The following is a 49,887-nucleotide window of genomic DNA, read 5'->3' on the forward strand; positions in this document are numbered from 1 at the left end:
CTGAAAAAGAGGATAAGGATGCCCCATTGAGACGGCAGGCATAATATTGGCGACGCCGCCAAATCCCCTATATCGGCCCCCTTTCGCCTGTTAATGATATTCGTCAATAATTTATAAATCCGTCCCGGATATGATGCTTGTGTTGTGCCGGAGGCTGGTTTACTAAAATACGGCATTCAGACAAAATATAGATGTTCTGTAGGCGGCGATAACAATTGCTGGGGGCGATGGAGACGTGTCTAACGTGACGGTAACTGTGGAAAAGACAACTGCCGAGAAGGAGCAGCCGACCCGCGCGCATATTATTGTGGTGGGGAATGCCAAGGGGGGCTCGGGCAAATCGACCACCGCCATGCATGTCATCATCTCGTTGCTGACCATGGGCTTCAAGGTCGGCGCCATTGATCTTGACGGCAAGCAGAAGACCCTCGGCCGCTATATCGAGAATCGCCAGAATTATATCACCAAGAAGAAGCTCACTCTGCCAATGCCGACCTTGCGGGTAATCGAGCCGAGCCCGAAGAAAAATATGGACGAGGCGCAGTCCGATGAACGCTCCCGCTTTGTGACCGCGTTGCAGGAGCTGGTATATGAGAATAACTTTGTTGTGGTGGATTGTCCCGGCGCGGACAGTTTCATTTCCAAGCTCGGCCATTCCTTTGCGGATACGCTGCTCACTCCGATGAATGACAGTTTCATTGACCTCGATCTGCTGGCCACGGTGAATGGCAGCAATCTCGAAGTGGAAAAACCGAGCTGGTATAGTGAAATGGTGTGGGAACAGCGCAAGCGCCGCGCCCTCATCGATAATCACAAAATCGACTGGGTGGTGATGCGGAACCGTCTCTCGCATACCGATGCCCATAACAAGCGGCATATCGAGAAAATCCTGAACAAGCTGGCCTCCCGCATTTCCTTTCGCGCGGCGCCTGGCTTTGGCGAGCGTGTGGTGTTCCGCGAGCTGTTCCTGAAAGGCCTCACCATGCTCGATCTCAACAAGAAAGGCGTCGGGGTGAAAATGTCGATGAGCCATGTCGCCGCGCGGCATGAACTGCGCCATCTGATCAAGGCGCTGAACCTGCCGGGGGTCGAAGGCAAGGTCGAAAAGCTGTAAGATAGCTTTTTAGCAACGATCCATTGGGAAAGATGATGGAGACCGAAGAGGCTGCTACCGCACTTGCAAAATTAGGTCATCCCATGCGCCTGCGAATCGTACAATACCTTGTACAGGCCGGGGAAGGGGGCTTGTCAGTTGGCGACATACAGTCGCTTCTCGATATTCCGGGTTCTACCCTGTCGCATCATGTTGCCCATCTGTTGAGTGGCGGAATAATTTATCAAAAGCGGCAAGGGAGAAACCTGCGTTGTTTTGCCAATTATGACAAGCTGAACGATCTGGTCACACTCCTGACTGATAAATGCTGTGTTGGCATTGATCCAGTTCGTTTGCAGGACACGCCGATCAAAGATTGATGCCTGTCCCGGCTTGTTAATTCGATAATTATCGAAATAAAGTCTTGACCCTTTTTTTGGGCAATGTATATTTTTTATAATATATTTCGATAATTCTGGAAATAACGATATGTCATTACAGGAAGCTCTCCAAACCCTATCTCATGGCCGTTCCCGTCTCTGGTTATTGATAACTGACCGCGTGATCCTGGCCTGCTTTTTCGTTGTCGCCATGCTGGCCCTTTTTGATCCGACGCAACTGACGGTCAGTCTCGCCTTTCTCGGCGACGCGGTGATTGGCATGGCGCCGTATTTCATTATTGCCATTGGTCTCTCCGCCTATGTCACGGCGACGGGGGCGGATAAGCTGATTGCCCGTGTTTTTTCCGGGTCGCCCGCAACGACGATCATTCTCGCCGCGCTTGTTGGGGCTTTATCTCCATTTTGTTCCTGCGGGGTTGTGCCGCTAGTTGCGTCTCTGCTGACGGCGGGTGTTCCGCTGGCGCCGGTTATGGCCTTCTGGATCGCGTCACCGATCATGGATCCGGAAATTTTCATTCTGACATCCGTCGGTATTGGATTTGGATTTGCAACCGGAAAAGCCCTGATTGCTGTTGCACTCGGCCTGTTTGCCGGAACCTCGGTCTATCTGCTGCAGCGGCGCGGCTGGTTGACAGATCCGCTGAAAGGCGAGCTGACGGGGTGTCGTGCGAAAGCTGTGCTGTCGGGCCCTGTGGATATGGAGTGGCAGTTCTGGCGGGCCCCCGATCGTCTACAGAAGTTCCGTGAGGTTGCGTCCTCAAACGGCTGGTTGATTGGTCGCTGGCTGATCCTTGCCTTCCTTCTTCAGAGTCTGATGATCAGTTATGTTCCGACGACGCTTGTTGGAGGTTTGGTTGGGCAGGAAAATCTGCTCGCTATTCCGCTTGCGGTTCTCATCGGTATCCCGAGCTATCTTAATGGCTATGCGGCCATTCCGCTGGTGAGCGGCTTGATCGATCTCGGCATGTCGCAAGGCGCGGCCATGGCGTTTATGACGGCTGGGGCGGTTTCCTCAATTCCAGCGGCAATTGCGGTCTTCGGGCTGGTTAAAAAGCCGGTTTTTACGCTCTATCTCTTCCTCGGCGTTTCTGGCTCAATGATCACCGGGATTGCCTGGCAGATGCTGAACGGCGTTATCTAAACGAAAGGAAATGCGGGGTTCTGTCTGTGCCCGCATTGCCCGACCCTTGAACACTGAATATTAACCTCTGTCAGGTATTTTCTCTTCATGGTGAATGGCCTCCTGTTGTCCGTGGGTCAATGACGGGCCGTCTTCGCGGAAAGGGAGGAGCCTGTGACCAGCTTTATTCATTATGCCAGGCAGATCATTTTGCCACGTGCGGCGGCACACCCCTTTCTGCTGTTCATCCTTGTTCTGATTTGCATGGCCATCTTCTTGATGCTGCCCCGCTCGACCGATGCGTCCGCCCAGAATGTCTGCTTCGAGCGGGCGGCTCTGATCAAGCATCTCAGCGGAAAGTTCGAAGAGGCGCCCGTTGCCGCCGGTCTTGCTGCCAATGGCAGCATGGTGGAAGTTTTCTCAAGTCCCGATGGTAATACATGGACCATCGTCCTCACGCAGCCTGATGGCGCGACCTGTGTGATGGCGTCGGGCGAATCATGGATTGGCGTCAAGCCTCCGAAAAAAGGCAAGATCAGCTGATCCATCCCATTGAAAGGCCGAATAACGTCTCCCACCCTGAGTATCGGGAATTGCGGGGGATGGGCAGTCGGCCTTTGAAATAATTCTCCTTCCTAAATCTATCTATGCAGGATGCCTGTTTCAGCGTAGCCTGAGCGGCGAACCTGCGTCAGGCAGGAAGGAATAACAGGAGAAACAATATGATCGGATACGTGACCCTCGGCACGAATGATATCGACAAATCGACGGCTTTTTATGATGCGCTTCTTGGGGAGGTCGGGGCGAAAAAGGTGATGAATACGGACCGCCTGCGGATGTGGAGCGTGGCGCGCGGACAGCCTATGCTGGCGGTCATCAAGCCTTATGACGGGGAAACCGCGACGGCGGGGAACGGCACTATGCCGGCCTTGTTGATGGACAGTCAGGAAACGGTCCGCAAGATGCATGCGAAGGCGATCTCACTCGGTGCGACCGATGAGGGAGCGCCGGGGCCGCGTATGGACGGAAAAATGTATTTCGGATATGTCCGTGACCCTGAAGGTCACAAGCTCGCCTTTTATACGCCAGCCGGATGAGGGGTCGGACGCGTTCGGCCTTTTAAAAGGTCGGCGCGTCCACATTGGCCTTTGCCAGGGCGGTCTGTAGCTGTGATTTGAGACGCACGAGCCCGTCTTCATCGCGAGCCTCGCACCGGGCGACCAGAACGGCCTGGGTATTGGACGCCCGCAGCAGCCACCAGCCATCCTGCGTATTCACCCGCACCCCGTCAATATCCGAGAAATTGGCGCCATCTGCGGCAAGCGCGTCGCGAATACGCTCAACGGCATCGAATTTTTCTTCATCCGGACAGTTGAAACGCAGCTCCGGCGTGTTGATCATATCCGGCAGGTCATCCCGCATTGCGGCCAGGCTTTTCTCGCTTGTCCTGACAATGTTGAGAAGCCGCAACGCGACATAGATGGCATCATCGTAGCCGTAGAAATGATCATTATAAAAGATATGGCCGCTCATCTCTCCGGCGAGGGGGGCGTTCACCTCCTGCATTTTTGATTTGATGAGGGAGTGGCCGGTTTTCCACATGATGGCATCGCCGCCCGCATTGCGAATGGCGTCGAACAGAAGCTGGCTCGCCTTGACATCGGCGATAATGGGGGCGCCGGGATTGTCCTTCAGGACTTCGCGGGCAAGGATGGCGAGAAGCTGATCCCCCCAGATGATCCGTCCAAGACCATCGACAACGCCGATACGGTCGCCATCACCGTCAAATCCAATCCCAAGGTCGGCATCGATGCCCTTCACAGCCTGAATGAGATCCTGCAAATTTTCGGCAACCGTGGGGTCGGGATGGTGGTTCGGGAAACTGCCGTCGATTTCATCAAAGAGAAGCATGTGGCGGCCGGGCAGCTTGGCAACGACTTGACGCAGCGCTTCGCCCGTGGCGCCGTTCCCGCAATCCCAGACAACGCTGAGCTCTCGTCCGCCTGTCACATCGCGCAGCAGGCGGGTGACATATTCATCCATGATGGGCCGGTCAACAAGTTTGCCTTTCCCGGAGGCGAATGGACCGCTGGCGGAAAGTTTTCCGAGTTCCTGAATTTGCGCGCCAAAAAAGGATTTGCCGGCCAGCATCATCTTGAAGCCGTTATGGGTCGGTGGATTATGCGACCCGGTGATCATGATGCCGCCGCCGGTACCAAGTTCATAGGTTGCGAAATAGAGCATTGGCGTCGGCCCGAGGCCGACATCATAGACATCAACGCCCGTGGAGAGGAGCCCACGGATGAGTGCCGCCTTTAGCATTGGGGATGTTTTGCGGCCGTCCATGCCGACCGCGACCGAGTCCAGCCCTTTCTGCTTCACAAATGTACCGAAGCTGCGTCCGATTGCCTCTGCATCCGCCTCAAAGACGGTTTCGTTGACAATGCCGCGAATATCATACTCGCGGAGGATGGTGGGTTTGAACACATGATGGGTCATAGTCACATTACTTTCACGGTTGTGAAGGTCCAAAGTTATACCGGGCGGCCGATACTGCTATATATAAAACCATTTATGGCCATATCATGGGGATCATAAATATTCCGTAAATCGACGATCAGGGGCGCCCGCATGAGGGCTTTCACCCGCTTCAGGTCGAGGGCGCGAAATTCGTTCCATTCGGTGATGATGACCAGGGCGTCGGCGCCTTCCAGCGTCGCGTAGGAACTGTCGCAAAATTCAATGCCACCGAGAAGCTTCGCGGCTTCGGCCATGCCCTCCGGGTCGTAGGCGCGAATATGCGCCCCCGCATGAGCGAGCGCCGGGATGATGGCGAGGCTCGGGCTCTCGCGCATGTCATCCGTATTGGGTTTGAAGGTCAGGCCAAGAATGGCGATTTTCTTGTCCGCAACCGATCCGCCGCAGGCCGTAATTACGCGCGCCGCCATGTTGTGCTTGCGGGCCTCATTGATATCAATGACGGTATCAACAATACGCAGTGGCGCGCCCGTCTCGACGGAGGTTTCATAAAGCGCCCGTGTGTCCTTCGGAAAACAGGAGCCGCCGAAACCCGGGCCGGGGTGCAGGAATTTCGCGCCGATCCGCCGGTCCAGCCCGATGCCGCGCGCCACGTCATGCACATCGGCGCCAACTTTTTCACAGAGGTCAGCCATCTCGTTGATAAAGGTGATTTTGGTCGCAAGAAAGGCATTGCCCGCGTATTTTGTCAGTTCCGAGCTTTCAAGGCTGGTGAATAGGAGTGGCGTATGAATGAGGGAGAGCGGCCGATAGATATCGGCCATGACCTTCTGCGCCCGTTCGACTTTGGTGCCGACAATCACCCGGTCTGGCCGCATGAAATCCTCTATCGCCGCCCCTTCGCGCAGGAATTCGGGGTTGGAGGCAACATCAAAGTCGGCTTCCGGCCGTACCGCCCGGATAATTCGCTCCACCTCCCGCCCGGTGCCGACGGGCACGGTGGATTTCGTCACGACCACGGTATAGCCGGTCAGGGCGGCCGCGATTTCCTTGGCGGCAGCGTAGACATAGGTGAGGTCCGCCTTGCCGTCGCCGCGGCGGCTGGGCGTGCCGACGGCAATGAAAACAGCATCGGCACCCGCCACGGCTCTTTTCATATCCGTACCGAACTTGAGATAGCCGGAGCGGCTGTTTTTCTCCACCATCGCGCTGAGGCCGGGCTCGAATATCGGGATTTCCCCGGCGTTCAGGCGGGCAATTTTGGTTTCATCCGTATCGATGCAGATCACATCGTGACCGAACTCGGAAAAACAGGTTCCCGATACCAGCCCGACATAGCCGGTCCCAATCACAGCGATATGCATCCAGATCTCTCCGTCCTAGTTGACGAGGGAGGATATACTACAGATTGTTTGCAATTTTTTTGACAATGTCCCGCATATCGTCCTGCATATCGGTACGATGCAGGGCAAAGGCGATATTTGCTTCGAGAAAGCCGATCTTGTCGCCGCAGTCATAACGCGTGCCGTCAAATTTCATGCCGTAGAAGGGAACATCGCCCAACATTTCCGAGAGCGCATCGGTCAGCTGGATTTCATTGCCGGCCCCGCGTTGCTGTTTTTCCAGCAAGGAGAAGATCGTCGGCTCCAGAATATAACGTCCTATGACGGCCATGTTGGATGGGGCTTTCTCAGGGGCGGGCTTTTCAACCAGACCCGTAATCTCGATCAGATTATCCGTCTCCTTGCCGGGGCTGAGAATGCCATAGCGGGAAGTATGGGCCTTCGGGACCTCCATCACTGCCAGCATATTGCCGCCGCCCGCCTGTTCGCGCGCCGCGGCCATTTGTGCGAGGCAGGGTGTATCGGCAAGAATCAGGTCATCCGCGAGGATCACGGCGAAGGGCTCATCCCCGACAAGCCGTTTTGCGCACCACACCGCATGTCCGAGACCAAGTGGTTCCTGCTGACGGATATAGGCGATGCTGCCGGGTTTGGGGACGCTCGCCTGCAATTCCTTCAGAAGGCTTTGCTTGTTGCGCTCGTTAAGGACGCTTTCAAGTTCGTAGGAATGATCGAAGTGATCCTCGATCGTTGTCTTGCCCCTGCCGGTAACAAAGATGAATTCCTCGATCCCGGCGGCGCGCGCCTCTTCGACGGCATACTGGATGAGCGGCTTGTCAACGACAGGCAGCATTTCCTTCGGCATGGCTTTGGTCGCCGGAAGAAATCTGGTGCCAAGTCCCCCGACAGGAAAGACGGCTTTGCGAACTTTATTGGGCATAGTTAACCAACTTTATTGAAGAACATCCGAAATTTATGGCATTTCGCCCGCTGCGAAGGCAAGTCCTGATTTTCAGCCTTTCAGGAGAAAATCTTTTGCTTCATTCAATTTGGCGGCCATGTAGTCGGAACCGTTATGGTCAGGATGGAACTTTTTCATGAGCCTTCGATGTGCCGCTTTTATGTCGGCGATGCTTGCCGTCTCAGTGAGTTCGAGAATGGCAAGTGCTTCGGTGCGGGTCATGCCGCCGTTTGCCCCAGCACGCTGAGAATTGCGATTGTCCTTATCATCTTCCGCTTCTGCGTCGCTAAAATCTTCCCCATATTTGCGGCTGATGAAGCTTTCAAGGATGGCAATGGTCCGCGCATCATCCTTTGCCTCACGGTAAAGCGCATCAATTTCAGAGCGGCTGAGAGAGGAAAGCTTAAGGCCTTCGAACGCGCCTTGCAGGATAGTGGCATCCATTTCGCCGCTGTCATGATCGAGGTTGGCGGCGAGCCAGAGCGTGTGCACGTCCGAAGTTTGCCCGTCGGAGGGCTTCCGGCTGCTAAATAGTGGTTTGTTGCGTAGAAAAAACAGGGCGGCAACAATGAAGGGAGGGGCGAGGGGAAAACGTCCGGTCAGGATGAAAAACCCGGCAAGGACGGCCGACACCACTACCGCACTGATGCGCAATCCTTTCAGAATTTTTCCGGGATCGGCGTTGGCCAGCGCCTGACTGCCGACAATCAGGGCCAGAAACAGGAATATCCCGATAATGAAATAGGCCAGCATGTCCGTTATTTGATCTGTTCGAGCAGCAGCGTTGCCTCGCGGGGCGATTTTTTGCTGAAATCGTTGAGCGCCTTGCGCCCTCCCGCCGCGTAGGCGGCAACAGCCCTGAGGAGCGTGCGCAGCATGGCCGCGCTGGCGCTATCAAAGCGGCAGTAGGCGCCGCCAGAGAGCTTGGCGATCTGCCGGAAACAGTTTTCGGCGATGCGGTCATGGCCTTCCTGAAAGACAAAAACCGGTACCTTCAGCATACCAAGCTGTCCCGCAAGATGGCACAGATGATCCGCATCCTCTTCCATGCAGTCGCCGACATAGACGAGGGCGTTGATGCGGTCCTTTTTTGTCTGGCTCAAGGCGTGATTCAGCACTTTTTCGATCTGGGTATGGCCGCCGAGGCAAAATACGCGCGACATCGGGCGGATCAATGCCTTACTGTCCGTTGTCCAACGGGTCGCGCGGAATTCGCCAAATCCCCGAAAGAAGGCAACCTGGAGCTCCAGCCCGCCAATGGCGGCGGCCTCCTCAAACATTTCATGCTGTAAATGACTGGCCTGATCCCAAGTCGGCTGACGGCTGGCGGTTGCGTCAATGGCGAAGATCAGCCGACCGTTACGTCCGCTGCTGTTTTGCACCGGCGTTGCCGCGACCTTGCGTAAAAACTCAGCCACATCATCCTTACCGGACGCGCCCGGCGTTTTCTCAATATTCTTCGCCAAATTCCGCCTGTCTCCTGTCCTGATCCTTCTTATTAAATAGGCGCTTTCGCCAGAAAATTCAATTCGGGACGTAAGGCGTATGCGGGCGTTCATATAATCATTGATATGCCTGAGACGGCTGGTTATGCGGCCGGGTATCGCGGCGTGGGGCTTGCCATGTCCGGGTTTCCCGGTCATAAGACGATGCTGAATATCTTGGGCGACCCGGAGAGGGGAGAGGGTTTCGGTCCGGCCCCGCCTCGGAAACCACAGGTAGATCATTACAGGCGGGGAATCCAAGACGCCTGCAAAGATCGATTAGGCATTTGCGATTATTTTGGTTGTTGATGACGCTCAGACATTTCTTCTCGCTTCCCGGTCACCGCGAGACATGGCGTATTGCCTGGCCGGTCATTCTGTCGAATTCTTCCGTGCCGCTGCTGGGCGCGGTAGATACCGCCGTGGTCGGCCATCTGCCCGATCCCCATTACATTGGCTCCGTCGCCATCGGCGCAATGATTTTCAGCTTTCTATATTGGGGATTCGGCTTTTTGCGGATGGGCACGACCGGCTTTATCGCGCAGGCCATGGGCGAAGACGANGGGGATGAAGTCCGTGCCATTCTGGCGCGGGCGATGATAACGGCNCTGGTTCTGGGCGCGTTGGCCCTGTTGCTGCACCGGATTGTGATCGGGTTTGCGCTTGATCTTGTTGAGGCTTCTGCCGAGGTGGAGNNNGGGGCAGGTGAATATTTCTCTGTNCGGATATGGGGCGCACCGNCGGTGCTCGCCAATTATGCGNTGATGGGGTTNTTTATCGGCGTTCGNAATACCCGCGCCGCGCTCATCGTGCAGATATTCATGAATGCGCTGAACATCGCCCTCGANCTTNTNTTNGTGATGGGATTTGGCTGGGGNGTCGANGGNGTTGCNGCNGCCACCGCCATATCGGAGACGNCGGCGCTGNTNCTCGGNCTGTATCTGGCGGCNCGGGAATTNCGGCGGATANGNGGGACATGGCAGCGCGATGCCATTCTNGCNGTGCCGAAAATGNTNCGGCTGCTTTCCGTCAACTTCGATATCTTCATCCGNACGATCCTGCTGATTTCCGCCTTTGCCTATTTTACCGCCGAAGCGGCACGGGAGGGAGATATCACCCTCGCGGCCATNGCCGTGCTGATGAACTTCGTACATTTCATTTCNTATGGTCTGGATGGCTTTGCCTTTGCNGCGGAAGGCATGGTGGGAACGGCGATTGGNGCAAAGAAGGTGAACCGGCTGCGGGAAATAGTCCTNGTGACCGGCTTCTGGGCGCTTATTGTCGCGGGTCTTTATGCTCTTGTCTATCTGGTCTTTGGGCCTANTCTCATTAATCTTCTGACGGGAATTGAGGAGGTGCGGGCGCGTGCCAATGAATTNCTGCCCTGGCTNGTGGCCATGCCGCTTGTCGCCATCTGGTCCTATCANATCGANGGTATTTTNATCGGCGCGGTGCAGTCNAAGGAAATGCGCAACGGCATGATCATCGCCTTCCTNGNCTATATCGCCTGCATGAAAATATTTGGCGATCTGTGGGGCGCGCATGGACTTTGGGCGGCNCTNATGGTTTTTATGGCCCTGCGNGCGCTCACNCTTGCCGCGCTTTATCCAAGNGTAGAGCGGCGGGCTTTGCGATAGTCCGGTCAACCGGATCGACGCCGGGAGAGTTTTTCAACCATTGAATANGCCGCCGGNACAATNGCNATGATCAATGCGATGCGGATGACATGCATGGTGGAGACAAANGCGACATCAATGCCNAGGGCGAGNGCGACNAGCGACATTTCTGCAAGNCCTCCNGGGCTGAAGGCGAGCACGATGCCCGGACCGCTGACGCCGATGGTGTCNGCNAAGCCCCAGGCGAAGGCGGCGGCGATGCCNACCATCAGGGCGGTGGAGGCAAAGCTGAGGNNGATCACATTGCGGATGTCCGCGAAGGTCGTGCCGAGAAATCGCGAGCCCATGGCCGTGCCAATGACGAGCTGCGCCGCATAGACAAGGATCATCGGNGGNGCGACATCGGTAATNCCNGCCATCTGNACNGCAGCGGTNGCNAGCAGCGGGCCCATCAGATGATANGCGGGCAGGCGGCAGTAATAGCCGCCGATNTAGCCNAGAACGGCCGCCAGCAGCAGCCANCCATCGCCGACNAGATCATNNANATTNCCNAACAGCGGNGCCATCTGCGCCGTGCTGTCGAAGCCTGCGCCNAAGCGNAANATCATCGGNACGGTCAGGACGAGAATGAGNATGCGCGANGCATGGATCAGCGCGATNACCGGGCCATTGCCGCCNTTNTCCTGNCCGACTTCATACATNATATTGATNCCGCCCGGNGCNGCNGCNAAATAGGCGGTNACNGGATCGAACTTCCCGATNCGGCGATAGAAATAATAAACGATCAGCATGGAAATCAGGATNCTGATNAGNAGGAGGGCGAGCCCGCCGCTCCANCGNGTCATNGCNGAGAGNGTGTCCGTCGAGAAACCGCANCCCAGCATGACCCCGAGNATNGCCGTCATGATCTTGCGCAGGTTATTNTTGACCGCAAGNTTATATCCCCGNAGNGCGGCCACCGTTGCNATACACATGGANCCAATCATCCAGGCGAGCGGTAGGTTCGCGGCAAAAAAGAGAGCGCCGCCGATCGCGCCAATGCCAAGAGCGAGNGCGGTCCGTTTCATATCCTTCATTCCTGTTGCCTATCCAGAATTATTTTCATGGCAGGATGCATGAATTGCCGGGCAGTGGCCGCAAGGGATGCGGTACGCGCGGCCCGGATACTGCTGTCCTTCATATTTTGCCGGATAAAGTCGGTGAGAGACATTGCCGGGGCCATTCTTTCCAGCAGATAGCGTTGCATACCATGCTGATCGAGAATGGGGAAGGGGGCGTTCTCGCATCTGATGCCTGCAACGATAGCCGGTGCGTTGTTTATCAGGCAACTGCCATGCAGGCTGATATAGCCGTGGATGCTGGATAATCGCCCTTCCCTCTCGCAGGTGAGATCAATTCCATCCATCCGGACATAGCGGTAATTAATGCCGATGGCTTCCGACGCGTGCATCTCGTCAAGCTGCATCTCTGTCAGCCATGTAATATGGGCATATGTTATGGCGCCGGGCGCGAGATCCAGCGTTGCCGGGATGGCGCCATAGCCGGTCACATGGGCGGAGTAGCAGCAGGCCATATCCCGAAGGATTGCGGCCGTGACCGGGATAACAGTTTCCGGATGCCTTGCATATTTTCGCGCAAGCTGGCCCGGTGCGGCATTGGAGCCGCAGGCAAGCACCGGAATTCGCCCCGCAAGAGCAACATCAGGAGGGAGCGCCTCCGTCCCGCTACTGGCAAAAAGATAAGAACCTGCGGGCCGCGCATAAGGATAGTCAAGCGCGCGGGCTATGTCCGGTGGATATGCCACAACGCGCCGGTTTATCCGCCGAGATGCATCCCGCCATCGACGATAATCAGCTCGCCCGTGATCATATTGCCGCCTTCGATAAAGAGCAGGGCGGCATCGGCGATATCTTCCGGTTGGCAAACCGCCTTGAGCGGGACGCTGTTTTTGAGCTTCTTCTTGAACAGATCATATTTCTCTTCCCCATAACCCTGTAGCAGCCACCGGGTTTCGATAAAGCCGGGGCAGATGGCGTTGACGCGGATTTCCGGGCCGAGCGTGCGGGCCAGCGCCTTCGTCATGGAGTTGAGCGCGCCTTTGGAAGCCGCATAGGCAATGCTGGAGCCCTGACCATGTGTTCCGGCAACAGAAGAAATCATCACGACGGAGGCTTTGCCGGTCTCTTTCATATAGGGCGTGGCCGCGCGGGTCATCAGAAAGGCACCGATGGTGTTGACCGCGTAAATATCATGAAAATCCTGCGCGCTCAGCCCGTCAAGATCACCATGGGCGACAAATTTTGTCCGCCCGGCATTGTTGACCAGCGCATCAAGGCGCCCCCATTTGTCATGGGCCGCCTTGGCCATGGCGCGGCAATCCTCATCCTTCGACACATCCCCCTGAAAGAGCAGGGTCTCCACACCCTTGGCGGCGCAGGCCGCTTCGGTCTCTTCCGCTTCCTTCAGGCTTTTGGTGTAATTGATCACGACATTATAGCCCTTGTCCGCGAGCGCGAGGGCAATGGCAGCCCCGGCGCCCGTCGCGGAACCGGTGACAATGGCGACCTTGTTGGATGACGGCATGATACTTTTCCTGTTTTTGTTTTATGTTGCGGCCGACAGAGTACCCAAGATTGCCCGTAACATACAAAGGAAAATATCAACTAAGGCTCATGCATCCTTTCGGAAGGTGCCGGTCAGCAGCTTGGCAATCACGATCCCGGCAACCATGGCGGCGACGAAGGTGAATATTTTCGCATTGCCATAGGCAAGGGAACTGAGCGCCGGACCGGGGCAGAGACCGCCAAGGCCCCATCCGACGCCGAACAACGCCGCCCCGGCGAGGAGACGCTTGTCCACCTCCGTTTTTGTCGGCAGGCTGAAATGACCCCCAAAAACTGGCGTTTCACGTTTCAGGATAAACCGGAAGGTAATGACGGTGACCAGTACTCCGCCGCCCATGACGAAGGCGAGGCTGGGGTCCCAGTTGCCGGTCAGATCAAGGAAGCCGATAACCTTGCCGGGGCTGACCATACCGGAAATCGCCAGGCCGAGCCCGAACAGTATGCCTGAAATCAGACTGATGATGTTGAGCATCTTAGCCTCCGATAATGCTGCGCATGATAAAGACGGTGATGACGGCGATGGCCATAAAGACAAGCACCGAGACGAGTGAGCGAACCGACAATCGCCCCAGTCCGCAAATACCATGTCCGCTGGTGCAGCCTGCGCCGATATAGGTGCCGCCGCCAACCAGCAAACCGGCAAGGATCAGCAATATGTAGTGGCTGCCTTCCGATAGCTGGTAGGGATTGATGTCCATAAAAGACATATCGCCGCCCAGCGACGGATAGGCGGCCGCGCCGATAATCAGTCCGATGATGAACAGGATACGCCACAGGGAATCGCGCCCAGACGGCGGGAGGAGATTGGCGAGAATGCCGCTGATTCCGGCAATTTTTCCTGCCATTAATAACAGTGTTGCCGAAAGACCGAGAATGATGCCGCCGATCAGCGAACTCACAGGCGTAAAATTTTCCATCCGTTAGTCCCCTTGCTGGTTTTCCTGACAATAAAGTTGATAAAGAACTGCAATGATCTTCTGCGCTTCCTCTCCATCGAGAGAATAATAGATTGTCTGCCCCTCCCGCCGGGTCTTGACCAGAGCGTCCTTGCGCAAAAGGGCGAGTTGCTGCGAAACAGAAGCCGGGCGCATCTCCAACATGTCCGCCAATTCACTGACTGAAATCTCTCCGTCAACCATCCGGCACAGCAGTAGGAGTCGTGTCTCGCTTGAAAGCGCCTTCATCAATACGCTGGCCCGTGCCGCAGACAACTTCATCTCATTAATATCCATACTTGAATATCTACGTAACTATAGATATATTGTCAAGAAGGAAGTTGGTTACTAGAATGCAAAGCGGACAAAAGGGGAGCAGGAAAGTCATGAAACCTGATGTAAAGGCATTTTTCCACAAGTCGACATATACAGTCAGTTATGTGGTCTCCGATCCGGATAGCAGGAAGGCAATCATTATCGACAGTGCGCTGGATTATGACAATGCTTCCGGTCGGACGGCGACAACTGCCGCAGATGAGATGATTGCTTATGTAAAAGCGAAAGAATATTCTATAGAATGGATATTGGAGACCCATGTTCATGCCGATCATTTGACGGCCGCGCCCTATTTGCAGAAGCAGCTTGGCGGCCGGATCGGCATTGGCGCCGTGGTGAAAACTGTTCAGTCCACCTTCAAGAAAATCTATAACTTTGGTGATGACGTGGCGGAGGACGGGTCGCAGTTCCATTATTTGTTCAAAGATGGTGAGACCTTTACTGTCGGTGGGCTTCAGATTGACGTCATGGCAACCCCCGGCCATACGCCTGCCTGTATTACCTATAAAATTGGTGATGCGGCCTTTGTCGGCGATACCCTGTTTATGCCAGATTACGGCACGGCACGTTGTGACTTTCCGGGCGGCGATGCCCGTACGCTCTACCGTTCGATCAAGAAGATACTTGCTTTTCCGCCGGAAACCCGTCTGTTCATGTGCCATGATTATGCACCCGGCGGGCGCGACTATTTATGGGAAACGACAGTCGCCGAGCAGCGGGCGAAAAATATCCATATTCATGACGGTGTTAGCGAGGAAGAGTTTGTGAAAATGCGCACCGAACGGGACGCTACTCTTTCCATGCCGGTGCTGATTATCCCGTCTATTCAGGTGAATATGCGGGCCGGAAACCTTCCGGAACCGGAAGATAATGGCATCGCTTATCTGAAAGTGCCGTTAAATGCGTTGTGAGTACGGGTTGTCGTGCCAGGGATCAGGAGTTGTTTTTCTGGGCGATATAGCTTGGTAAACGCAGATCCGGCGCCACCACGAAACAGGAAACCCGCTGTGCGGCAAGGCTGCTGCAGGCCTTGCGCGCCTCTGTTTCATCGAAGCCGATGACCTGCGCCCGATAGAAAGGCTTGCCGTCGGAAATTGCCTTTTCGATATTGATACGGCGCCCTTCGAGAATGCCGCCTGACTGCGCTGCGGCCTTGTTGATCTGGTCCTGTGCTGTCGTTTTGTGACTGTAGGCGCCAATCTGGATAGCCCAGCGAGCATTTGCCGCCTTGTCCATTTCGAAACCTGAATTGTCATCGGCCGGTGTCGACCCGCGAGTGACCGAAACGCTGCTCCTATTTACATCGCTGATGCGATAGATACGGGAAGCGTTGTCTGAAGTCTGGGACTGTACGGGCAGGGGAACTTGCGTGGTTGCGGCCACCTCAATTTCGGTATCTGTTTCATGAGGAGTCCCGAGGGCGATCCGCAACGGCTTGTCGAATGGCGTTGGCACCGTGGTCGGATAGATTGCCTCGATCCGCTCAAACCCGCGGTCGAGCAGGGAAGCCATGTGGGTGTCGCGGGTTTTGGCCGTCCGGCCGCCGAACACAACACCGATCAACCGGTTTCCGCCCCGCTTGGCGGAGGCCACTAGGTTGAAGCCGGAAGCCCGAATATAGCCGGTCTTGATCCCGTCTGCGCCATTATACTTTCCGAGCAGATTGTTGTGGTTTTTAAACGCTGTTCCCTTGTAGTCAAATTCCTCAAGCGACATATAATGGTAATATTGGGGGAAGTCGTGGATCATGGCGGCGCCGAGAATGGCCATATCGCGCGCCGTGCTTTTCTGATGCCGGTTCGGCAGGCCGCTGGCATTGCGGAAAGTCGTCCGGTTCATGCCAAGGGAGCGGGCTTTCGCCGTCATCATGCGGGCGAATTCCATTTCGCTCTGTGCCATGGCTTCGGCGAGGACGGTCGCCGCATCATTGGCGGATTTGGTAATCAGACCGAACATGGCGTCCTGAACCGAAATGCTTTCCCCTTTTCTCAGGCCAAGCTTGGTTGGCGCCTGACCCGCCGCCCGCGCGGAAACCGGAAGCTTCTGGCTAAGGCGTAGCTTGCCCCGCTCCAGCGCATCAAACGTCATGTAGAGGGTCATGATCTTGGTCAGTGAGGCGGGGTAGAGAAGATCATCTGCGTTGCGGGAGTAGAGAACCTCGCCGGTCCGGCTGTCCATGACAATCGAGGCATAGCGCGCTTCGGCGCTATGGGGCAGCGCTGCGAGGGTGATGAGAGCGCATAATAGAGACGCAATAAGCACCGAAAAGCGCGCACGCCAGAAGGTCATCGCACTGCTTTGCAAGCGGCGCATCTGCGGTCTTACAAGGATGGCTGTTTCTTGAGAACCCTGTTGCAACACGTGGCCTGTTTTACTGAAATTACTGATACGGTTACGCGTGAATTTCTCCACTCGTACCCGAGTGTAAGAAAATCGGCGAATCATGTCCACCATATTTCCGATAAATTTTTTATTACCGCATGTGAACAACGAAACCTATCCTCTTGATGTTTGTAAGATATCACGAAGCCAGCTTTTCACTTTGTCAGGATAGGCAAGGAAGGTTAATATCGGGTTAGCATGAACTGCATATTTGATCGATGGGCCATGAAATTACTGCGATCCGCCTTTTCCGCTCTTGTTATGACGCTTCTGCTGGCCGGTTGTGCCGCAGAAGGGGATCAGGTGGGGAATCCGGTCGTTCGGCCATTTCAGTGGTTTTCCTATGCCAATGGGGATGATATCCGCCGGGATTGCGCTCCGGGGCGTAATGCGCGCTACCGCTTGATCTATAATGCGATCTATGACGAGCAGGTGCGCACCTACGATATTCTCCAGTATGCCACTTCGGGCACCGCAACCCAGACAACTCGTGTCTTGCGCGGTTCTATCGGCGTTGATTGGCTGCTCGGCCAGGTTACAGGATCGGGACGGGGACAGGGGGGCAGCAGCCGTGTGGATATCAGCCCGGCGGAGCTGGGCGCCATTGAACAGGCGCTGATCAAATCAGGGTTTGAACAACCGGCCATTCGTGGCCAGATCCTGCATTCAGATGAATTCTACTGGATCGCCATGGTTTGCCGTGAGGGCAATTTCAAATATTATGCCTGGACGGACCGTAATGCCGATGTGGCGAAGCTGCCTTTCCGGGATGTGCTGGCGAAAGGCGATCAGACCGGCGTACCTTTTGTCGAGCCGCATGTCCCCGTGGTTTTCGGTCGTTCCTCCCGCTATTATACAAGCGGGCCGGACAGCACCTATTTCACCATGCAGGTCGGGGATAATGGCCTGATCAAATAGCGCGCCAGGGCCTCTAGCGCGCAAGCAGCATTTTGTGAAATTTTTGTTTCCATTTGGATTATTCTCGTCATTCAGGCGCAGAGAAACGGATTTATTTTATATAAATCAATAGTTTGATTGATTAGTTAATTTTTGCTGCGCCGCACAAAAAATTTATTGACATTCATAAGAACCCTATTATATACAGGGTGTATTGTTGCAGTGCAGCAAACGAAATTTTAAGGCGCATCCAGAAAGGTTAAGTCTATGACCAAGAAAGCAACGACAAACGCAACCGTTGACCCGGCTGTCGTTAAGAAGGAATTTGAAGATATGATCGCGACCGGCCGCAAGTCGCTTCAGGAAGCCTTCCTGAACGGGACGGAAGCTGCCGAGAAGGCATTCAAGTCCAACAGCGAAACGCTGAAGACCAATTATGAAAAGGCCGTTGCAGAGAGCAAGAGCGGCTTTGAGAAGGCGGTCAAGGCTTTCGAAGGTTCCCAGTTCTATGACAAGAACAGCGCGGACGCTTTCGTAAAGTCCGGCAACGCGGCTGTTGAAAAGGGTGAGAAAATTGGCGCCGCCCTGATTGATTTCGGGACCGAGCGTTGGCAGGAAGTCTTCAACGTCACGAAGACCCTGGCTGAGACCGAAGACTATGCAAAAGCTGTCGAGGTGCAGACTGAATATGCCAAAACGTCCATGCAGAACTATGTTTCTGATGTGAGCAAGTTCAATTCTCTGGTTGCGGATGCCGCCAAGTCGGTAGTTGAGCCCTTCGGCGCCCGCTATGCTTCTGCCCTTGATGTGTTTGCGAAGCAGGCCTGATACCGATTGACAGTTCAAGCGTCTTTAAAAAGGCCCGGATTTTCCGGGCCTTTTTTCATGTCCGCCCGGCGGGTCTTCACAATTTTATGAATTTTGTTTCGAGGTAATAATATTTTTTTGAATTTCCTGCTAAGATATATACTTAATGTAAGAGAATGTGCGCTGCACAAGAGCGGCCGGAAAAAGGAACGGAGTGAGATATCAGATTATCTGTTCGGACAGGACAACAATGAGCGGTAACGACGATAACAGCAAAAATGGTCAAGGGCCGGGGACAGGCCTTGTCACCAAGACCAGACCCAAAACGAAGAAACCTTCGCTTTGGCGGGTTCTCTTGCTGAATGATGATTACACGCCGATGGAGTTCGTCGTGTATGTCCTCCAGAGATTTTTCAATATGGATGAACAGACGGCCGTGCAGGTCATGCTGCATGTGCATCACAAGGGTGTCGGCAACTGCGGTGTCTTTCCGTATGAAGTGGCCGAAACCAAGGTCGCGCAAGTCATTGATTTCGCGCGCGAGAACCAGCATCCCCTGCAATGTACGATGGAGAAAGAATAGTGCCCGGATTTTCCAATTCACTTGAAGAAACTCTGCATCGTGCCATGGCCCTCGCCACTTCGCGTCGCCATGAGTTTGCAATGCTGGAACATCTGCTGTTTTCCCTGACCGAGGATCAGGATGCGGCCGCCGTCATGCGGGCCTGCAATGTGGATGTCGAACTCCTGCGCCGTGATCTCGAAACCTTTATCACGGATGAGCTGGACGATCTTGTCATGGACGGCTTTGTCGAGGCGCGGCCGACGCTGAGCTTTCAGCGGGTCGTGCAACGCGCGCTCATCAATGTGGAAAGCTCGGGCCGGGAAGAGGTGACCGGGGCCAATGTGCTTGTCGCTATCTTCTCCGAAAGGGAGAGCCATGCCGTTTATTTCCTGCAGAAGCAGGAGATGAGCCGTCTGGACGCGATCAGCTACATCAGCCATGGCGTTGCCAAGGCGGCGGGCAAGGGCGCGGCGCGCGCCATTCGCGGGGTTGATGGAGACTACAAGTCCGAAAAGGACAATAACAACACAACGCCGCCGCCGGAGGACAAGGCCGAAAATCTGGAGGCGCTGGACGCCTATTGCGTCAATCTGAATGAAAAGGCCGCCGCGGGCAAGATCGACCCGCTGATCGGTCGCCATGACGAGGTCGAGCGGACCATACAGATCCTTTGCCGTCGCTCCAAGAACAACCCGCTTTATGTGGGCGATCCGGGTGTCGGCAAGACAGCCATAGCGGAGGGTCTCGCCCGCCGGATTGTGCAGGGCGATGTGCCGAGCGTGCTGCTCCCTGCCGTGATCTATTCGCTGGACATGGGCGCTCTGCTCGCCGGAACCCGTTATCGCGGCGATTTTGAGGAACGGCTGAAAGCTGTAATCACGGAGTTGCAGGGGCTGGAAAACGCCATCCTGTTTATTGATGAAATTCATACGATCGTCGGCGCCGGGGCAACCAGCGGCGGGGCGATGGATGCTTCCAACCTGCTGAAGCCGGCGCTCGCGAGCGGCGATATCCGCTGCATCGGTTCGACCACCTACAAAGAGTTCCGTAGTCATTTCGAGAAGGACCGTGCGTTGCTGCGCCGGTTCCAGAAGATTGACGTGCGCGAACCTTCGGTCGAGGACAGCATCAAAATCCTGAAGGGGCTGAAACCCTATTTTGAGGAGTATCATCAGATCCGCTATACGGCGGAGGCGATCCGTTCGGCGGTTGAGCTCTCCGCCCGCTATATCAATGACCGCAAGCTGCCGGACAAGGCCATCGATGTGATCGACGAGGTGGGTGCCGCGCAGATGCTGAAGGCGGAAAGCCGCCGCAAGAAAACCATCGGCGTCAAGGATGTGGAGGCCGTGGTCGCCAAGATCGCGCGCATTCCCCCCAAATCCGTCTCGAAGGAGGATACGGAAAGCCTGCGCAAGCTGGATGTGGATCTACGCCGCGTCGTGTTCGGCCAGGATGCTGCCATTGATGCGCTGGCGAGCGCCATGAAGCTCGCCCGTGCGGGTCTGCGGGAGCCGGAGAAACCCATCGGCTGCTACCTCTTCTCTGGTCCGACAGGTGTCGGCAAGACGGAGGTGGCGCGGCAGCTGGCCTCCATCATGGGGCTTAATCTGGTGCGTTTCGACATGTCGGAATATATGGAGCGGCATACGGTCAGTCGTCTGATCGGTGCGCCGCCCGGCTATGTTGGCTTTGATCAGGGCGGGTTGCTCACCGATGCCATTGACCAGCAGCCGCATTCGGTCCTGCTGCTTGACGAGATCGAGAAGGCGCATCCGGATCTGTTCAACATCCTGCTGCAGGTTATGGATCACGGCAAGCTGACGGATAACAACGGCAAGCAGGTGGATTTCCGCAACGTGGTGTTGATCATGACCACCAATGCGGGGGCGCATGAAATGGCCAAGCAGGCCATCGGATTCGGCAGTAGCGTCCGCGAGGGCGAGGATGAGGAGGCGATCAAGCGGCTCTTCACACCGGAATTCCGTAACCGTCTGGACGCGACCATCCCGTTCGCACCGCTGCCACCGGAAGTGGTCTCCCGCGTGGTGGAAAAATTCGTTCTGCAGCTCGAAACCCAGCTTCAGGATCGCAACGTTACCATCTCGCTTTCTGATACGGCGGCGACATGGCTGGCGCAGAAGGGCTATGATGTTTCCTATGGCGCGCGGCCGCTGGCCCGTGTCATTCAGGAAAACATCAAGAAGCCACTNTCTGAGGAGCTGTTGTTNGGCAAGCTGGTGAACGGGGGGCATGTCTCTGTCGGCGTGAAAGCGGGCGAGCTGACCTTCAAGATNGAGAGCCCGCCAGAAAGTGGGGCNAAAAANTCAACCGCCCGCAAGGCNAAGAAGAAGGGCTCCCGCAAGGATCCGGAACTGATCGAGAAATAAGCGGACGAGTTGNNTACTCAAGGAAAAGGCGGGACNANACCAAACGTCCCGCCTTTTTTTATGNTCTGTCGGTGGNNNANGCGTTTACCAANCGAAGTCGACCGACGTGCCGGGGCTCGGATTACTTCTGNCCGATCACNCGCCGNTTCTGGTTCAGTGTCTTCAGATAGGCAATGCCTTCATCNGCAATGGCGTAGCCGACCATATCTTCATTTTNACCGGCCAGCTCTTCCATATCNACCCAGTGGGCNTAGATNGGNCGNGTNCGNTCCGTAATGATGCCCGATTTGAACAGGGTTTTCACCAGCACGCGNAAAATATTGGTGGATTCTTTCAGGGTGTCGCGNCGGTCCTGATCNGTNTAAACCTCGCGGCAGGCNTCGCGCACCCATTCCCAGTCAAGGCCAAACTGCTGGTAAATTGCCTGCTTCTGGCGGATGTTGATCAGGTTNAACAGNACTGTCTCGAAGCATTGCGCNGCCCAGTCCTCCACCTGCTCATGTTCTTTCGTGTCCAGCTTCGGGATCGTCTTGTCCGCCCANATCTTGCCGAATTTNTGNTGGAANGCNTCATCGGTCATGACAAGCTGCGTCAGTCGTTTGAGAAGCGGATCGTTGGTCTTGGCATGGATATTGGCNAAGGCGCCCATGGCCAGCCCTTCCACNAGCATCTGCATGCCGACCAGCTTCTTATAGACTTCATCGGCNCNGACGAGTTCTTCNAGCAAAATGCCGAACGCCTCCCCGACCGGATAGGGGCGGCCCCAGCGGGCGCTGATATANCGGCTGAAGGCNGTGACGTGGCGGGCTTCCTCNCGCGTCTGGTTGGANGCATATTCCTGCGCCCCCGGATCGACGAGAATNTGGCAGAGGCTGGCGCTTAATGANAGCGCGCCCTGTTCCCCGTGCAGGATNGCCGACAGGCTCCAGCGCGTACTTTCATTGGCAAGGCNGATTTTCTGNCCTTCATCCAGTTTATCCGCGACCGCGCTTTGCAGNTCCGGAATGGTTTCCGGCGGCATGATATATTCTTTAGCGGTATCGAACGGGCTGTTGAAATCGAGATAGGTTNTGTCCATCGGGTCCCAGAAATGATCATGGGTCGCCGAGATAATCCCGTCAAAGGCATCGGTGCGGGTGCCGTAGCGATCNACCTCCAGCATCGCGGAAAAGTCATCCCGNTGCACGGTGTTATAGATGGGGTCACGGGTGATATGTTCGCTCATGAATGCTCCCTTTCCTGATCATGGGCGGCAGCGNCTGGCGGCTGTCCTTTACGTTTACGTAAACGTAAATATNNTATAGNGCAAAATTAGGAAAAATTCAAGAAATGATTTCGCGTCACAGTTGCCATGAACGCCTTCNGGAAGGCGGAGGTGGGGGGCGACCGCTTGTCTTTGGGNNCGGCGATNNCCTATTCGCNGTTGANTTTGCGGAACGGGGAATGAGCCGCAAGATAATGGATTTCCGCCTCCACCTCGCGCCGTTCCCGGCGGAGAAAATCCTCCACNGCATCGTGAAANCCGGGNTCGCGNAGCCAGTGGGCGGAGAAAGTTTCCGTCGGCAGATAGCCGCGGGCNAGNTTGTGCGGGCCTTGCGCGCCNGCCTCCACCCGTTTCAACCCATGTGCGATGGCATAGTCTATNGCGCGGTAGTAACAGGTTTCGAAATGCAGNAAACGATGATCCTCAAGGCAGCCCCAGTAGCGGCCATANAGGCANTCGCTGCTTTTAAGNTTGAGNGCCCCGGCGATATAGCGNCCNTCGCNGCTGGANCATGAACAGGACCAGCTGATCGGCAAGAGAGGCGCCGAGCAGGCTGAAAAANTCCCGGTTGAGGTANGGCGTTCCCCATTTGCGGTTGCCGGTGTCGATATANAAATTGAAGAAGGCGTCCCAATGATGCTCNCCAATCTCCNGCCCGCTNAGAATCTCGAATTCCAGCCNGCCCTCCATGGCGCCGTCGCGTTCCTTGCGNATGGCCTTGCGCTTGCGGGAGGAAAGNTGCGCCAGNAAATCATCGAATGANGCATANCCTTCATTGATCCAGTGNAACTGCTCNCCGCTGCGGATCAGNAANCCTTCCCGCGCCATCAGCTCGCGCTCCGCGGTTTCAAGAAAGGTNAGATGGACGGAGGATAGATTGTTTCTGACCGCCACTTCGCGGGCGCCCTGAAGCAGCAGGCGCTGATGTTCNTCCCGCATTGGCCCCTCCGGCACCAGCAGGCGTGGCCCTGTCACNGGGGANAAGGGNACGGAGAGTTGCAGTTTCGGATAATAGCGCCCGCCCGCCCGCTCATAGGCATGNGCCCAGCTATGATCGAAGACATATTCTCCCTGGCTGTGGCCCTTNACATACATGGGGGCGACGCCCGCCAGTTGTCCCTCTACCTCCAGCGCGAGATGATAGGGCAGCCAGCCCGCGTCGGCGCCGACGGAGCCGCTTTCCTCCAGTGCGCGGAGAAATTCATGGCTGACAAAGGGATGATCGCCCGCGCGGCAACTATTCCATTGCGCTGACGTCAATTCATTGATGGATTGCAAGGTCTTGACGGTAGCGCTGTCAGACATGGGCTCGGCGAATAAACGGAATAAAACTCATCATCACAGTTTAGCAGATATCTGTTTGCGCGGTGCAACAAATCAGAAAATTTTCGTCGGCTCTCTTTTTCAGGGTTGAATTTAATTCAACTTATATATGTATAAGTATTACATTATGCTCTTTATAAGATAATTATGGATTGGAGATTTCAATGGACTGGATCAAAGTGGGCACGGCCGCATTGGTGGGCGGTGCGGTGGCGGCGATAATCACGGCGCTGCTGGTTATCTTTTTTGCGAAACCGGGCAGCGGCGACGATGCGGTTGCAGGAGAAGCGTTGCCTGCGGGCGCGGTGGTGGCGTTTGATCAGGAGGGAGGCTGTCCGGGCGGATGGACGGCTTATGCCAAGGCGACAAGCCGGGTGATTGTCGGGGCGGGCGCCTCCTCACCCGGTAATGGCGCGGATGGTAAGCCGCTCACGGCGCTTGCGAGCGGCGCAACCGGGGGGCAGGAAAGTGTGACCCTGACGGCGGAAAATCTGCCGCCGCATACCCATGCCTATAATGACATTTATTATTCGGAAGTTGGCGGTACAGTAACGGTGCCGAACAACCGGGGGAGCAACGGATCGGACAGTGATAACAAGGGATATGAGATCAACCGTACGACCCTGCCTGACCAGCAGACGGCATCGGCGGTTAATATTCAGCCGCCTTATATCGCGCTGACCTATTGCCTGAAGGGGTAGGCCGGATTCGGATATGCTGTCGGGCGGGTCATGACCCGCCCGGAACATGCCTTACCTGATTTCAAACACCGCGTCGATTTCGACGGCGACATTCATCGGCAAGGCATTGGTGCCGACGGCGAAGCGGGCATGGCGGCCCTTGTCGCCAAACACCTCCACCATCAGATCAGAGGCGCCGTTGATGACCTTCGGTTGCTCGCCGAACCCGTCGATGCAGTTGACGAAGCCGCTCAGCTTGACGCATCGGACAACCCGGTCGAGATCGCCTTCGCAGGCGGCCTTGACGTGGGAGAGGATGTTAAGCGCGCAAATACGAGCGCAGGCCTGGCCTTCCTCGGTCGTGAATTCCTTGCCCACCTTGCCTTGCCAGGCGGTGAGTTTGCCATCCACAAAGGGCACCTGGCCTGACACAAAAACCAGGTCTCCGGTTTTCACAAAAGGCACATAGTTGGCGGCGGGCGCGCTCGCGGCCGGAATTGTTATGCCGAGTTCTTTCAGCCGTGCGTCAATCTGGCTTGTCATTTTTCCATCTCCATTCTGTTATTCCCGATTCTGTCACCCGCCTGGTCGACCGCCACCGCCACCGGTGATGCGGATGCCGACATTCTTCGTCTGGACATAGCCCCGCAGGGCCTCCTGGCCTTTCTCGCGGCCATAGCCGGAGCGTTTCATGCCGCCGAACGGGGTTTCAATTCCGCCTGCAAACCATTCATTGACGAACACCTGCCCGGCAATCAGCCGGTCCGCCGCCCAGTGGGCGGTGGCGAGATCCCTTGTATAAACTCCTGCACAGAGGCCGTAATCGGTGCCATTGGCAAGGCTGATGGCCTCTTCCGGATCGTCATAGGTGAGGATGGAAAGGACGGGTCCGAAGACTTCTTCGCGGGCGATGGTCATGTCCGGCGTCAGGCGAGTGAAGATGGTGGGTTCAATAAAATGGCCGGTGAGGCCTGCCGCCTTGCGTCCGCCAGAGGCGGCTTCGCCTCCCGCCTGTTGGGCCGCGAGGCACATGCCCTCGATCTTATCGGCCTGCGCGGCGGAGATGACCGGCGTGATATCGTGGCCGTCGATCCCGGGACCGATGGACAGGGATTTTGCCTTTTTCACAAGACGTTCGACAACCTCGTCTTCCAGTGCCTTCGGGACGATCAGCCGCGACTGGGCAGAGCAAACCTGCCCCGCATGGGTGAAGATGCCGCTCGCGGTGGAGTTGACCGCCTGTTCGATATCCGCATCGCCAAACAGAACCGCCGCTGATTTGCCGCCGAGTTCCATGATCGACGGGATGATCCGCTCCGCCGCGGCATGCAGGATCGCCCGTCCCGTCGCGACCGAGCCGGTAAAGACGATATGGTCGATATCCGGATGGGCGACGAGGGCCGCGCCGCAATCATGGCCATAACCGCAGAGAATATTGACGGCGCCTTTCGGCACGCCGGCGCGGTGGCAGGCCTCAGCAATAAAATAGGTGGAGAGCGGCGACAGCTCCGGCGATTTCAGGACCACCGTATTGGCGGTTGCAAGGGCGCAGGCGACAGAGCGTGCGGCAATCTGCAGTGGAAAATTCCACGGCACAATCTGCGCCGAGACGCCGAAGGGGGAGGGGATGGTGTAATCCACATAATCCGCACCGAGTGGGATCATCCGCCCTTCCAGCTTGTCGGCAAGACCACCGTAATAGGTGAAGTAGCGCGCGGCGGCGAGGGCTTCATTTTTTCCGCCGGTGAGCGTCTTGCCATTATCGAGACATTCGGCAAGCGCGATTTCGTCCGCCATTTCCGTCATGTGGCGGGCGATCTCGAACATCAGCGCGCCGCGATTGACGGGCCGCATATTGTAGAGTTCCCGGCCGTTGAAAGCGGCACGGGCGCTGGCAACGGCGCGGTCGATATCGGCTTTTTTTGCACGGGCGACCTCGGCGATTTGTGTGCCGGTCGCCGGATTTTCAATGGCGATGCGGTCTCCGTCCTCTGCGTCCACCCAGCCGCCATCGATATAATTCCGCCAGTATTTTCTGATTTCCTGCATCGCATTTATCCTCATATCCTGCCCTCGTTTCTAGCATGCGTCCCGGGCAAGAACCAGTGGGCAGAAAGTCTTTCAATATTTTTCTCCGCCGGAGGGTTATATGGAGGTAAAATAGACTTATATCAGAGCCCCGGGAGAGGGAGATGGACGATGCAAGACATGGGGCAGTTGGAAATTGATAACCGGTGCGGCCATTTTCGGCCTGAAGATGCGCAGGAGGAGCTGTTCTCCTGGCTGATCAATGCCGGACTTTCCGGGTCGCGGGTGCGTGACCTTTTCACTGAATTCTGCGAGCGCCTTATTGGCGAAGGGGTGATGCTGAAACGCGCCAGCATTACCCATAGCGCCATCCACCCGCAGGTCAGCGCCTTCATGTATACCTGGCGGCGCGGGGAAGGGCTGGTCACCAATACCAATTTCCTGCATACCGATGTACCGGGTGAAGGATGGTTCGCGAGTCCCTTCTTCTACATGCTGACGAACAACATCACCTATCTGCATCGTCCGCTTGAAGAAGGCAGCAATCTTGACTTTCCGGTTCTGGTTGAATTTCGAGATGATGGCATGACCGACTGGTTCAGCCAGGCGTTCGAGTTTGGCTGGGGATTTGAAAATGAGCGGCTGGAACATTCCGCGGGGGTGATTACAAGCTGGGCATCGGACCGGCCGGGCGGATTCAGCGAGGAGGAATTTCGTATTCTGGGCCGGTTTATTCCGGTGTTCGGTCTGGCCGTGAAGGGAATTGCCTCGTTCCGGACGGCGCGGTCGGTTCTGGAAACCTATATCGGCCGTGGCACGGCGGGCAAGGTGCTTTCCGGGCAAATCCGGCGCGGTTCGGTGGACAGCATCAACGCCGTCCTGATCCATGCCGATCTGAAAGGCTTTACGAGCCTGTCCGACACCATGCCGCAGGAAGCGCTGATTGACATGCTCGATCAGTATCTTGATTGCATGGCCCGCCCGATCGAGCTTGCGAATGGGGAAATTCTGAAATTCATGGGCGATGGCATTCTTGCCACTTTCGAATTACCGAAGACGGATCCGCATGAGGTGCAGCTTGCCTGCGAGACGGCGCTGGCAACATCGCGGCAGATGATCGGTGCCGTCAAGGCGCTCAACAGCAAGCGCGAGGCCGCAGGAAAGCCAGTCATGGAGCTGGATATCGCCCTGCATGTCGGCGATGTGATGTATGGCAATGTCGGTTCGGAAAATCGGCTGGATTTTACGGTTATCGGTCCGGCCGTGAATGAGGTCAGCCGGATTGAGGCGTTATGCGACGTGCTGGAGAGCAATCTGATTGCCTCCGGTGATTTCGTCCGTCTGGTTCGGGGAGCGGACCTCGGGCTGACGTCCTGCGGGATGCATGAACTGCGCGGCGTGCGGGAACCGATCGAGTTGTTCTGCGAACGCTAGGGGCGTTGTGCGAGGCTATGGAGTGCGCGGAAGCTAATCCTGGCCTGCCGGTTTCTTGCGGCCGTGCTTGTTGTGGTACATGTCTTCATCGGCGCGGCGTAACAGATCATCGAGTGTTGTCTTTCCGTCATACCCCGTCACGCCGATACTGACGGAAAGCCGGATTTTGCGATCTCTTGCCGCAAGGTCGGCGGCCGTGATTTCCCGTTCAATAATGGCGGCGCGAAGGCGGCCGTTTTCTGTATTGGTATGGGTCAGGATGAAGATGAATTCATCGCCGCCGATGCGGGCGACGAAGTCGGAGCTCCGCAGGTTCTTTCGAATGGTCTCGGCCAGCAGGCAGAGCGCGCGATCTCCCGTCTCATGTCCGAAGGCGTCATTGATTTTCTTGAAGTCATTCAGATCAAGATAGCAAAGCACGCCCTGTTCTTGATGCCGCCTTGCCGTGGCCAGCAGCCGGTTCGCAAACTCGATCAACCCGCGCCGATTGGCAAGGCCTGTCAACTCATCGGTGGAAGACAGCGCTTCCAGTTCGCGAATACGCTGCTGTTGTTCGCTGATGTGCTGTTCGGCACTGGCCGCATAGGCAATGATGCGGTTGATCAACTGCCAGTGGCGCGCGGCAGTCTGTCGGTGAAGGCTGGATTTGAGAACGACGGACATATCTTCAAGATGGGCGCCGATATCGGGATCAAGCCCCATCGGCAACGGGGATTGCGCGAAGGGCGCGCTGGGCATGGTCAATGGCATTCTTGGGTCACTCCTCAGGACCGGTCCGGATTTCTTTCCAACGGGCGCCATACGCCCGGATCGGCACATATGGTCCTGCCTTCTGTCAGCAATCGTCATGCCAGTTTTTGCGAATTAAAAATCATATGTTTTTCAATATCTTGACTGGGGGCGTCAAGAAATAATTCATTTTTAGGTTAATTTTGCGGGTATTTTATGCCGGGCGTATCGGGACAAAAATGCCGCTTGCCTTAATTGTGCTCATCTTTCCCGATAACACTTCACAGCATCGCCACAGCAGTATATTACTGGCCTTTATACACTTAACTGCCGCGCCGCCACAGGCACAAGGGGATTATGGTCGCAATGAACCGGACAGGAATTTTCAAGCTCCTCACCGCGCTTGCCCTTTTCATGAGTGTAAATATGGCGCAAGGGCTGGCCCAGCCGCTCCGTCTCGCGTCGCACCAGGCCGTCTATGATCTCAAGCTTGATCAGGTTCACCAGAATGGCAGCTTTGAGGCGGTGCGGGGCCGTGTCGTGATGAAGGTGGAGCAGAATTGCGACGGGGTGATCGTCAACCAGCGCATGGTTCTGGAAATGATCAATTTCGACGGCGATGCCATCATTTCCGACTACACCCTCTCGACATGGGAGGATAATGACGGGCGTATGATGCGCTTTGATATGGCCAACATGCTGAATGGCCAGCTTCTGGAGAAATACAGCGGCATAGCGCAGCGCGACGAGGCAGGGGTAACCGTGACCTTTCGTGTACCGCCGAACACCAGTCTGACGCTGCCGAGCGGCGTTATCTTTCCAGGGGAGCATAGCCGCCAGGTGATCAAGGCGGCGGCGGCGGGACGCAAACTTTTCTCGGCCAAGGTCTATGATGGCAACGGGGAGGAGGGGCTCTCCGATACCCTGGCGGTGATCGGCAAAGGACAGACGCTGCTGCAGGCGGAAGACATTGCCAAGCCATTGCAGGGGCGGACCTACTGGCCGTTACAGATTTCCTATTTCGATTTGCGCGGGCAGCAGACGGAGCCTGATTACAAGATCAGCATGAAAATCTTCGATAATGGCGTCGCCACCGATCTGCATCTTGATTACATGGATTTCTCTCTCAAGGGTGAGTTATCGGAACTGACCATGCTGGAGATGGAGAAATGCTCGTAAAAGGCTGCCGCGGCCTGTTGTGAAGGGCCTGCCTCTTGGCGTCAGTCAGGGCTTTTTCGTCGGCAGGCCCCGTCCACGCAGGATAATCTTGTCGCCAAATTTTTCCCGCACCCGGTCGATGGCCGCTTCGACATTCTTGATATTATCGGTTTTGGGGCTCAGCAGGTCGGGACGGTCCGCATCCTCGATATCGCCGAAGCTGCTGACGCCGACGCCGATCAGCCGGAAGTCATGCTCCACCGCCGCCTTTTCCAGTAGTGGCCGCACGGCCTTGTAGAGAGTTTCGGCAAGCTGCGTCGGCTGGGGCAGGGTGTGGCTGCGGGTCAGGGTTCTGAAATCCCCGGTTTTGAGTTTCAGGGTAATAGTCTTGCCGGCTTTCCCCGATTGTTTTAACCGCCGGGATACTTTTTCACAAAGCGGCCAGAGACGGGCAAGCAGGATCTCCGGATCGTCAATATCGGTCTCGAAAGTTGTCTCGGCCGAGATGCTTTTCGCCACCAGATCGGCTTTCACCCGCCGGTCATCTTCGCCGCGGGACAGATGATAGAGCCGCCCGCCCATCACCCCATAGCGGGCGATCAGCTCGTTTTTCTCGCGATGCTGAAGCTGACCGATGAGGGTAATTCCTTCGCCTGCCAGCTTGCGCTCCAGCGCCTTGCCGACGCCCCAGATATCACTGACCGGACGGCGGCTCAGGAAATCTTTTGCCTCCGCCCGCCCGATGACGGCAAATCCGTTGGGCTTGTCGAGATCGGAGGCAAGCTTGGCGAGATATTTGTTATAGCTGAGCCCGACTGAAACGGTGATGCCGATGCGGGTGTCAATCTCGCGGGCGAGCCAGGCCATGGACTGGGCGGGATTGCGATGGTGCAGCCGCTCGGTTCCGGTGAGGTCGAGGAATGCCTCATCGAGCGACAGTGGCTCCACATCCGGCGTCAGCTGGTTGAAAAGCTGGCGGATTTCCTGGCTGGCTTTACGATATTTCGCCATATCGGGCGGGATGATTGTCGCATCGGGACAGAGCCGCTTGGCCTTAAACAGCGGCATGGCCGAGCGCACCCCAGACATGCGCGCGATATAGCAGCAGGTGGAGACAACGCTGCGCGCGCTGTCATGGGCGATAATGACCGCCTTTGCCCGGAGCGTGGGATTGTCGCGCTTTTCCACGGCGGCATAGAAGGCATCGCAATCCACATGGGCGATGGCCAGATCAAACAGCTCCATATGATGGAGAAGCCGGGGCGAGCGACAGTGCGGGCAGCGGCCATCGGCGGGGCGGGCGGTTGCGTCCAGAATGCTGAGGCATTGTCGGCAAAGACTCGCCATGCTGCGCCTGTCAGAAACCACCCGTCGTGATATGACGGATGATATGATCGCTGATCTCCGGCCAGCTATGCAGGCGGGTATGGCTATGCTCCGCCGGGCCGAGCAGTTTCGAAAGCCGGGCATCGGCGATATAATGCAGCCGCTGCACATGGGCGGCATGCTTGTTGACCGAACTGTGGTTATGCGGGATATCGTCGATGAAGAAGGCGGGCGCTTCCAGCCCGTCGGTGAGGAAGCGCACCACTTCCCCCTTGCTGCCGATATTGGCGATGAGCGGGAAATCCATGCCACCGCTTAAGAGTCCGGCGCGGCGTTTCTCCGCGTATTTGGGAGGTACATTGCTGAGAACGACAATCTGCGCATGCCCACTCAGGCTGGCGAGGCCTTCCGCGGCGCCATCAACGGCTGGCAGATCAGCGCAGCGCTGATCGAAAAAATCCATCAGCAATCCGCCGACTTCCTGCTGCTCTATAGGTTCCCGCGATGTGATACGGCGGATATTGCCGGTCAGGGCAAAGGACGACCAGTCAAAATAAAGCTCGCGCGTGCCGAGAAATTCCTCCAGCCCGACCATGAAATTGAACAGCACCTCGTCAGCGTCCGTAATGACAAGCGGGCGGTCCTTGTCAATACGGAGCGTTTCAAGCTGCGGCCGCACATCATCGTGAATGCCGGTAAACATAGTCAGTAATCCTCCATCGGGGCGCCGGGCAGGAGCCTGCGGGCGCGGGCCGGGGTCAAGGCGTCCATTTTTTCATGTTCGCAGAAATCTATCAGCATATCTTCATGGCCCAGCAGAAAATCAAGGATACCCGCCAGGATTTCTCCGCTGTCCCCGGTTGTTGCCAGGTCACGGGGGTCGATGCCGGTCTCCCGCATCATCCGGTCCAGGTTTTTCTCATTTCCCGCCAGATAGGCAAGCGCCCTGAGAGCGGTAATTTCTGCTTTTTCGCGGTCCATCGCACTTTATCTTCCCTTAAGCCGCTTCCGGTAATGGAAAATTAAACATATTTCTGTTTAGTGAGTACGAATGATAGTCTCAAGCCGTGCAAAATGAAATTGGTAAGCTGAACGGCATCGTTAAAAACACTTGCCTGCGGTGTTTGAACTCAGGAATGAACGGGTTGAAAATGAAGACAGTATTGATTGTCGAGGATAACGACTTAAATATGAAACTGTTCCATGACCTTCTGGAAGCACATGGTTATAACACCATTCAGACCAAGGACGGCATGGAAGCACTCAGTCTGGCGCGCGAACATACGCCTGATCTGATCCTGATGGACATTCAGTTGCCCGAAGTCTCCGGACTCGAAGTGACGAAATGGATAAAGGAGGATGAGACGTTGAAATCCATCCCCGTTATTGCAGTTACGGCATTTGCGATGAAGGGGGATGAAGAAAAAATCCGCGAGGGGGGGTGCGAGGCCTATATCGCCAAACCGATCTCCGTCGAAAATTTTCTCAATACGGTCAAAGAATTTCTGAGCTGATATATGTCTGCACGTATTCTGGTCGTCGATGACGTCATCCCGAATGTCAAAATCCTCGAGGCAAAGCTGTCCGTCGAGTATTATGACGTGGTGACGGCCTATAACGGGCCGGATGCGCTCAAGATTGCCAGTGAGCAACAGCCCGATCTCATATTGCTGGATGTGATGATGCCGCAGATGGACGGCTTTGAAGTCTGCCGCCGTCTGAAAGCGGACCGCCAGACCTCCCATATTCCCGTGATCATGGTCACCGCCCTCAGCGAGGCGACGGACCGGGTGCAGGGGCTGGAGGCGGGGGCCGATGATTTCCTGACCAAGCCGGTCGATGACCTTGCCCTGTTTGCGCGGGTGAAATCCCTGCTGCGGCTTAAAATGATGATGGATGAATTCCGCCTGCGGGAGGAGACAAGCTCTGAACTTGGCGTGATCTCCATGTCCGACCGGAAAGAGGAGGCCATCCAGCGCGCCCGTATTCTGGTGATCGACGATAACGAATATTCCGTCCGGCTGATAAAAGAACTTTATGCGGAAACTTATGACACTACGCTGGAACCGGATATGGAAGAGGCGCTGATCCGCCTGCGTGGCGGTGATTTCGATCTTGCCGTGATCAGTCTTGATTCCGCGAATTACGACCCGCTCAGGCTCTGTTCACGCATCCGCAGCCTGGAGGAAACCCGGCAGCTTCCCATCCTCACCCTTGTTGATGAGGCCGATAATGACAAGTTGATCAAGGGAATGGAAATCGGCATCAATGATTATGTGATGCGCCCGATCGACACCAATGAGCTGATCGTCCGCACCCGGACCCAGATCCTGCGTAAACAGTATCAGGACCGGCTGCGCCATAATTTCCACCGGTCTCTGGAACTAGCGGTGACAGACAGCCTGACCGGCCTTTATAACCGCCGCTATATGTCCAATCATCTCGATGCTATGCTGCAACGCGCGCGGCTGGATTACAAACCGGTCTGCGTGATGATCATGGATATTGATTTCTTTAAACCCGTCAATGATACCCATGGTCATGATGTGGGGGACGAGGTGATCAAGGAATTTTCCTGCCGTATTGCGACCGGCGTGCGCGGCATCGACCTTGCCTGCCGCTATGGCGGGGAGGAATTTGTCGTGGTCATGCCGGATACGGATATTTCCGTCGCCTTGACGGTTGCGGAACGCCTGCGCCGCCATATTGCGGAAAAACCCTTTGTCGTCAGCCGAGGCCGACTCACGCTGGATATCACCTGCTCCATCGGCGTCACCGTCTCGCAGGAGCAGGAGCAATCGGACATTCTCCTGAAACGGGCCGATGAAGCGCTTTACAAGGCGAAGAAGGATGGCCGTAACAGGGTTGTGGTGGCGACTTCATCCGTTGAAGTATTTCAGAAATCTTCGGAAAGCGTCGCCCGCTAGGCTTGTAAACGCCCGCCGGACGCCCCGCCGGATTTCCCATGAAAAAGGCCGCATGATGCGGCCTGTTTTTTTAGGGCATAGAGGAGGGTTATTTGATTTTCGCTTCCTTGAAGTCCACATGCTTGCGCGCAACGGGGTCATACTTGCGCACAACCATCTTTTCCGTCATCGTGCGCGGATTCTTCTTGGTGACATAGAAAAAGCCGGTGTCCGCAGTGCTTACCAGCCTGATTTTCAATGTTGTCGGCTTAGCCATGTCCGAAACTCCAGTGATCTCCCGCAGGATGCGCGGAAGTAAATAATGATCGAAGCCCGGAAAATACGGATTTAATCAGCGAAGTCAAGCGCGAGCTTGGAAAATTCGCAAAATTACCGGCGATTGCCCCGCCGGAGCGAAAGGGCGGAGATCAGGACGAAGATCAGGCAGGCCGCCGCAAAGGTGAGCGGCATGCCGTGCGGTTCGTATATTTCCATCGCCACCCCGGCAAAAAGCGGGCCCAGCAGGCTGCCAAAGCCCCAGACGGCGGTCACTGCCGTTGTCGCCATCACCAGATCGCCGCCCTTGAAATCCTGCCCCATCAGGACAAGCGCAATGGTATAGGTGCCCACNACCCCGCCNCCCCAGACNATCAGCAGNGGCCAGAGGAGNNGGCTTGTCGGCATGACGAGCGGNAGCAGCAGCGCGCCCGCCACNCCGATAACGCCGCAGCCGAGAATCACCTTGCCGCGCTCCACCCGGTCGGCCAGCCAGCCGATGGGNTATTGCAGCAGGATATTTCCGGCCAGAAGCGCNCTGGTCATCAATACCGCGAACTCAAGGGTCTGTCCGTTCTTGACGCCATANACCGGCAGCANNGTNAGNACNGAACCATCAAAAAAGGCAACCAGCAGNGTCGCNGCGCTGATCATCGGCGCGGCNCGGATGAANGAGAGGATCGAATGGCGGCTTTTCTCGCCCAGATTTGGAAANCGGTCGCCAACCGTNAGAAAGGCNATCCCCGCCGACATCACGATCAGGGANGANACAATAAANGGGCGGCTGCCCTCTGCGCCGATNAGGTTGATCAGCACCGGGCCNAANGCNAANCCNAGGGTCATGGAGGACATNTANATNGCCACCGTCCGGCCGCGCGTCTCTTCCCGNGCNATGGTGTTGAGCCAGGTTTCNCTGATCAGGAANAGCACCGCCATNGCGAGCCCGATGAGCAGCCGCAGNACNAACCAGAAATAGATATTGTCCCAGANCGCGAGCCCGAGGATGGAGCCNGCCGCNACCAGCAGCCCGGCCCANANCANNGCGCCGGATCCGAAATGCCGCGTNGCGNCGGGAATGAAGGGGGAGGCGATCAGGAAGGCGAGGGCNGGNACGGCCCCCATCAGNCCGATCACGTCGCTGCCATAGCCCCGNTTTTCCAACAGCAGAGAGACCAGCGGAATGGACAGGCTGAGNGAGACCGACATGGCGGTNACNGCNGCAATCACGGCAATNAGCGCCCGGCGGTTATNNNNACCGCCGGTNTCAGCCATGGTCGTAATGACGGATAAANGGCCTGCCTCTGTAATAGGTGAAGAGNGGAACTTTCGCNGCGGAGAGAGGCCGGGCGACCGANCGGGGTTTTCTGATTTTGCGATCCACTTCGCCAAGCACGAATTCCGTCACATCAATNAGCGGCACCTCATGCACCGCGCCGAGTGGGATCCAGCGCAGNTCNATCANCTCNCCCGANCCGCCGAGATCGCCGGTAACATGCGCCGCCTCNATNGTGAGNAAGCGGGTGTTGAAACGGATCGGGCTGTTNGTCGGGGTNATNGCCCGGGCGATGAAGTCGAGGCGGGAATGATCCGGACGCAGCAGGTCATCCTCCAGATCGCCGATGACGAGNCCCGTCTCCTCATGGGTTTCGCGCACCGCCGCATTGGCGATGGCATGGGCCATCCCCGCNGGCTGNGAGAGTTGGGCTGCAATCTCCGGATTGAGCGGGGCNAGCGGCGTCATNCCGGCGTCCGCCGGATCCACCCGGCCGCCCGGAAACACATAGACATCAGGCAGGAAGCGGTGCTTTTTTGACCGCTTTCCCATCAGGACATANAGATCATCCGCCCGCTGTTCATAAATGACAAGGCTGGCGGCGTGACGGGGCGTGACCGGCCTTGNGGGTCGGGAGAGAGCCGTCATTCTTCGCCATAAACCCGCTTGCCGTACCGCATATGGAAACGGGGGACGGGNACCGACGGATCCTTTGGNGGGCGGGTTTTGAAAAAGGCATCCGCATATCCCAGCACNCTTTCGGTGATGAGCGGGATATCGAGCTCAAGCGCTTGCGGTAGGGTGACCCATTTCAAATCCAGCAATTCGCCGGANCCCTTGATCTCGCCCTGCATGGTGTCCGCGTCGGCAACGAAAAAGCGGGTATTGAAGCGCTTTTTGCGNGCCGGGGGCGTCACGGCGCGGGCGATNTAGTCGAGCTTGGANAGATCGGGGCCNCATAAGGCATCGCCGAAGTCGTTCCAGACNGCAACACGCGATTTTCGGGGGGCTTCATAGGTGCCCGCCAGGCAGAGACCCGTTTCCTCGAATGTTTCGCGCACGGCGGCNATACCGAGGGCGCGCGCCCGCGCCGGGGTGCAGCCGCCGCGTATGAGNCGCGCCATCACGTCGTCGCGCAGATCGCGGGCTGGCGGGATGCGGCTGTCGCTNGCGTCCACCCGTCCGCCCGGGAAAACATAGGTGTTGGGCATGAAGCTGTGCCTGCCGCTGCGTTCTCCCATCAGGATCTCGACAGTCTTGCTGCTCTGGCGGTAGAGGATCAGGGTTGCTGCATCTTTCGGGCGCGGCGCTTTGGTGCCGTCTGTGCGGTCTTCCGCAACGGTTCTTTTCTTATCCGTACTCATCTTCTGAACTTCCTTTTTCCCCAATATGCACCGCCGGGGCAGGCAAGTCCAGATGCTTTAGGTGAAATCGCCGCCGAAGCCGTGCATCTGCCGGGCCCATTGAATGCCGATCAGCGCGCCCTTGACCCGGGGCAACAGCCAGAGGGCAAAGACAAGCGATATGGGTAGCCAGAGGGCGAGCTGTACCCACATGGCCGGGCTGTAGGCCTGTTCCAGAGCCACCAGGCCGGAAATCACCACATGCAGCACAATGAACATGGTGAAATAGGGCGGCGCGTCGTCGGCGCGCTGGTGATGCAGTTCCAGTCCACAATGATCGCAGGTGTGGTTGACCTTGATATATTTGTTGAAAACCTGACCTTCGCCGCAATTGGGGCAGCGGCGGCGCAGTCCATGGAGAATAGCCTGGGCTACGGATCTTGGTGCAGTGACAATATGCATTCGGATAATTACCTTAAATCCTTCATATATAATATCCTAGCATCACTTAGGCATGATTTCTAAGCGCAAAAGCCCTTTGCGACACTCTGCCGCAGAGATCAGTCGCGGCCGGTGGGGCGGCGGGATTTCCGTTTTCCTTTCGGCAGGGTGCGTTTTTTCTTCTTTGCCGCCCTGGCCGCCTGCGTTGCCTTTTCCCCTCTGGTGGGGGCGCGCTCCTTTTTCCCCGTACTCCGCGATCTGCCCGCGCCCGGATGACGGCGGGGAGCGAGGCCTTCGTCCTCCTCGCGCCCGTCTTCGATACTGACAATCATGCTGCCGGTGACGATATCCACCTCACGGATGCAGACCATCAGCCGGTCGGCGAGGCGATAGCTCACCCCCGTTCGTTCGCCGATCAGCAAATGCCGGTCGGGATCGAAACGAAAATAGTCACGGCCGAGGGTGGAGATGGGTGCGAGGGCGTCTGCGCCGCTTTCATCCAGGGTGAGGAACAGGCCGGCGCGGGTCACGCCGGACACCTTGGCCGGGAAGATTTCCCCCACCTTGTTGGCGAGGAAAACGGCGGTGAANCGATCNACCGTTTCCCGTTCCGCCACCATGGCGCGCCGTTCGGTNGCCGATATGGCCGTGCCGATNTCCTCGAANTCCGCGGCTTCTTCCGCTTTCAACCCGTCCTTGCCGAACCCCAGCGTGGCAATCAGGCTGCGGTGGACNAGCAAATCCGCNTAGCGCCGGATGGGCGAGGTGAAATGCGCGTAATTCTGCAAATGCAGGCCGAAATGATGCAGNTTTTCGGGGCTGTAGACGGCTTGCGACTGGCTGCGCAGGATCAGGGANCTGACCAGCTCCTTGTCGATCTCGGTNTTNGCCTGGNCGAGNATGCGATTGAAGGTGGCGGTGGTCACGCCCTGTCCTTTGGCGAANCGGATATCCATCTCGGCCAGCGTCTCCTGCANGCCCNCCAGCTTNTCGGCNGCGGGCGGTTCATGGACACGGAACATGCAGGGCTGTTTTCGTTTCACCAGCGTTTCGGCGGCCGAGACATTGGCCTGGATCATGAACTCNTCGATCAGCATATGCGCCGCAAAGCGCTCGCGCTTATGCACGGCCTTGATGAAGCCATCCTCGCCAAATTCGATCCANCGTTCCGGCAGGTCAAGATCCAGCGGCTGGCGCTTNGCCCGCGCTTTTTTNAGNGCCTCATAGGCCCCATAGAGCGGGCGGATCACATCTTCATAGATCGGCGCNGTTTTCTCATCCGGGTGGCCGTCATGCGCGTCCTGCACCTGCCGGTAGGNGAGGGAGGCGAGGGAGCGGATCATCGCGCGCATGAACTGATGNCGGAGCTTGTTCCCCGNNGCATCGAACCACATTTTCACCGNCATNACCGGCCGNTCNACATTNTCATGCANNGAGCAGAGATCGCTGGACAGCTCATGGGGCAGCATCGGCACAACGCGATCNGGAAAATAGACGCTGTTGCCCCGNTCNCGCGCGGCCTGNTCGAGCGGGCTGCCGTGGNTTACATAGTGGGCAACATCGGCAATGGCGACGATNACCTGCCAGCCGCCTTCATTGGCCGGATCGTCATCNGGCGCNGCCCACACCGCATCGTCCCGGTCGCGCGCATCGGCGGGGTCGATGGNAATGATGGGCAGNGNNCGNAAATCGGTGCGNGTGCCGAGGCTGACCGGCTGCGCGGCCAGCGCCTGNTCGATNGCCGCATCNTCAAAAATATCGGGGATACCATGGGTGTGGATNGCAATCAGGCTGACGGANGTGGCNTCGTCNAGCGGNCCAACCCGTTGCGTGACCCGTCCTTCCGGCAANGCGAGGGCCTTNCCCGGCAGGATATCGCACAGCACCACCTCACCGCTTTGCGCGCCCAGCGANTTTTCATGGCGGATGATGATTTCTTTTTTNAGCTTGCGGTTGGTNGGNTGNACCCGGCCATCCTTGCCGACTTTCGAATAAACACCGAGNACNGGCCCGGCGGANGCCTCCAGCAGGCGGATGACTTTCGCTTCATANCTGCCGTCCTTCTGNCGNNNNAGNCGGGCAAGCAGGCGGTCGCCAACGCCGGGGGCGCTGGTCNGGTCACGTTTGCCGGTGCGGGCAAANTANATNAGGGGGGCTGCCGCCNCGTCCTGCCAGCTTGCGGGGCGNGCNANCGGTTCGCCATCCGCATCCAGACGCACNACNTCNATCACCGCGACNGCGGGAAGCGCNCCTNTTGGCNCCANTTCCCGCTTGCGGCCGCGTTCCAGATGACCTTCGTCAACCAGNTCNTTCANCAGCTTNTTGAGAGGGATGCGATCCGNCCCCTTGATATTGAAGGCGCGGGCNATCTCGCGCTTGCCGACGGGTGTTTCGCTTTCGTCAATGAAGGCGCGCAGNTGCTCCTTGCTTGGCAGATGTCCCGGTTGTGNCGGTTTGCGGGTCAAAATATCCTGTTTTCTGGTCGCATGGACCGGTTANTCCGCCGCTGCGGACGATTTNTTTGCCGGAGATTTTTTCGCNGNCGATTTCTTTTTNGCNGCNGCTTTGCTCTTGCCGCCNCTCTTNGCTTTGGCCGTNGTTCCGGCTTTTTTGGCGAGTTTCGGCTTCTTGCCGCTNTTCTCGGCCCGTTCNGCCAGCAGNGTGACNGCGTCTTCCAGCGAGATGGTCAGNGGGTCGGAGCCCTTCGGAATTGTCGCATTGATGCCGCCATGGGTCACATAGGCGCCGTAGCGGCCGTCTTTCACATTGATGTCGGCCCCGTCCGCGGGATGCGGACCAATCACCCGCAGCGGCGCCGCGCCGCGGCCTGCGCCGCCGCTGCGTCCCTTGGCTTCCGCCAGCAGCTCGACCGCGCGGTTCATGCCAACAGTCAGCACTTCCATAGCATTGGGCAGCTTGCCATATTTCCGGTCGCATTCCACATAGGGGCCATAACGGCCGAGCCCGGCGGTGATCATCACGCCGCTTTCCGGATGCGGGCCGATATCGCGCGGCAGGCCGATAAGTTGCACCGCCAGATCGAAATCAAGATCTTCCAGCGCAATATCCTTGGGGATGGAGACCCGCTTCGGTTTCTTCTTCGGCTCCGCCTCGCCAAGCTGGAGATAGGGGCCATAAGGACCCTTGCGCAAGCTGATCATCAGGCCGGTTTCGGGATCCTGACCCAGCTCCTTCGGTCCGTCATCCGGCGTTGCGTCCCCCTCGTCCGCATGATCGCCAAGCTGGCGGGTGAAGCGGCATTCGGGATAGTTGGAACAGCCGATAAAGGCGCCGAAACGGCCGGTTTTCAGGCTCAGACGTCCTTCTGCGCATTTCGGGCAGGCGCGCGGATCCTTGCCGTCTTCCGTCTCGGGGAAGATATGCGGGGCAAGAACGCGGTTCAACTCCTCCAGCACGTCGGAGACGCGCAGTTCCGCCGTTCCCTCGACCAGTGTATTGAAATCAAACCAGAAATCGCGCAATACCTGCTTCCAGTCTATCTTGGCGTCAGAAACGTCATCGAGTTTTTCTTCAAGCTGCGCCGTAAAGTCATATTCCACATAGCGGGTGAAGAAGGAAGCGAGGAAAGCGGTGACTAGCTGTCCCTTGTCTTCTGGGATAAAGCGTTTCTGATCCAACCGCACATAATCGCGGTCCTGCAACACCGAGATGATGGAGGCGTAGGTGGACGGGCGGCCGATGCCGAGTTCTTCGAGCTTTTTGACCAGGCTTGCTTCGGAATAGCGGGGCGGCGGTTCGGTGAAATGCTGATCGGCACGCACATCCGCCGTATCGACGGTCTCGCCCGCCGTGACGGGGGGAAGGCGCTTGCCGCCTTCGTCATCGGCGGCATCGTCGCGCCCCTCTTCATAGAGCTTGAGGAAGCCTGGAAAACGGACAACGCTACCGGTCGCGCGCAAAGTCTGGCCCGCGCCATCGCTGAAATCAATGGTCGTGCGTTCCAGTTGCGCGCTTTCCATCTGGCTGGCGATGGTGCGCGTCCAGATCAGTTCGTAAAGGCGCAGATGTTCGCTATCGAGATATTTCGCGACCATCGCCGGGGTGCGGCTGAGGTCGGTCGGGCGGATCGCTTCATGGGCTTCCTGCGCGTTCTTCGACTTGGATTTGTACATCCGCGGTTTTTCGGGCAGGTACTCCTTGCCGTATTCCTTTGCGATCACGTCGCGGGCGCTGTTCACCGCCTCTGCCGCGAGGCTGACACCGTCGGTTCGCATATAGGTGATCAGACCCTGTGTCTCGCCGCCGAGATTGAAGCCCTCATAAAGCTTCTGCGCCACCATCATCGTCCGCTTCGCGCCATAGCCGAGCTTGCGGCTCGCCTCCTGTTGCAGGGTGGAGGTGGTAAAGGGCGGGGAGGGATTGCGCTTCGCCGGTTTCTGCGTGACATCGGCAATTTTGAAGCTGCCTTCACGGATTTTACCGGCAGCGGCCTCGGCGCTGGTCGCATCGGGAAAGGCGAATTTATCGAGCTTGTTGCCGTCATACTGAATGAGGCGGGCAGTGATGCTGTCCTTCTTCCCCGTCAGGAAGTCGGCATCGATGGTCCAGTATTCCTCACTCCGGAAGGCGTCAATTTCCAGCTCCCGCTCGCAGATCAGGCGCAGCGCGACGGATTGCACGCGCCCCGCTGATTTCGCGCCCGGCAGTTTGCGCCACAGCACCGGCGACAGGGTGAAGCCGACCAGATAGTCGAGGGCGCGGCGGGCCTGCTGCGCATTCACCAGATTCATATCCAGCTCGCGCGGATGGGCGATGCCTTCCAGCACGGCGCGCTTGGTGATTTCGTTGAAGACGACGCGGCTCACTTTCGCGCCCTTCAGCTTCTTTTTCTCCTCCATCACCTTCAGCACATGCCAGGCGATGGCCTCCCCCTCGCGGTCCGGGTCAGTCGCGAGATAGAGATTCTCCGCGCCGTTCAGCGCATCGGCAATGGCCTTGATATGTTTCGCCGACTTTGCATCATTCTGATAATGCATGGCGAAATCCTGATCCGGTTCCACCGATCCGTCCTTCGATGGCAGATCGCGGATATGCCCGTAGGAGGCCAGAACCGTATAGTCCTTGCCGAGATATTTGTTGATCGTCTTGGCTTTCGCAGGGGATTCGACAACTACTACGTTCATATCAGTACCGCAGGCTTCCTTCCGTTTTCTTCGGGCCGGTTTCATTACGTCCCGTGTTATATAGAGACGCTAGAGGGCGATGGAAACCCTGTTCCCGAAATGGCGTTCTATTCTGCCTGCCAGCTCCAGTTCAAGTAAAATCGTCAGGACGAGGGCGGGCGGCTGCCCGCTCAGGCGGATAATCTCGTCAATTTCGATGGGGGTGGCACTCAGGAAATTGACGATATCCGGCCGGGCGGATTGCAGCTCGGCTTCGTCGGGGGGGACGGGATCGAACAGGGGCAATAGCGGCTGGTCCGGTTCGCCGAGGGGACGGTGGCGCAGGGTCTGAAGGGCGTCAAAAATATCTTCCGCCCCTTCGATCAGCGTTGCGCCATTCCGGATCAGGCTGTTGCCGCCACGGGCGCGCGGATCGAGCGGGGATCCCGGAATGGCAAACACCTCGCGCCCCTGCTCAAGGGCCATCCGGGCGGTGATCAGCGAGCCGGATTTCGGCGATGCCTCCGCCACCAGCACGCCCCGCGCGAGGCCAGAGATAATGCGGTTGCGGCGCGGGAAGTGGCGGGCCTGCGGCACGGTGCCGAAGGGCTGTTCGGCGATGACGCAGCCGCGCGCGCCAATTTCGGCCTGAAGGGCGGCGTTTTCTCTCGGGTAGGGATAGTCGATGCCGCCGCCGACCACCGCGATCGTCCCGCCGTCGAGCGCCGCAACATGGGCCGCCGTGTCGATCCCGCGCGCGAGGCCGGAGGCAATGACGAGATGGCCTTTCGACAGCTCGCCCGCAATCTGCCGGGTGAGACGAATGGCCGCGGCGGAGGCATTGCGCGCGCCGACAATGGCGAGGATATCCCGGTTCAACAGCTCCGGGTGTCCATGCAGGGTCAGGATGGGCGGGGGATCGGCAATCTGGCGCAGCGGTTTCGGATAGCCGGGCTCGATTGCCGCCATCAGGGTGGCTCCGAACTGCTCCAGTGTGTCCATCTCCTCGCGTGCGGTGGCGGCGGGAAAGACGCGGATCGGCTTCTTGCGGCCCCCCCGGCGGGCCAGCTCCGGCAGGGCCTCCAGCGCCTTTGCGGCCGTCCCGAACCGGCCGAGAAGCTGGAAAAAAGTGATGGGGCCGACATTCTCCGAACGGATCAGCCTGAGCCAGTCCAGCCGTTCACTTCGGGATAGTTCGCGCGTTTGCTCCATCTGCAGAAGATGACAGGAGATATTAAATCGCGTCAATTGAATTCTATGGTTAAACTTACACCATTATCTATTGCCTCCCCCGGTGGCGGCGGATGGATCAGCGGAACCGGGGCTTCACATCAAACAGATTTTTCAGGAACCGGCCCTTTTTCTGCGTGGCCTTATCCTGCGGCGTCTCCGGCGGGTTGGGTGCTTCCGTCGGCGCTTGCGCGGGAGGTTCCGCGGCCTTGGCTGTCGCCTTGATTTCCTCCCGCGCGTGCAGGATTTTCGCCACCTGATCAATTTCGTCGAGCAGGCGCTGCTCGATCTCCGCATCAAGGGTGTCTTCCGTCTCCGCCTCCGTCTCCGGCGCAGCACCGGAAGGCGCGTCCTCCGATCCGGTAGAAGCGGGCGGAGAGGGTGGCGAAACGCCGTACAGCGTCAGGCGCGGCCGGGGGCGGTTTTTGCGCAAGGCTTTGCGGCGGCGGGGCCGGGGCGGCGCGTCATCCTCCGCCTTTTCCGCCTTGTGCGGGGGCGGGACAGGCGGGATGTCGAGGGTATCCGCCATTTCCGTGCCTTTCCTTTCCTCATCCCGTTCATGCATTGCCTTCAGGGTGGCAAGTTCAGAGGGCAGGAAATTTTCACAAAACCGCGCCCGCCACGCCGTCATTTCCGCCTGCGACCCCTGGACATGCCGCTGATACGCGGCGCGCGCCGCCTGTTGCAGGCGTTGCAGCCGCCGGACGGTCACCTCCATCATCGAGGGGGATTCCGATGCGATCATCTGACTTTTCCATTTCCGGTCTGTTTCGGAATAAACGGAAAAGCCGCCGCCTTCGTGATTTATGATTTTTTGCCGGCCCCGATGCGCGGTTCCGTCCCCTTGACAAGACGGGCGATATTTTCGCGGTGGCGCAGGAAGATCAACACCGCCATGGCGGCGGCGAATTCGATCCGCTGGGTATCGCCGAAATAGCTCCCGCCGAAGGGAGAGTATATTTTCAGCACATAGAGATAGAGCGGCGCGAGCGCGGCGGCGACCAGCGCCGCGAGAGAGGAAATCCGAAAGATCAGCGCCGTCAGCAGCCAGGTGAGCGCCACGCCAATCCCGGCGGGCCAGCTGATCGCCAGCATCACGCCGATAAAGGTGGCGACGCCCTTGCCGCCTTTGAATTTCAGCCAGATCGGATAGAGATGCCCAAGAAACGCCCCGCCGCCCGCCAGCACCGCGTAATCCTGCGTGAGGAATATATTGGCGAGAATGACGACAAGGGCGCCCTTGCCGCCATCGAGCAGCAGGGTGGCGAGCGCGAGGCCCTTCTTGCCGGTCCGGAGCACATTGGTCGCGCCGATATTGCCCGAGCCGATCTTGCGCACATCGCCGAGCCCGGCCATTCTGGTGAGCAGCAGCCCGAACGGGATGGAGCCGATCAGATAGCCGATCAGCGCGGCGGCAAAAAACGGCCAGGTGAAGCTGATATCGCCGAGCGGTTCAGGCATGGGGGTTCCCTTCGCTTATGATCGCTCAAACACGGTCTTGCCGCCCACCAGGGTGCGGACAACCCGCCCCTGCAGCAGATGACCGTCAAAGGCGGTATTCTTGGATTTTGACAGCAGCGCATCGCCATCCACCTGCCACGGTTTTTCCGTATCGAACAGGATAAGATCCGCTGCCGCGCCTTTTTTAAGCGCGCCCGCCTCCAGCCCGAGCAGCTTTGCAGGCGCGACCGTCATGGTATGCAGCAGACGCAGCAGGCTGACATCGCCATTGTGATAGAGGCGGAGGCTGACCGGCAGCATGGTCTCCAGCCCGATCACACCGGGTTTGGCCTGGGCGAACGGCACGCGCTTGCTGTCGGCGCTCTGCGGCAGATGCTGCGAAGAGATGACATCAATGGTGCCATCCTTGATCCCCTCGATCACGGCGAGGCGCTCGCTTTCCTCGCGCAGCGGCGGCGAGACGCGGGCAAAGGTGCGGTATTCGCCAAGCTCCAGATCATTGAGCGCGTGATAGTGCGGCGCGGTCCCGGCGGTGACATGGAGGCCGTCATTTTTTGCGCGCCGGAGGGTGTCGAGGGCGTCGCGGGTGCTGAGATGCGCCGCATGCCAGCGCGCGCCGGTCATTTTGACGAGGCGGATATCGCGCTCCACCAGAATGGCCTCGGCGCAGGCGGGGATGGATTTGAGGCCCATGAAAGTTGCCGTCCGTCCGCCCGTCATAACGCCGTTTGCGGCAAGGCCGGGATCCTCCGCATGGACGATCAGGGGCCGGTCGAACATGACGGAATAGGCCAGCGCCCGGCGCATCAGATTGATATCGCCAATGGCGAACTGCCCATCGCTGAAGGCGACGGCGCCCGCCTCCGCCAGCAGGCCGAATTCCGCCATTTCGCGCCCTTCCAGCCCCTTGGTGAGGGCGGCGGTCACAACAATATTGACGGCGGAGCGGGATTTCGCCCGCCGCAGCACCATTTCGACAATGGCCGGATCGTCAATCACCGGCTCGGTCGCGGGCAGGGCGTTGATGGTGGTGACGCCCCCGGCGGCGGCGGCCATCCCGGCGCTCGCCATGGTTTCGCGGTGTTCCTTGCCGGGCTCACAAAGATAGGCATGGGCATCGACCAGACCGGGCGCGAGACAGAGCCCGCCTGCGTCAATGATCTCCGACCCGTCCGGAATATTGTCCTTCGTGATATGCGCGCCCCAATCGAGGATTTTCCCCTTGTCGATCAGAACGCCGCCGCGGGTATCCGTCTCCGTCGCGGGATCGAGCAGCCGGGCATTGAGAAGGGCGAGAGGCGGTGTTGCCATTATTTGCCCCCCCGCGTCAGAAGGTCGAGGCAGGCCATGCGCACGGCGACGCCCATCTCCACCTGTTCCGATATGGCGCTGTTGTTGAGATCATCGGCGGTCTCGCTGTCAATCTCGACGCCGCGGTTCATCGGCCCCGGGTGCATGATGAGGGCATCCGGCTTGGCGACCGAGAGTTTCTCCGCATTCAGCCCGAAGAAGTGGAAATATTCGCGGATCGACGGCACGAAGGAGCCCTGCATGCGTTCCGTCTGTAATCGCAGCATCATGACGATATCGGCATCCTTCAGCCCTTCGGACATCTTGTTGTAGACCTCAACCCCCATCTTCGCGGCGTTGGACGGGATCAGCGTCGTCGGCCCGACAATACGCACCCGCGCGCCCATGATATTGAGCAGCGCGATGTTGGAGCGGGCGACGCGGCTGTGCTGAATATCGCCGCAGATGGCGACGGTCAGCCCTTCAAGGCGGCCCTTGCGGCGCTTGATGGTCAGCGCATCGAGCAGCGCCTGCGTCGGATGTTCATGGCTACCGTCGCCGCCATTGATCACCGCGCAATCAACCTTCTGCGCCAGCAGATGCGGCGCGCCCGAATCGCCATGGCGGATCACCAGCACGTCCGGGTGCATGGCGTTCAGCGTCATCGCGGTGTCGATCAGCGTTTCCCCCTTTTTCACCGAGGAGGAATCGACCGACATATTGATGACATCGGCGCCAAGCCGTTTGCCCGCCAGCTCGAACGAGGTGCGGGTGCGGGTGGAGTTTTCGAAAAACAGGTTTATCTGCGTCTTGCCGCGTAGCAGGTCGCGGTTCTTGTCGGGAGTGCGGGACAATTCCGCATAATGCTCGGCAAGGGATAAAATCTGGGTGATATCACTGGCGTTGAGCCGCGCGATATCGAGGAGATGCCGATGGGCAAATCGTATGGGATCTGTGTTTGTCATTAAAAGCAAACTGTATAGCCAGCTTGAGGGGGCGCGGCAAGCGCAAGATGATTTTTTTGAAACGCGTCTCAGCGCATGGCGTCGAGTGCGCCTTGCAGGATATAGGCGGCGGCCATTTTATCGACCGCTTTCGCCCGTTTCGCGCGCGAGGTGTCGGACTCCAGCATGGCGCGGGTGACGGCAACGGTGGACAGGCGTTCATCCCAGAAACACATGGGGAGATCGAAATATTCCTCCAGATTTTTCTGAAACTGGCGAATCGACTGGCAGCGCGGCCCTTCGCTGCCGTCCATATTGATGGGCAGGCCGATGACGAAGCCGCCGACATTCCATTCCGTGACAATTCTCGCAATTTCCGCCGCATCCGCCTTGAACTTTGTGCGCTTGATTGTCATAAGAGGCGTGCCCACTTTCAAAGCGGCGTCGGAAAGGGCGAGGCCGATGGTTTTCGTTCCCGGATCCATGCCGAGCAGCCGCTTGTCGAGGGGGAGCAGATGTTTCAGATAGGTGGGGTTGTCGAGGAGCATGGGTTACGCTAATTTGCAGCCAATGTCGGTTTGGCGCCAGTTTTCGGATTGGTTGTTTCCGGGCCGACCCTCCGGACAGCTTCTATTACAGCAAAGGGTGACAGATGTCGCTTGATAAAGCCACTGTGGCGAAAGTCGCCAATCTGGCCCGCATCAAAGTCGAGGAAAAAGACCTCGAACCGATGGCGGCCGAACTCAACAATATTCTGGGCTGGGTGGAACAACTTGGCGAAGTCAACACCGATAATGTGGAGCCGATGACCTCGGTCGCCGAGATGCGCCTGCGCTGGCGTGCCGATGAAGTGACGGATGGCGGCTATGCGGAGGATGTTGTCGCCAATGGCCCCAATCATGAAGACGGCTATTTCGCCGTGCCGAAGGTGATCGAATAATGAGTGATCTGACCAGACTGACCATTGCGGATGCGCGGGATGGCCTTGCCAAGGGCGATTTCTCGGCGCGGGAACTGACCGCCGCCCATATCACCGCGATGGCGGCCGCGAAAGCACTCAACGCCTATATCACGGAGACGCCGGATCAGGCGGTGGAGCAGGCGACGGCGTCGGACGCGCGCCGCGCGAAGGGGGAGGCGGGCAAGCTCGACGGTATCCCCCTCGCCATCAAGGATCTGTTCTGCACCAAGGGCGTGCTGACCACCGCCGCCTCGCATATTCTGGACGGCTTCAAGCCGCATTATGAAAGCACCATCACGGGCAAGCTCTGGGATGCGGGCGCGGTCATGCTCGGCAAGGTCAATCTTGACGAGTTTGCCATGGGCTCCTCCAACGAAACCAGCTATTACGGCAATGTGGTAAACCCCTGGCGGCGCGCGGGCGATGACAATACGCCGCTGGTGCCGGGCGGCTCCTCCGGTGGATCGGCGGCGGCGGTCGCCTCTTTCAGCGCGATGGGCGCGACCGGCACGGACACCGGCGGCTCGATCCGCCAGCCCGCCGCCTTCACCGGCATCACCGGCATCAAGCCGACCTATGGCCGCTGCTCGCGCTGGGGCGTGGTGGCGTTCGCCTCCAGTCTTGATCAGGCGGGGCCGATGGCCCGAAGCGTTCGCGACTGCGCGATCCTGCTGGAGGCCATGGCCGGGTTCGATGCGAAAGACAGCACCAGCGTCGATATGGCCGTGCCGGACTTTGAAGCGGCGCTTTCCGGCGATGTGCGCGGGCTTAAAATCGGTATCCCGAAGGAATATCGCCTGGAGGGGCTCAGCGACGAGATTGACGCCCTCTGGCAGCAGGGCATCGACTGGCTGAAGGCGGCGGGCGCGGAGATTGTCGAGATCAGCCTGCCGCATACGAAATACGCGCTGCCCGCCTACTATATCATCGCCCCGGCGGAGGCGTCCTCCAACCTCGCGCGCTATGACGGCGTGCGCTATGGCCTGCGCGTGGACGGCAAAGACCTGAGCGACATGTACGCCAATACCCGCGCCGAAGGCTTCGGGGCGGAGGTGAAGCGCCGTCTGCTGATCGGCACCTATGCGCTTTCCGCCGGATATTACGACGCCTATTACCTGAAGGCGCAGAAGGTCCGCGCCTGCATCGCCGGGGATTTCCGGGAGGCGTATAAGAAAGTGGATGCGATCCTGACCCCGACCGCGCCATCGGCCGCCTTCGGCTTCGGCGAGAAGGGCGATGATCCGCTGGAAATGTATCTCAATGAC

50 protein-coding genes are annotated in these 49,887 nt (G+C 57.7%); 18 read left to right on the top strand and 32 right to left on the bottom strand.

Going from position 1 to position 49,887, the window contains the following annotated elements:
• Positions 1–244: 244 nt before the first annotated feature.
• The 5 genes from CMN55_RS11775 (at position 245) to CMN55_RS11795 (ending at position 3,711) form a co-directional block, all read left to right on the top strand.
• Positions 245–1,114 (top strand): division plane positioning ATPase MipZ, encoded by an 870-nt coding sequence (locus tag CMN55_RS11775; protein ID WP_293950001.1) that lies wholly within the window; start codon positions 245–247, stop codon positions 1,112–1,114.
• A gap of 32 nt (positions 1,115–1,146) precedes the next feature.
• Positions 1,147–1,473 carry an ArsR/SmtB family transcription factor gene (locus CMN55_RS11780; protein ID WP_293950002.1) on the top strand — a complete coding sequence of 109 codons (327 nt, stop codon included), beginning with the start codon at positions 1,147–1,149 and terminating at the stop codon, positions 1,471–1,473.
• A 109-nt stretch (positions 1,474–1,582) separates the two neighbouring features.
• Complete coding sequence (locus CMN55_RS11785) at positions 1,583–2,635, top strand: permease (RefSeq protein WP_293950003.1); 1,053 nt, start codon at positions 1,583–1,585, stop codon at positions 2,633–2,635.
• A gap of 153 nt (positions 2,636–2,788) precedes the next feature.
• Positions 2,789–3,157 (top strand): hypothetical protein, encoded by a 369-nt coding sequence (locus CMN55_RS11790; protein WP_293950004.1) that lies wholly within the window; start codon positions 2,789–2,791, stop codon positions 3,155–3,157.
• Between the two features lie 179 nt (positions 3,158–3,336).
• Positions 3,337–3,711, top strand: a complete 375-nt coding sequence (locus tag CMN55_RS11795; protein ID WP_293950005.1) for a VOC family protein — start codon at positions 3,337–3,339, stop codon at positions 3,709–3,711.
• A gap of 22 nt (positions 3,712–3,733) precedes the next feature.
• On the opposite strand, the gene pgmG is transcribed toward CMN55_RS11795, so the two are convergent.
• From pgmG to CMN55_RS11820, 5 genes are all read right to left on the bottom strand, one after another.
• On the bottom strand, positions 3,734–5,113 hold the full coding sequence (pgmG, locus tag CMN55_RS11800) for a phosphoglucomutase/phosphomannomutase PgmG (protein ID WP_293950049.1): 1,380 nt from the start codon (positions 5,111–5,113) through the stop codon (positions 3,734–3,736).
• 35 nt (positions 5,114–5,148) lie between these two features.
• Complete coding sequence (locus CMN55_RS11805) at positions 5,149–6,456, bottom strand: UDP-glucose dehydrogenase family protein (protein ID WP_293950006.1); 1,308 nt, start codon at positions 6,454–6,456, stop codon at positions 5,149–5,151.
• Between the two features lie 37 nt (positions 6,457–6,493).
• Positions 6,494–7,375: a UTP--glucose-1-phosphate uridylyltransferase GalU gene (gene galU / locus CMN55_RS11810; RefSeq protein WP_293950007.1), complete on the bottom strand. Its 882-nt coding sequence runs from the start codon at positions 7,373–7,375 to the stop codon at positions 6,494–6,496.
• 72 nt (positions 7,376–7,447) lie between these two features.
• Positions 7,448–8,149, bottom strand: coding sequence for a DnaJ domain-containing protein (locus CMN55_RS11815; RefSeq protein WP_293950008.1), 702 nt, complete (start codon positions 8,147–8,149; stop codon positions 7,448–7,450).
• A 5-nt stretch (positions 8,150–8,154) separates the two neighbouring features.
• The gene (locus CMN55_RS11820) at positions 8,155–8,862 is read right to left on the bottom strand and encodes a hypothetical protein (protein WP_293950009.1); all 708 of its coding nucleotides are present in this window, start codon (positions 8,860–8,862) and stop codon (positions 8,155–8,157) included.
• A gap of 326 nt (positions 8,863–9,188) precedes the next feature.
• Between CMN55_RS11820 and CMN55_RS11825 the strand changes: the two genes are divergently transcribed.
• Positions 9,189–10,517 carry an MATE family efflux transporter gene (locus CMN55_RS11825; RefSeq protein ID WP_293950010.1) on the top strand — a complete coding sequence of 443 codons (1,329 nt, stop codon included), beginning with the start codon at positions 9,189–9,191 and terminating at the stop codon, positions 10,515–10,517.
• A 5-nt stretch (positions 10,518–10,522) separates the two neighbouring features.
• Here the strand turns inward: CMN55_RS11825 and CMN55_RS11830 are convergent, their stop codons facing one another.
• The 6 genes from CMN55_RS11830 to CMN55_RS11855 all read right to left on the bottom strand — a co-directional run bounded on the left by CMN55_RS11830 (position 10,523) and on the right by CMN55_RS11855 (position 14,337).
• Positions 10,523–11,572: an AbrB family transcriptional regulator gene (locus CMN55_RS11830; protein ID WP_366932044.1), complete on the bottom strand. Its 1,050-nt coding sequence runs from the start codon at positions 11,570–11,572 to the stop codon at positions 10,523–10,525.
• Complete coding sequence (locus CMN55_RS11835) at positions 11,569–12,300, bottom strand: hypothetical protein (RefSeq protein WP_293950011.1); 732 nt, start codon at positions 12,298–12,300, stop codon at positions 11,569–11,571. The genes CMN55_RS11830 and CMN55_RS11835 overlap by 4 nt, the downstream gene beginning before the upstream one ends.
• Positions 12,301–12,311: 11 nt before the next feature.
• Positions 12,312–13,079: an SDR family NAD(P)-dependent oxidoreductase gene (locus CMN55_RS11840; RefSeq protein ID WP_293950012.1), complete on the bottom strand. Its 768-nt coding sequence runs from the start codon at positions 13,077–13,079 to the stop codon at positions 12,312–12,314.
• Between the two features lie 87 nt (positions 13,080–13,166).
• Positions 13,167–13,592, bottom strand: a complete 426-nt coding sequence (locus CMN55_RS11845; protein ID WP_293950013.1) for a DUF6691 family protein — start codon at positions 13,590–13,592, stop codon at positions 13,167–13,169.
• A gap of 1 nt (position 13,593) precedes the next feature.
• Complete coding sequence (locus CMN55_RS11850; protein WP_293950014.1) at positions 13,594–14,037, bottom strand: YeeE/YedE family protein; 444 nt, start codon at positions 14,035–14,037, stop codon at positions 13,594–13,596.
• A 3-nt stretch (positions 14,038–14,040) separates the two neighbouring features.
• A complete protein-coding gene (locus CMN55_RS11855) occupies positions 14,041–14,337 on the bottom strand; it encodes an ArsR/SmtB family transcription factor (protein ID WP_293950015.1) in 297 nt (98 codons plus the stop codon).
• Positions 14,338–14,441: 104 nt separating this feature from the next.
• Here CMN55_RS11855 and CMN55_RS11860 point away from each other — a divergent pair, with 104 nt between their 5' ends.
• The gene (locus CMN55_RS11860; protein ID WP_293950016.1) at positions 14,442–15,302 is read left to right on the top strand and encodes an MBL fold metallo-hydrolase; all 861 of its coding nucleotides are present in this window, start codon (positions 14,442–14,444) and stop codon (positions 15,300–15,302) included.
• Positions 15,303–15,324: 22 nt separating this feature from the next.
• Here the strand turns inward: CMN55_RS11860 and CMN55_RS11865 are convergent, their stop codons facing one another.
• The gene (locus CMN55_RS11865; RefSeq protein ID WP_293950017.1) at positions 15,325–16,680 is read right to left on the bottom strand and encodes a D-alanyl-D-alanine carboxypeptidase; all 1,356 of its coding nucleotides are present in this window, start codon (positions 16,678–16,680) and stop codon (positions 15,325–15,327) included.
• Between the two features lie 318 nt (positions 16,681–16,998).
• Here CMN55_RS11865 and CMN55_RS11870 point away from each other — a divergent pair, with 318 nt between their 5' ends.
• From CMN55_RS11870 to clpA, 4 genes are all read left to right on the top strand, one after another.
• Positions 16,999–17,691: a hypothetical protein gene (locus tag CMN55_RS11870; protein WP_293950018.1), complete on the top strand. Its 693-nt coding sequence runs from the start codon at positions 16,999–17,001 to the stop codon at positions 17,689–17,691.
• A gap of 246 nt (positions 17,692–17,937) precedes the next feature.
• Complete coding sequence (locus CMN55_RS11875) at positions 17,938–18,498, top strand: phasin family protein (protein WP_293950019.1); 561 nt, start codon at positions 17,938–17,940, stop codon at positions 18,496–18,498.
• Positions 18,499–18,727: 229 nt separating this feature from the next.
• Positions 18,728–19,060 carry an ATP-dependent Clp protease adapter ClpS gene (gene clpS / locus CMN55_RS11880; RefSeq protein WP_293950020.1) on the top strand — a complete coding sequence of 111 codons (333 nt, stop codon included), beginning with the start codon at positions 18,728–18,730 and terminating at the stop codon, positions 19,058–19,060.
• Positions 19,039–21,432, top strand: a complete 2,394-nt coding sequence (gene clpA, locus CMN55_RS11885; protein WP_459253663.1) for an ATP-dependent Clp protease ATP-binding subunit ClpA — start codon at positions 19,039–19,041, stop codon at positions 21,430–21,432. The genes clpS and clpA overlap by 22 nt, the downstream gene beginning before the upstream one ends.
• A gap of 1,413 nt (positions 21,433–22,845) precedes the next feature.
• Here the strand turns inward: clpA and CMN55_RS17255 are convergent.
• Together CMN55_RS17255 and CMN55_RS11890 are read right to left on the bottom strand one after the other, a co-directional pair.
• The gene (locus CMN55_RS17255; RefSeq protein WP_366932046.1) at positions 22,846–23,232 is read right to left on the bottom strand and encodes a peptidogalycan biosysnthesis protein; all 387 of its coding nucleotides are present in this window, start codon (positions 23,230–23,232) and stop codon (positions 22,846–22,848) included.
• Complete coding sequence (locus CMN55_RS11890; protein WP_293950022.1) at positions 23,162–24,001, bottom strand: peptidogalycan biosysnthesis protein; 840 nt, start codon at positions 23,999–24,001, stop codon at positions 23,162–23,164. The genes CMN55_RS17255 and CMN55_RS11890 overlap by 71 nt, the downstream gene beginning before the upstream one ends.
• A 182-nt stretch (positions 24,002–24,183) precedes the next feature.
• On the opposite strand from CMN55_RS11890, the gene CMN55_RS11895 reads away from it, so the two are divergent.
• Positions 24,184–24,720, top strand: a complete 537-nt coding sequence (locus CMN55_RS11895) for a phage baseplate protein (protein ID WP_293950023.1) — start codon at positions 24,184–24,186, stop codon at positions 24,718–24,720.
• A gap of 51 nt (positions 24,721–24,771) precedes the next feature.
• Here the strand turns inward: CMN55_RS11895 and CMN55_RS11900 are convergent, their stop codons facing one another.
• Both CMN55_RS11900 and CMN55_RS11905 read right to left on the bottom strand, forming a co-directional pair.
• The gene (locus CMN55_RS11900) at positions 24,772–25,242 is read right to left on the bottom strand and encodes a RidA family protein (protein WP_293950024.1); all 471 of its coding nucleotides are present in this window, start codon (positions 25,240–25,242) and stop codon (positions 24,772–24,774) included.
• A 33-nt stretch (positions 25,243–25,275) separates the two neighbouring features.
• Positions 25,276–26,748: an aldehyde dehydrogenase family protein gene (locus tag CMN55_RS11905; protein ID WP_293950025.1), complete on the bottom strand. Its 1,473-nt coding sequence runs from the start codon at positions 26,746–26,748 to the stop codon at positions 25,276–25,278.
• A 150-nt stretch (positions 26,749–26,898) separates the two neighbouring features.
• On the opposite strand from CMN55_RS11905, the gene CMN55_RS11910 reads away from it, so the two are divergent.
• Complete coding sequence (locus CMN55_RS11910) at positions 26,899–28,161, top strand: adenylate/guanylate cyclase domain-containing protein (RefSeq protein WP_293950026.1); 1,263 nt, start codon at positions 26,899–26,901, stop codon at positions 28,159–28,161.
• A gap of 33 nt (positions 28,162–28,194) precedes the next feature.
• On the opposite strand, the gene CMN55_RS11915 is transcribed toward CMN55_RS11910, so the two are convergent.
• A complete protein-coding gene (locus CMN55_RS11915) occupies positions 28,195–28,911 on the bottom strand; it encodes a GGDEF domain-containing protein (protein ID WP_293950027.1) in 717 nt (238 codons plus the stop codon).
• A 345-nt stretch (positions 28,912–29,256) separates the two neighbouring features.
• Between CMN55_RS11915 and CMN55_RS11920 the strand changes: the two genes are divergently transcribed.
• Complete coding sequence (locus CMN55_RS11920) at positions 29,257–30,069, top strand: EipB family protein (protein WP_293950028.1); 813 nt, start codon at positions 29,257–29,259, stop codon at positions 30,067–30,069.
• Between the two features lie 45 nt (positions 30,070–30,114).
• Here the strand turns inward: CMN55_RS11920 and CMN55_RS11925 are convergent, their stop codons facing one another.
• The 3 genes from CMN55_RS11925 to CMN55_RS11935 are packed head-to-tail and all read right to left on the bottom strand — an operon-like array spanning position 30,115 to position 32,355.
• Positions 30,115–31,395, bottom strand: coding sequence for a DNA polymerase IV (locus CMN55_RS11925; protein ID WP_293950029.1), 1,281 nt, complete (start codon positions 31,393–31,395; stop codon positions 30,115–30,117).
• 10 nt (positions 31,396–31,405) lie between these two features.
• Positions 31,406–32,077 carry a hypothetical protein gene (locus tag CMN55_RS11930; RefSeq protein WP_293950030.1) on the bottom strand — a complete coding sequence of 224 codons (672 nt, stop codon included), beginning with the start codon at positions 32,075–32,077 and terminating at the stop codon, positions 31,406–31,408.
• 2 nt (positions 32,078–32,079) lie between these two features.
• The gene (locus tag CMN55_RS11935) at positions 32,080–32,355 is read right to left on the bottom strand and encodes a DUF3572 domain-containing protein (RefSeq protein WP_293950031.1); all 276 of its coding nucleotides are present in this window, start codon (positions 32,353–32,355) and stop codon (positions 32,080–32,082) included.
• A gap of 155 nt (positions 32,356–32,510) precedes the next feature.
• Here CMN55_RS11935 and CMN55_RS11940 point away from each other — a divergent pair, with 155 nt between their 5' ends.
• Both CMN55_RS11940 and CMN55_RS11945 read left to right on the top strand, forming a co-directional pair.
• Positions 32,511–32,888 carry a response regulator gene (locus CMN55_RS11940; protein ID WP_366932051.1) on the top strand — a complete coding sequence of 126 codons (378 nt, stop codon included), beginning with the start codon at positions 32,511–32,513 and terminating at the stop codon, positions 32,886–32,888.
• A 3-nt stretch (positions 32,889–32,891) separates the two neighbouring features.
• The gene (locus CMN55_RS11945) at positions 32,892–34,301 is read left to right on the top strand and encodes a PleD family two-component system response regulator (RefSeq protein WP_293950032.1); all 1,410 of its coding nucleotides are present in this window, start codon (positions 32,892–32,894) and stop codon (positions 34,299–34,301) included.
• Between the two features lie 88 nt (positions 34,302–34,389).
• Here the strand turns inward: CMN55_RS11945 and rpmG are convergent, their stop codons facing one another.
• The 12 genes from rpmG to ruvX form a co-directional block, all read right to left on the bottom strand.
• Positions 34,390–34,557, bottom strand: coding sequence for a 50S ribosomal protein L33 (gene rpmG / locus CMN55_RS11950; RefSeq protein ID WP_293950033.1), 168 nt, complete (start codon positions 34,555–34,557; stop codon positions 34,390–34,392).
• Between the two features lie 113 nt (positions 34,558–34,670).
• Positions 34,671–35,828 (bottom strand): MFS transporter, encoded by a 1,158-nt coding sequence (locus CMN55_RS11955; protein WP_366932047.1) that lies wholly within the window; start codon positions 35,826–35,828, stop codon positions 34,671–34,673.
• The gene (locus CMN55_RS11960; RefSeq protein ID WP_293950035.1) at positions 35,821–36,477 is read right to left on the bottom strand and encodes an NUDIX domain-containing protein; all 657 of its coding nucleotides are present in this window, start codon (positions 36,475–36,477) and stop codon (positions 35,821–35,823) included. Before CMN55_RS11960 ends, CMN55_RS11955 begins: the two co-directional genes overlap by 8 nt.
• Before the next feature lie 773 nt (positions 36,478–37,250).
• Positions 37,251–37,634, bottom strand: a complete 384-nt coding sequence (locus CMN55_RS11970) for a DUF983 domain-containing protein (RefSeq protein WP_293950037.1) — start codon at positions 37,632–37,634, stop codon at positions 37,251–37,253.
• A gap of 98 nt (positions 37,635–37,732) precedes the next feature.
• Positions 37,733–39,844 carry a ribonuclease R family protein gene (locus CMN55_RS11975; protein WP_366932048.1) on the bottom strand — a complete coding sequence of 704 codons (2,112 nt, stop codon included), beginning with the start codon at positions 39,842–39,844 and terminating at the stop codon, positions 37,733–37,735.
• Between the two features lie 264 nt (positions 39,845–40,108).
• The gene (gene topA, locus CMN55_RS11980) at positions 40,109–42,802 is read right to left on the bottom strand and encodes a type I DNA topoisomerase (protein ID WP_459253664.1); all 2,694 of its coding nucleotides are present in this window, start codon (positions 42,800–42,802) and stop codon (positions 40,109–40,111) included.
• A 24-nt stretch (positions 42,803–42,826) separates the two neighbouring features.
• Entirely contained in the window at positions 42,827–43,984 is a 1,158-nt protein-coding gene (gene dprA / locus CMN55_RS11985) for a DNA-processing protein DprA (RefSeq protein ID WP_293950040.1), read from the bottom strand.
• Positions 43,985–44,045: 61 nt separating this feature from the next.
• Complete coding sequence (locus CMN55_RS11990) at positions 44,046–44,711, bottom strand: hypothetical protein (protein ID WP_293950041.1); 666 nt, start codon at positions 44,709–44,711, stop codon at positions 44,046–44,048.
• 59 nt (positions 44,712–44,770) lie between these two features.
• Complete coding sequence (gene plsY / locus CMN55_RS11995) at positions 44,771–45,427, bottom strand: glycerol-3-phosphate 1-O-acyltransferase PlsY (protein ID WP_293950042.1); 657 nt, start codon at positions 45,425–45,427, stop codon at positions 44,771–44,773.
• Positions 45,428–45,442: 15 nt separating this feature from the next.
• Complete coding sequence (gene pyrC / locus CMN55_RS12000; RefSeq protein WP_293950043.1) at positions 45,443–46,738, bottom strand: dihydroorotase; 1,296 nt, start codon at positions 46,736–46,738, stop codon at positions 45,443–45,445.
• Positions 46,738–47,682, bottom strand: a complete 945-nt coding sequence (locus CMN55_RS12005) for an aspartate carbamoyltransferase catalytic subunit (RefSeq protein ID WP_293950044.1) — start codon at positions 47,680–47,682, stop codon at positions 46,738–46,740. Before CMN55_RS12005 ends, pyrC begins: the two co-directional genes overlap by 1 nt.
• Positions 47,683–47,750: 68 nt before the next feature.
• Positions 47,751–48,209, bottom strand: a complete 459-nt coding sequence (ruvX, locus tag CMN55_RS12010) for a Holliday junction resolvase RuvX (protein ID WP_293950045.1) — start codon at positions 48,207–48,209, stop codon at positions 47,751–47,753.
• Between the two features lie 104 nt (positions 48,210–48,313).
• Here ruvX and gatC point away from each other — a divergent pair, with 104 nt between their 5' ends.
• Positions 48,314–48,601, top strand: a complete 288-nt coding sequence (gene gatC / locus CMN55_RS12015) for an Asp-tRNA(Asn)/Glu-tRNA(Gln) amidotransferase subunit GatC (protein ID WP_293950046.1) — start codon at positions 48,314–48,316, stop codon at positions 48,599–48,601.
• The coding region (gene gatA / locus CMN55_RS12020; RefSeq protein WP_293950047.1) for an Asp-tRNA(Asn)/Glu-tRNA(Gln) amidotransferase subunit GatA at positions 48,601–49,887 on the top strand (1,287 nt) is incomplete at its 3' end. The genes gatC and gatA, both read left to right, overlap by 1 nt.

It is taken from the genome of Sneathiella sp. (genome assembly GCF_002694385.1).
In the GTDB taxonomy this organism is placed as follows: Bacteria; Pseudomonadota; Alphaproteobacteria; order Sneathiellales; family Sneathiellaceae; genus Sneathiella.

Coding starts and splice junctions, on each gene's coding strand:
- pyrC (WP_293950043.1), bottom strand. CDS start 46,738: ATGGCAACACCGCCTCTCGCCCTTCTCAATGCCCGGCTGCTCGATCCC.
- CMN55_RS11805 (WP_293950006.1), bottom strand. CDS start 6,456: ATGCATATCGCTGTGATTGGGACCGGCTATGTCGGGCTGGTATCGGGA.
- CMN55_RS11920 (WP_293950028.1), top strand. CDS start 29,257: ATGAACCGGACAGGAATTTTCAAGCTCCTCACCGCGCTTGCCCTTTTC.
- CMN55_RS11970 (WP_293950037.1), bottom strand. CDS start 37,634: ATGCATATTGTCACTGCACCAAGATCCGTAGCCCAGGCTATTCTCCAT.
- CMN55_RS11895 (WP_293950023.1), top strand. CDS start 24,184: ATGGACTGGATCAAAGTGGGCACGGCCGCATTGGTGGGCGGTGCGGTG.
- rpmG (WP_293950033.1), bottom strand. CDS start 34,557: ATGGCTAAGCCGACAACATTGAAAATCAGGCTGGTAAGCACTGCGGAC.
- CMN55_RS11870 (WP_293950018.1), top strand. CDS start 16,999: ATGAAATTACTGCGATCCGCCTTTTCCGCTCTTGTTATGACGCTTCTG.
- gatC (WP_293950046.1), top strand. CDS start 48,314: ATGTCGCTTGATAAAGCCACTGTGGCGAAAGTCGCCAATCTGGCCCGC.
- clpS (WP_293950020.1), top strand. CDS start 18,728: ATGAGCGGTAACGACGATAACAGCAAAAATGGTCAAGGGCCGGGGACA.
- CMN55_RS11780 (WP_293950002.1), top strand. CDS start 1,147: ATGATGGAGACCGAAGAGGCTGCTACCGCACTTGCAAAATTAGGTCAT.
- CMN55_RS11945 (WP_293950032.1), top strand. CDS start 32,892: ATGTCTGCACGTATTCTGGTCGTCGATGACGTCATCCCGAATGTCAAA.
- ruvX (WP_293950045.1), bottom strand. CDS start 48,209: ATGCTCCTCGACAACCCCACCTATCTGAAACATCTGCTCCCCCTCGAC.
- CMN55_RS12005 (WP_293950044.1), bottom strand. CDS start 47,682: ATGACAAACACAGATCCCATACGATTTGCCCATCGGCATCTCCTCGAT.
- CMN55_RS11935 (WP_293950031.1), bottom strand. CDS start 32,355: ATGGACCGCGAAAAAGCAGAAATTACCGCTCTCAGGGCGCTTGCCTAT.
- CMN55_RS11845 (WP_293950013.1), bottom strand. CDS start 13,592: ATGCTCAACATCATCAGTCTGATTTCAGGCATACTGTTCGGGCTCGGC.
- CMN55_RS11905 (WP_293950025.1), bottom strand. CDS start 26,748: ATGCAGGAAATCAGAAAATACTGGCGGAATTATATCGATGGCGGCTGG.
- plsY (WP_293950042.1), bottom strand. CDS start 45,427: ATGCCTGAACCGCTCGGCGATATCAGCTTCACCTGGCCGTTTTTTGCC.
- CMN55_RS11990 (WP_293950041.1), bottom strand. CDS start 44,711: ATGATCGCATCGGAATCCCCCTCGATGATGGAGGTGACCGTCCGGCGG.
- CMN55_RS11915 (WP_293950027.1), bottom strand. CDS start 28,911: ATGCCATTGACCATGCCCAGCGCGCCCTTCGCGCAATCCCCGTTGCCG.
- CMN55_RS11855 (WP_293950015.1), bottom strand. CDS start 14,337: ATGAAGTTGTCTGCGGCACGGGCCAGCGTATTGATGAAGGCGCTTTCA.
- CMN55_RS11875 (WP_293950019.1), top strand. CDS start 17,938: ATGACCAAGAAAGCAACGACAAACGCAACCGTTGACCCGGCTGTCGTT.
- CMN55_RS11815 (WP_293950008.1), bottom strand. CDS start 8,149: ATGCTGGCCTATTTCATTATCGGGATATTCCTGTTTCTGGCCCTGATT.
- CMN55_RS11925 (WP_293950029.1), bottom strand. CDS start 31,395: ATGGCGAGTCTTTGCCGACAATGCCTCAGCATTCTGGACGCAACCGCC.
- galU (WP_293950007.1), bottom strand. CDS start 7,375: ATGCCCAATAAAGTTCGCAAAGCCGTCTTTCCTGTCGGGGGACTTGGC.
- CMN55_RS11795 (WP_293950005.1), top strand. CDS start 3,337: ATGATCGGATACGTGACCCTCGGCACGAATGATATCGACAAATCGACG.
- CMN55_RS11900 (WP_293950024.1), bottom strand. CDS start 25,242: ATGACAAGCCAGATTGACGCACGGCTGAAAGAACTCGGCATAACAATT.
- pgmG (WP_293950049.1), bottom strand. CDS start 5,113: ATGACCCATCATGTGTTCAAACCCACCATCCTCCGCGAGTATGATATT.
- CMN55_RS11850 (WP_293950014.1), bottom strand. CDS start 14,037: ATGGAAAATTTTACGCCTGTGAGTTCGCTGATCGGCGGCATCATTCTC.
- CMN55_RS11865 (WP_293950017.1), bottom strand. CDS start 16,680: ATGACCTTCTGGCGTGCGCGCTTTTCGGTGCTTATTGCGTCTCTATTA.
- CMN55_RS11940 (WP_366932051.1), top strand. CDS start 32,511: ATGAACGGGTTGAAAATGAAGACAGTATTGATTGTCGAGGATAACGAC.
- CMN55_RS11930 (WP_293950030.1), bottom strand. CDS start 32,077: ATGTTTACCGGCATTCACGATGATGTGCGGCCGCAGCTTGAAACGCTC.
- CMN55_RS11860 (WP_293950016.1), top strand. CDS start 14,442: ATGAAACCTGATGTAAAGGCATTTTTCCACAAGTCGACATATACAGTC.
- CMN55_RS11840 (WP_293950012.1), bottom strand. CDS start 13,079: ATGCCGTCATCCAACAAGGTCGCCATTGTCACCGGTTCCGCGACGGGC.
- CMN55_RS11785 (WP_293950003.1), top strand. CDS start 1,583: ATGTCATTACAGGAAGCTCTCCAAACCCTATCTCATGGCCGTTCCCGT.
- CMN55_RS11910 (WP_293950026.1), top strand. CDS start 26,899: ATGCAAGACATGGGGCAGTTGGAAATTGATAACCGGTGCGGCCATTTT.